Below are 45,285 nucleotides of genomic sequence, written 5' to 3'. Positions count from 1 at the left end.
GGCAGACAGGTGGCGCAGAAGGCGGGCCTGAACCGGTCCATCCTCGGCGAGGCCTGGGGCACAACGGTCGAGCTCCTGGCCTACAAGCTGGAGCGCCGGGGCGGGACGCTGGCCGAGGTGCCCGCCCCGGGCACCTCACAGGAATGCTCCGCCTGTCACACCGTGACACCGGGCAGCCGCCGCAGCCAGGCCGAGTTCGTGTGCAACAACCCCGGATGCGGCTGGCAAGGCAACGCCGACCACAATGCCGCCCGTACCGTGCTGCATCGATTTCGGACGGGCCACGCGCTCGTCCCGGCTGCCGGAAGGGCAGTCGTCAGGCGCGCTGGCCACGGCGTCAAACCCACCACCGCAAGGTAGGGGGGAATCTCCCCCGCTCACAGGGGAGAGATCTTCAATCGTACGAGTTCGCCGACCGCACCTCGCCGCCCTTCGCCTCGCTGCGGAACCTGCACACGGACTTCGACTTCGGCGCGACCCATGTGAACGAGGTGCAGTACCTCTTCAAGCACTTCGGACTCGACTCGCCGCTGAACGCCGAGCAGCGGGTGCTGTCCCGGCAGATGGTCCAGTACTGGGGTTCCTTCGTCCGGGACGGGGTGCCGCGCGCCGCCGGGCAGCCGGTGATGCCCGGCCGTCCGGGGACCGTGCTGGCGCTGCGGACCGCGTCCGCGGGCGGAAACACCCCGAGTACGACCGTGCACGAGGAGCATCGGTGCGATCTGTGGGACGCCGACATGTCCGGGTGACCCGGTAGGCTTCCCGGCGTGTGCCCCCTCGCGGCGCACGCCGGGAACGCAGGGACACAAAACGGGAGGAAGCCGCGGTGCACGTGCAGGAGTGGCTCGACACGGTGCCCGCGGGTGCCGTCTACGCCGTGGTGGCCCTGGTCATCGGTCTGGAGAGCCTGGGCATCCCGCTGCCCGGCGAGATCATCCTGGTGTCGGCGGCCCTGCTCTCCTCGCAGCACGGGGGCGTCAACCCCATCGTCCTCGGCGCGTGTGCCAGCGCCGGCGCCGTGATCGGCGACTCCATCGGCTACGCCATCGGCCGCAAGGGCGGACGGCCGCTGCTGGCCTGGCTCGGCAAGAAGTTCCCCAAGCACTTCGGCGAGGGGCACATCGCCACCGCCGAACGGTCGTTCGAGAAGTGGGGTATGTGGGCCGTCTTCTTCGGCCGCTTCGTCGCCCTGCTGCGCATCTTCGCCGGCCCGCTCGCGGGCGTGCTGCGGATGCCGTACTGGAAGTTCCTCATCGCCAACCTGCTCGGCGGCATCATCTGGGCGGGCGGCACGACCGCGGTCATCTACTACGTCGGCCTCGTCGCCGAGGACTGGCTGAAGCGCTTCTCGTATCTGGGGCTGGTGGCCGCCGTGCTCATCGGGCTCACCTCGATGCTGGTGCTGAAGCGCAGGGCGAAGAAGGCGACGGCGCAGAAGGAGGCGGCCGAGCGGGAAACCGTCCCGGCCACCGAGTAGGAACCGGCCGCAGGACTCAGTCCTCGTGCACCTGCCGGTGCGCCTTGGCCAGCTCCGCGTACATCGTGCCGTTGAGGGTGACGCCCTGACGCTCCTCCTCCGACAGCTCCCGCCTGACCTTCGCCGGGACGCCCGCGACCAGTGAGCCCGGGGGCACCTGCATGCCCTGCGGTACCAGTGCCTGGGCGGCGACCAGGGAGCCGGCGCCGATCACCGCGCCGTTGAGCACCGTGGCGCCCATGCCGATCAGGCAGTCGTCGCCGACCGTCGCGCCGTGCACGACGGCGTTGTGCCCGATGGAGACGCGCTCGCCGACGGTCACGGGGAAGCCGGGGTCGGCGTGGAGGGTGCAGTTGTCCTGGACGTTGCTGCTCGCGCCGACCGAGATCCGCTCGACGTCGCCGCGCAGCACCGCCCCGTACCAGACGCTCGCCCCCGCCTCCAGCGTCACATCGCCGATCACCGTCGAGGTGGGGGCCACGAAGGCCTCCGGGTCCACCTTCGGTTCTCTGCCCGCGATACCAGTGATCAGCGCCTTGTGCGTCATGACCGTCTCCTCGTGTCCGTCGTACACCGGCACCGTACGCCACCCGGTGGGGTGAAGATCACAGGGCTCCGGCCTCATGGGCGCAGTGCGCGCCGACTACGGTGAGCGGGTGCCGAAGCGCAAGAACACGTTCTCATCCTGGCGGCGCCGCGTCGCGCAGCGGGCCGTCCACGCGGGCTGGGCCTGGGTGCAGCGCACGGGCTCCGTCACCGCCGAGCACCCCGGGCGCTTCCGCTTCGGCTCGATGGGAACGGCGACCAGGCTCGCCTTCCCCCTCGGCACCGTCTTCGGTGAGCCCTGGATCCATCTCGGCTCCCACTGCATCGTCGGCGAACAGGTCACCCTGACCGCCGGCCTCATGCCCGACCTCGATCTGGGCCCGGACCCGATCCTGCGCATCGGCGACGGGGTCGTGCTGGGCCGCGGCAGCCATGTCATCGCCGACACGACGGTCACCATCGGCAGCGACTGCTACTTCGGGCCGTACGTCTACGTCACGTCCACGAACCACTCCTACGACGACCCGCACGAGCCCATCGGCAAGCAGTGGCCGCGGATGGAGCCCGTGGAGATCGGGCCCGGATGCTGGATCGGCACGGGGGCCGTGATCCTGCCGGGGGCGCGGATCGGACGGAACGTCGTGGTGGCCGCGGGCGCCGTCGTCCGGGGTGTCGTGCCCGACCACGCCGTGGTGGCCGGGGCGCCCGCCCGGGTCGTACGGCGCTGGACGCCCGCCGACGGCTGGCAGCCGCCCCTGCGCAGCCCGGCACCGGTGCCGATCCCGGACGGGGTCACCTCCGAGCAACTCGTGGCGCTGTCGGGTCTCGACGAGGAGACGGCGGCGAGGCTGGCCCAGCTGGAACCGGAGTCCTGAGTCGGTCGGAGTCCTGGGGGCGGGGAGTACTGAGTCAGCCGATGTCCTGAGCAGGCTGGAGTCCTGAGTCAGCCGGTGGCCAGCAGCAGGGTGCCCACCAGGGCCAGGCCCGCGCCGGCCGCCTGCACCGCCCGCAGCCGCTCGCTGAGGAAGCCGCGCGCGGCCAGCGCGGTCACCACCGGGTAGAGCGAGGCGAGCACGGCGGCGACCATGACCGGGCCGTGCTGGGCGGCGACCGAGTACGTGCCGTTGGCCGCGACGTCGGCGAGGCCGACGAAGGCGAGCGCCGGGAGCGAGGTCCAGGGGAAGCCGCCCGCCGGAAGTGCCGGTGCGCCCCGCCGGACGGAGACGTACAGCGCGGCACCGCCCACGGCCACGTTCGTCACGCGCTGTACGAAGAGCGCCAGGAAGAGACCGGTGACCGTGGTCGACGCCTCGGCGATCAGCGCGAAGACCGTGCCGAAACCGAGCGCGGCGATCAGCGTCAGCAGGATCGCCTGACGCTGCACCGCGGCGCCCCTCAGCTGCGGACCGCCGGCGAGTACGACACCGGTGACGGCGACCGCGATCCCGGCGACCTGCGTCAGCCCGGGGCGCTCGCCGAGGAAGAGTCCGACGCCGACCGGGACGGCCACGCTGAGCGTGGCGAGCGGGGAGACGACTCCCATCGGGCCCAGGGCGAGCGCCTTGTAGAAGGAGAGCAGCGCGATGGGGCCCACCAGACCCGCGGCGAACGCGAACCACAGCCGTGGTCCGGCCTCGCTCCAGCCTCCGGTGGCGGCCACGATCGCGCCGAGCACGGCCGCGGCGATCCCCTGCGAGACCACGACCACCGTCAGCGCCGGGAATCGGCGCGTCAGCACCCCGCCGCCGAAGTCGGCCAGGCCCCACAGGAGGCTGGTGGCCAGGGCGAAGAATGCTGTCAAGGGTCGCCTCGCAGTACAGTTCGGTGAACGATCGGGTCCACCACACAGTAGTTCAACAAAGTGAACCCTGTCATCTAAAATACTGAACTCCGAGTGCTTCATAACTCCCGATATTGGACGGAATGTGTCGGATCTCGACCTGCTGACCCAGTCCCTGGCGCGCAACGTCAAGCGCTGGCGCACCGACCGTGGCTTCACCCTGGACGCGCTCGCCGCCCGGGCCGGTGTCAGCCGCGGCATGCTCATCCAGATCGAGCAGGCCCGCACCAACCCCAGCATCGGCACGGTCGTCAAGATCGGCGACGCCCTCGGCATCAGCATCACCACCCTGCTCGACTACGAACAGGGCCCGAAGGTCCGCATCGTCCCCGCCGAACAGGCCGCACGGCTGTGGCACACGGACGCGGGCAGCTACAGCCGCCTCCTCGCGGGCACCGAGGCCCCCGGACCGCTGGAGATGTGGGACTGGCGCCTGATGCCCGGCGACAGCAGCCCCTCCGACCCGCACCCCGCCGGCACGGTCGAACTCGTCCACGTCACGGCCGGGGAGCTGACCCTCACCGTCGACGGCGTGGAGTACCGCGTCCCGGCGGGCGCGAGCGCCTCCTTCGAGGCCAACACCCTGCACACGTACGGCAATCAGGGCGATGTCCCGATGGAGATGGTGATGGCCGTCTCGGTCCCGCCCGTGCACTGAGACACCTCGTGGGCGGCCGTCGGGCGGCTGTTACCGTGCGGCCATGCGCGCACCCATCGGAGACTTCGACCACGCCACCCCCGCCCCCGACTGCCTCGACGAGCTCACGCGCCCGGTCGCCGACGCCGTACGCCTGTGGGCCGGCAGCGTTCCCGCCGACGAGATCCTCTACGTCGAGACCGACCCGCAGTGGGCCGACACCGCCGTCTTCGTGGAGCACTACGGGCGGGACCTGCTCGAGCGGTCCGCCAACTGCGTGGTCGTCGCCGGCAAGCGCGGTGGCGAGTCCACGCTGGCCGCGTGCGTCGTCCTGTCCACCACGCGCGTCGACGTGAACGGTGCCGTGCGCCGTCAGCTCGGCGCCCGCAAGGCCTCGTTCGCGCCCATGGACACGGCGACGGGGGAGACCGGCATGGAGTACGGCGGGATCACCCCGATCGGACTGCCCGACGGCTGGCCGGTGCTGGTGGACTCGGCCGTCGTCGACCTGCCGTACGTCCTGGTCGGCAGCGGACGGCGGCGCGGCAAGCTGCTGGTGCCGGGGAAGGCGTTCGTGCAACTGCCGGGCGCGGTCGTGCTGGAGGGGCTGGGAGTGGCCTGAGGTCACCCGGGCGTGTGATGGGCCAGCGCCAGATGCGGATCCGGCTCGCCCGGGACGGGCGCAGGGTCGGCGTGCACCAGGGCAGCGGTGAGCCTCGGGACGGCGTGCAGCAGGGCGTGTTCGGCGTCGACGGCGATCGCATGGGCCTGCCGTACCGTCGCCTCGCCGTCCATGACGACCGCCACCTCGGCGCGCAGCCGGTGCCCGATCCAGCGCAGCCGCAGCTCGCCCACCTCGCGTACCCCCTCGACCTCCGCCAGCGCCCGTTCGGCCCGGTCCACCAGGGCCGGGTCGACGGCGTCCAGCACCCGCCGGAACACCTCACGCGCCGCGTCGCGCAGCACCAGGGCGATCGCGGCCGTGATCGCCAACCCGACCAGCGGGTCGGCCGGTTCCCAGCCGAGCGCCGAACCGCCGGCGCCCACGAGCACCGCCAGTGAGGTGAACCCGTCCGTACGGGCATGGAGTCCGTCCGCGACCAGCGCGGCCGAACCGATCGACCGGCCGACACGGATGCGATAGCGGGCCACCCACTCGTTGCCCGCGAAACCGACGAGGGCGGCCACGGCGACCGCCGGGACGTGCTCGACGGGGCGCGGGGAGACAAGCCGCTCGATCGCCGTCCACCCGGCGAAGGCCGCGGACGCGGCGATCGTCAGCACGATCGCGAGGCCGGCCAGGTCCTCGGCGCGGCCGTAGCCGTAGGTGAAGCGGCGCGTCGCCGCGCGCCTGCCCAGCACGAAGGCGATGCCGAGCGGTATGGCGGTCAACGCGTCCGCGGCGTTGTGCACCGTGTCGCCGAGCAGCGCCACCGACCCGGACATGGCCACGACGACCGCCTGCGCCAGCGCCGTCGCCCCGAGCACCGCCAGCGAGACCCACAGCGCGCGCATGCCGTGGGCCGAGGACTCCAGGGCGGGGTCGAGTTTGTCGGCGGTCTCGTGGGAGTGGGGGGTGAGGAGGTGGGTGAGACGGTGGCGGAGGCCGGTGGTGGGGTGGGCGTGCCCCTCGTGATGAGGGTGCTCATGGCCGTGCTCGTGTCCGTGGTGGTTCCGGTCGCTCACGTGGATCCCCTTCCGGTGCGCAGGGAGTGGATGTGCGCGGGAGTGGACGCACGCCGCCCACGGGGCCATTATGTGCGTATGAGCGCACGCATGCACCTATCACCTGCGCATCATGCGCATCCGCGCACCCCGGGCGAGGAGCAGTTCGCGCTCGCGGCCGAGCTCCTCGCCCTGCTCGGCGACCGCACCCGCCTCACGCTGCTGCATGCGCTGGCGGCGGGGGAGGCCGACGTCACCACCCTCACGGAGGCGTGCGGGGCGGCACGGCCCGCCGTGAGTCAGCATCTGGCGCGGCTGCGCCTGGCCGGTCTGGTGAGCACCCGCAAGGAGGGCCGCCGGGTGATCTACGCACTCCGCGACGGCCATCTGCGCCGCCTCGTCGACGAGGCGCTGAACGTGGCCGACCACCGGCTCGGCGACCAGCCCGTGCACGACTGACCGGGAGCGCGTCGCGTCAGTACCGGGCGGCCGTGCCCAGGTACTGCTCGGCGAAGGCGGCGGCCGCCACGGGTGAGGTGAACAGGCGGCGCAGCCGGGCCAGTGTGGTGCCCGCGCGGAACCGGTCGCCCGTGGCGGCCCCGTGGTACACCTCGGAGAGCCAGTGCGAGAACTCCTGGTAGTCCCATACGCGCCGCAGACACGCCTCCGAGTAGTCGTCGAGCCCTTGGCCGTCGCCCTTGGTGAGGTGGTCGACCAGCGCGTCACCGAGCAGGAACGCGTCGTGCAGGGCGAGGTTCATGCCCTTGGCCGCGATGGGTGCGACGAGGTGGGCCGCGTCACCCGCCAGGAAGAGCCGCCCGTGGACCATCGGCTCGACGACGTAGTCGTGCATGTCCAGCACGCGCTTCTCGATCAGCCGTCCCTCGGTGAGCGGCGGAACGCCCGCCGCGCCGAGGCGCTGCTGCAGCTCCGTCCAGACGCGGTCGTGCGGCCAGTTGTCCGGGTCGTCGCCGGGCGGGCACTGGAGGTAGTAGCGGGTCACCTCGGAACCGCGGGCCATGTGACCGGCGAAACCGCGCGGATGGACGCCGAACAGCACGCAGTCGGACGACGGCGGCGCCTCGGCCAGGAGAGCCAGCCAGCCGATGCCGTAGTCGTGCCGCGCCACCCGGGCCCGGTCGGCCGGCAGCGCGGTGCGCGTCACGCCGCGCGCCCCGTCGCATCCGGCGACGAAGTCGCAGTGCAACAGCTGCCGTTGACCGGTCTCCGGGTCGAGGTACGACACCGAGGGCCGGTCCGAGTCCAGGTCGTGCAGCTGTACGTCCCGCACCGCGAACCGTATGTCCCCGCCGCGCACGTCCGCGTACTCGTGCACCAGGTCCGTCACCAGCAACGGCTGCGGATAGACAAAGTGGTGACGGCCCGTCAACTCGCCGTAGGGGAAACGGTACCGCTCGCCGTCGAACCGGAACTCGCACTGCGTGTGCCTCTGCGCACGCTCCAGCAGGTTCCCGGCGAGGCCCCTCTGCTGGAGGGCCCGCACGGCCCACTCCTCGACGACTCCGGCCCTGGGCCGCTGCTCGATGAACTCCCTCGTCTCGGTCTCCAGGACGACACAGGCGACACCGGCGGCCCGCAGGATGTTGCCGACGGTGAGCCCCGCCGGCCCGGCGCCCACGACGACGACCGGGCAGTGCTGCGGGGAGGGGGAGCCGGGGAGGTGGGGGGAAGTGAAGGTCACCCGGTCATTATGTTGGGGCCGGCGCGAGCCGGGCCCGCCCCCCTCCTAGCGCAGCGCCGGGATCTCGATCGCCGGGCAGCGGTTCATCACCATGTCCAGGCCCGCCGCACGGGTGCGGTCGTACGCCGCCTCGTCGACGACGCCCAGCTGGAACCAGACCGCCCGCGCGCCCTTGCCGACCGCCTCGTCGGCGACCGTTCCGGCGAGGTGGCTGTTGACGAAGACGTCGACGACGTCCACCTCGAAGGGGATGTCCGCGAGGGACGCGTAGCCCTGCTCGCCGTGCACGGTCTCCGCCTTGGGGTGGACGGGGACGACCCGCTTGCCGAAGCGCTGGAGCACCTCGGCGACGCCGTACGCGGCGCGGCTCCGGTTCGACGACAGGCCCACCACGGCCCAGGTGTCACCGAGCTCGGTGAGGATCTTGCGGATCGTTGCCTCGTCGCCGTACACCGGCGGCCTCCTATGGACAGGGGAACTGACTGGGAAAGAGACGCTGTCGTGGGGGTCAACAGCGGACGGTGTGCGGGGATTCCGGGCCGGTCCGCCATACTCCCGGCGCGGGCTCCGTGTCCTGAATCCACACAGCCTGCCTGCGTATCGGCGTCCGTCCGCCTACGCTCACCCCGTGCTTCGCATCATCGACGCCCGTACCGGCGAACCCGTCGACGCCGCCCCCGTCCGCCGGGGCCTGACCCGTGTCGAGGCGCACGCGCCGGGGTTCGACGCCACGGCCCTGCGCGTGCTGCTCGTCACCGACCTGCTCGTACGCGCCCTGGAGCTCGGCGGGACGCCGGTCTGGGCGCTGCTGACCGCGCCGCGCGACCAGGCCGAGCTCCGCGCGAGTGCCGCCGCCCTCGGTGTCCGGCCCTTCGAGGAGGGGCGGGACATCGGACCCGGGCTGGGCGAGGCCCAGGTCCTCCACGTGGTGGGCGAGGGCGGTGCCGTGCCCGACGGGGTCCGCGTCGAGGTCGCGCCCGTCCTGTCGGCGAAGGCCGGCGTTCCTGAGGGCACCGATCCGTCAGTCCTTCGGCTGGCCCTCCTCGGTCTCCGGCGGAGCGCGCCCGTACGACTCGGACCGGCCACCCTCACGGACGCCGACCGCACCCTCGGGCGCTGGCGCCGCGCGGTCGCCACCTGGGCGACCAGGCCGTCCAGGCCGGTCCCCGACGAGGTGCGTGGACGGCTCCGTACCGCCTGGGAGGACGACCTGGACGTACCCGAGGTCCTGCGCGTCCTGCGGTGGGTGGAGGAGGCCGGGCCGGACCTGCCGGACGGCGCCCGCTTCGAGACGTACGCCTACGCCGACCGGCTCCTCGGCCTCGAGCTCACCCGCGACCTGGGAGCTCCGGCATGATCGCGCGCGCCGGAGCGGGACCGCTGCGCCGGCTGGTCGTGCTGCGGCACGCCAAGTCAGCCTGGCCGGAGGGCGTCCCCGACCACCGGCGGCCCCTCGCCCCGCGCGGCCGCCGGGACGCCCCGGCCGCGGGCCGCGCCCTCGCCGAGGCCGACTCCCTGCCCGATCTCGCCCTGTGCTCCACCGCCCTGCGCGCCCGCCAGACCTGGGACCTCGCCGCCGCCGAGTGGGGCACCCCGCCGCCGGTGCGGTACGACCCGAGGCTGTACGGGGCCGACGCGCTGGATTTGCTGGAGGTGGTGCGTGAGACGCCCCCCGAGGTCGAGACACTGCTGCTGGTCGGGCACAACCCCGGCCTGGAGGAGCTGGTCCTCGACCTGGCCGGTGAAGGCCTCGACGGAGCGCTGGACGAGGTCCGCGTGAAGTTCCCCACCTCGGCGATCGCGGTCCTCGCGTGGCACGGCGCCACCTGGCGGGCCCTCGCCCCGGGCACGGCCCTGCTGACGTCGATGACCGTGCCGAGAGGGAAGAAGCAGGGCTGAGCGCCGGGCCGGCCCACGTGGACGTACGGCCGCCGGTCCGGGTGCGGCTCCGCGCGGCGCAGCACCTCGCGGGTGACCGGCGCGACCTCGCCCTCGCCGAAGATCAGGAAGCGCCCACGTGCGTGCCGGTCGTGCCGGTGTCTCCCTGTCTCCTCGTGATCGGCGGGGGCCTGCCGGGCTCCCGGACGACGACGGAGGGCGTACCCACCACCTCGCCGCCCGCACCCGCGACGCGGGCGACCGCACCGACTGCGCATAGGCTGGCCGGATGCAGGACGAGTACCGCACAGTCGCCCACGCGGGCGTGCACGAGACCGAGGTCAACCGTTCCCGCTTCCTGTGCGCGCTCGCCCCGGCGGCCACCGAGCAGGAGGCCCAGGCCTTCCTCGCCGCCGTCCGCAAGGAGCACGCCGACGCCACCCACAACTGCTGGGCCTACGTCATCGGAGCCGACGCCTCGGTCCAGAAGGCCGGCGACGACGGCGAACCCGGCGGCACGGCAGGGGTCCCCATGCTCCAGATGCTGCTGCGCCGCGACATGCGGTACGTCGTCGCCGTCGTCACCCGCTACTACGGTGGCGTCAAGCTCGGCGCGGGCGGACTGATCCGGGCGTACGGCGGCGCGGTCGGCGAGGCCCTGGACGCCCTCGGTACCCTCACCCGGCGGCGCTTCCGGCTGGCCACGGTGACCGTCGACCACCAGCGGGCGGGCAAGGTGCAGAACGACCTGCGGTCGACCGGGCGCGAGGTACGTGACGTTCGTTACGGGGAGGCGGTCACCATCGAGATCGGGCTGCCGGACGCCGATGTGGAGGCCTTCCGGGGGTGGCTCGCGGATGTGACGGCCGGGACGGCGGGGTTCGAGCTGGGCGGCGAGGCGTACGGGGACGCTTGATGAATGGCGCTTTCTCCTCATAACGTACATATGGGTGGCCGGTCGTGACGGGTTGATACGGGAGTAACCGCCCGTGATGTCAGACCCGGCCGTTAACCTCGGGGATCATGCGACTGCTGCACACTTCCGACTGGCATCTAGGCCGCGCGTTCCACCGGGTCAACATGCTCGGGGCCCAGGCCGAGTTCATCGGCCACCTCGTCACGACCGTGCGCGAGCACGCCGTGGACGCCGTGGTCGTGTCGGGAGACGTGTACGACCGGGCGGTGCCGCCGCTCGCCGCGGTCGAGTTGTTCGACGACGCCCTGCATCGCCTCGCCGACCTCGGCGTGCCGACCGTGATGATCTCCGGCAACCATGACTCCGCCCGCCGACTGGGGGTGGGCGCCGGGCTGATCGACCGCGCGGGCATCCATCTGCGGACCGAGCCGTCGGCGTGCGGGACACCGGTGGTGCTCTCCGACACCCACGGCGATGTGGCCTTCTATGGGCTGCCCTATCTCGAACCCGCCCTGGTCAAGGACGAGTTCGGTGTGGAGAAGCCGGGACACGAGACCGTGCTCGCCGCCGCCATGGACCGCGTCCGCGCCGACCTCGCCACGCGCGCGCGTGGCACGCGTTCCGTCGTCCTGGCCCACGCCTTCGTCACCGGCGGCGAGGCCAGCGACAGCGAGCGGGACATCACCGTCGGCGGGGTGGCCGCCGTGCCCGCCGGCGTATTCGAGGGCGTGGACTACGCGGCACTGGGTCACCTGCACGGCTGCCAGACCATCACCGAGCGCGTGCGCTACTCCGGCTCCCCGCTGCCGTACTCCTTCTCGGAGTCCGGCCACCGCAAGAGCATGTGGCTCGTCGACCTGGGCGCCGACGGCACGCTCACCGCCGAGCGGATCGACTGCCCGGTGCCACGGGCGCTGGCCCGCGTCAGGGGCCCGCTGGAGGAACTGCTCGCCGATCCGGGGCTCGCCCGGCACGAGGAGGCGTGGGTCGAGGCGACGCTCACCGACCCCGTCCGCCCGGCCGACCCCATGGCCCGGCTCACCGAGCGGTTCCCGCACACGCTGAGCCTCGTCTTCGACCCCGAGCGGGCCCCGGACGACCCCGGCGTGTCCTACGCCACGCGGCTCGCCGACCGCAGCGACCAGCAGATCGCGGAGGACTTCGTGGCGCACGTGCGCGGTGCCGGGCCCGACGAGCGGGAGCGGATCGTGCTGCGGGACGCGTTCGACGTGGTGCGCGCGGACGAGACCGTGCGGGAGGTGGCCCGGTGAGGCTCCACCGCCTGGACATCACCGCCTTCGGGCCCTTCGGCGGGGCGCAGACGGTCGACTTCGACGAGCTGTCCGCCGCCGGGCTCTTCCTGCTGCACGGCCCGACCGGCGCGGGCAAGACCTCCGTCCTCGACGCGGTCTGCTATGCGCTCTACGGCTCGGTCCCGGGCGCCCGCCAGAGCGGGCAGGGCCTGACGCTGCGCAGCGACCACGCCGCGGTCGGCACCCGCACGGAAGTCCGCCTCGAACTGACCGTCGCCGGGAGGCGGTTGGAGATCACCCGGCAGCCGCCCTGGGAGCGGCCCAAGCGGCGCGGCTCGGGTACGACCCTGGACAAGGCGCAGACATGGCTGCGCGAGTACGACGCCGTCGCCGGCTCCTGGAAGGACCTCAGCCGCTCGCACCAGGAGATCGGCGAGGAGATCACCCAGCTGCTCGGCATGAGCCGCGAGCAGTTCTGCCAGGTCGTGCTGCTGCCGCAGGGCGACTTCGCGCGGTTCCTGCGCGCCGACGCAGAGGCCCGCGGCAAGCTGCTCGGCCGGCTGTTCGACACGCAGCGCTTCGCCGAGGTCGAGAAGCGCCTCGCCGAACGCCGGCGGGCGACCGAGGCCCAGGTGCGCGAAGGGGACGCCGCGCTGCTGGCGGACGCACACCGTATGCAGCAGGAGGCGGGCGGCGCCATGGAGCTGCCCGAGCTGACACCCGGGGAGCCGGGCGTGGCCGAGGCCGTGCTGAGTGCCGCCGCCGTCGCCCGCAGCACCGCCCGCGAGGAGCTGGCGGTCGCGCACTGCCGTCTCTCCGCCGCCGAGTCCGCGCAGGCCGCCGCCGAGCGCGCGCTGTCCGACGTACGCGAAGTGGCCCGGTTGCAGCAGCGGTTCGCACAGGCGCGGCAGCGGGCCGCGCTGCTCGAGGAGCGGGCCGACGCGCACCGGGGTGCGCAGGTGCGCATGGAGCGGGCGCGCAAGGCGGAGGCGGTGGCGCCGGCGCTGGAGCTGCGGGAGGCCGCCGACGCCGAGCACCGACGGGCGGCCGGTGCCGAGGCACGCGCGCGTGCACAGGTGCCGGAGACCTTCGCGGAAGCCGGTGCGGCGGGACTCGCGGCCGCCGCGCGCCGGGCCGCCGAGGAACTGGGCGGGCTGGAGTCGGCCCGCCGTGCCGAGCACCGCCTGACCGAACTCGCCGCCGAGCGCGCCGGCCTGGACCGCCAGGAGCGCGCCGACGACGACGTCCTGGCGGAGGCGGAGAGCTGGCTCGGTGAGTGGGAGACGACCCGGGCCGACCTTCAGGGTCGTATCGAGTCCGCCCAGGAGGCCGCCACCAAGGCCGAGCAGCTCGCGGTGCAGCGCGAGCCCGCGCAGAAGCGGCTGAAAGCCGCCCGGCTGCGCGATCAGCTCGCCGGGGACACCGAAGAGGCGCAGAAGCGGGCACTCATCTCGGAGAAGCGGGCGATACAGGCCCGCGCCGACTGGCTGGACCTGAAGGAACAGCGGCTGAACGGCATCGCCGCCGAACTGGCCGCGAACCTCCAGGACGGCGAACCCTGCGCCGTCTGCGGCGCCACCGAACACCCCGCCCCCGCCCGCAAGGTCGCCGGACACGTCGACCGCGAGGCGGAGGAACGAGCCCTGGCCGCCTACCAGAGCGCGGAGGAGCGGCACGCGCAGGACGAGCGGCGCCTGGGCGTCGTCCGGGAGGCGCTGGCCGCCGCCACCGCCGAGGCGTCCGACACCCCGACCGAGCAACTGGACCGACAGTCCGAAGCGTTGGAGCGGCAGTATGCCGAGGCGCGCCGCGGCGCCTCCGGGCTGCACGCCGCGAACGAGCAGCTGAGGCACGCCGAGCAGGAGCGCGAACGGCGGACCGCGGTGCGGCAGGAGGCGGCCGTGCGAGCCGCCTCCCGGGTCGGCCACCGGGAGCGGCTGGACCGCGAGAAGGCCACGCTGGAGGAGGAGTTGACCCAGGCCCGGGGTAGCGCCGGCAGCGTCGCCGCGCGGGCCGCCCAGCTGGAACGGCAGGTCGCCCTCCTCACCGACGCGGCCGACACCGCCCGCACCGCCGCGGACACCGCGCAGCGGCTGAAGCACGCCGACGCGCGCCTCGCCGACGCCGCCTTCCGCGCCGGGTTCGACACCCCGCAGGACGCGGCCGCCGCGCTCCTCGACGACGCGGCCCACCGCGAGCTCCAACGGCGCCTGGACGCCTGGCAGTCCGAGGAGGCCGCCGTACGCGCCGTGCTCGCCGAGGCCGACACCGCGGCCGCCGCTCAGCAGCCGCCCGCCGACGTCACCTCGGCCGAGCGGACCGCCGCGGTGGCGGGCCGGCGGCTGCGCGATGCCGCCTCCGTGCGCGACGCGGCCGCCCGGCGCTGCGCCGAACTCGACCGGCTGTCCGCGCGTGCGGCCACCGGGGTTCGGCGCCTGGCGCCACTGCGCGAGGAGTACGACCGTGTCGCCCGCCTGGCCGGCCTCGCCGCGGGCACCTCGGCCGACAACGAGCGCAAGATGCGCCTGGAGTCGTATGTGCTGGCGGCCCGCCTGGAACAGGTCGCCGCCGCCGCGACCGTGCGGTTGCAGCGCATGTCGTCCGGCCGCTACACCCTCGTCCACTCCGACGACCGGGCCGGACGCGGCCGCAGCGGGCTCGGCCTGCACGTCGTCGACGCCTGGACCGGGCGTGAGCGGGACACGGCGACGCTGTCGGGCGGCGAGACGTTCTTCGCCTCGCTCGCCCTGGCGCTCGGCCTCGCGGACGTCGTCACCGACGAGGCCGGCGGGGTCCGCCTGGACACGCTCTTCATCGACGAGGGCTTCGGCAGCCTCGACGATCAGACCCTCGACGAGGTCCTCGATGTGCTCGACTCGCTGCGCGAGCGGGACCGCAGTGTCGGCATCGTCAGCCATGTCGCAGATCTGCGGCGGCGGATCCACGCGCAGCTGGAGATCGTGAAGGGCCGGTCGGGGTCGGCGGTGCGGCAGCGGGGTCAGTGACCGAGCGGGCGCCGGGGGAGCGGGGAGGAGTAGACGACGCTGGTCGTGACCGACCCCAGCGTCCCGATCTTGCCCGACACCTCCTCCAGGTGCCGCATCGAACGGGCGGCGACCTTGATGATGAAGCAGTCGTCGCCCGTGACGTGATGCGCCTCGAGGATCTCGGGCGTGACGGCCACCAGGTCGTGGAACGGCTTGTAGTGGCCGTTGGGGTAGCGCAGCCGTACGAACGCCAGGATCGGCAGGCCCAGCTGCTCGGGGTCCACGACGGCCGCGTACCCCTGGATGACGCCCGCCTCCTCCAGCCGCCGCACCCGCTCGGTCACCGCGCTCGCGGACATCGACACGGCACGCGCCAGGTCGGCGAAGCTGGCCCGGCCCTCGCGCTGGAGGACCTCGAGGATGTGCCAGTCGGTGGCGTCCGGGGAATACGCGGTCATGACGGAGAAATAGCAGGTGAATCCCCGGCGGAGCAAGGTCCACGCCGGGGAATGCCCCTTCAGGAAGATGATCAACGACCGTAGATTTCTGGTCATCGGGAACCATCACTGAAAGTCACCGCTGAAAGTCACTACTGAGAGGCCCCACGATGACTGCCGCGACAGCCGTCAACCCCGTCCTGCGCGTCGCCCCCGCCGCCCCGGCCGAGGCCGCCGCCTACTTCCGCGCCAGCCTCGTCTTCCATGCCGACGTCTCCGACGTCGCCACCGCGCTCGCGGCCGGCGGGGACCCCGGCTTCGTCGTCCTGGACTCCCGCTCCACGGAGTCCTGGGACCAGGGCCACATTCCCGGCGCGGTCCACCTGCCGACCGCGCTCATCCCCGAGCAGGCCGAGCAGCTCCTCGACAAGTCCGTGCCCGTCGTGACGTACTGCTGGGGACCCGGCTGCAACGGCGCCACCCGAGCCGCCTTCGCCCTCGCCGAACTCGGCTACCAGGTGAAGGAGATGCTCGGCGGATTCGAGTACTGGGCGCGCGAGGGCTTCGCGTACGAGACCTGGGAGGGTCCCGCGCGCCGGGACGCGGACCCGCTGACGGCGCCGGTGGACGCGGAGGACTGCGGCTGCTGACGCAGCGGGGAGTTCAGCGCGCGGCGAGGACTCAGTCCCGTATCACCGCCGGTGTCGGACGCCGGAAGCGGCGGTCCGCCGGAGCGAACTCCCCTTCCGGGCGGGCCGCGCGCAGCACTACGTCCAACGCGGCGTCCACGTCGCAGGCGTAATGCCCGCTGGCCCAGGCGGCGTTGGCCTCCACCACCGCCCAGCCCGAGTCGGCGAGCAGCCCCACGTCCACGACGACCGCGCTCGGCAGCCCCCTGTCGGCCAGGTGCCCGGCGAAGGACAGCACCTCGGACCGGCGCGGGTCCGCCGCCAGCGGCGCCACGTCGAGTTCGCCGCCCGCTGCGTACCGGCTGGCGGTGCGGACCTCGCCGTCCAGGAGGAACAGCCGGTACTCCAGGGCGAATGTCACGACGTCGCTCACCAGCACGGGCACGTCGTCGTCGACCGCGTCGGGCCCCGGCAGCCGGCTCCCGTCCGGGTAGACGCGCGCGGGGAAGCTCTTGTCGTTGGGCGGCTTCACGAACGCGGGCCGCCGCAGCTGCCGCGCCGCGCCGATGGTCGTGAACTCGACGTCCCGCAGGGTGAGTTCGTGCGGCAGCCGGGCGAGCCAGTCCTCCGGCGCCTCCAGCAGCCCGAGCCCCAGCTCCCGCGCCACGGCGTCCGCGAACAGCGGTCCGGCGTACAGCGAGGCCCCGGCGGACGCGCGCTCGCGTACGGGCACCCGCCAGTCGTGCAGCGTCTCGACACGCGTGCCGCGTCGCCGTGCGGCGTCCGCGAGGGCGTGTCCGGTCGCCGTGACGCGCGGGGAGAGGAAGGGTCCGGGTGGTCATGGGAGTAGAGAGTGGCGTACGAGTCGCCTTTGGGAACAGTGAATTCGTGGGACCCCTGTGCGTGTAGGTTCTGCGGCATGGTGCGATACGCGGATCCGGACGCGGTGGAATGGGTGGAGTCGGGCGGCGGGCCGCTCATAGCGGTGCCGGAGACGGTGCTGCCGTTCTGGGCGGGTGCCGACGGGGACGAGACGGTCTCGGACTATGACCGCGCGTGTGAGATCGACGCGGCGGTCGGCCTGCTGCCCGTCGGGGACAGCGCGGCCCTGGTCCTCGGCGACGAGCCCGCCGCCACCGCCTACCTCCCCGACCACGGCACGTTCGTACGCTGGTACGCCGCGGACTCGGCGGAGGAACTCCTCGCGGAGCTGCCCGAAGCGCTCGTCACGGCGTCCTGGGAGTCCGAGGTGAACTGGAACGTACCCGGCACGGTCCTCCTGTTCGACGCGGCCTGGCCCGGCAACGACTGCGCGCGGACCGACCATGTGAAGATCTCGCTGCATCCCGGCCGGTACGCCGTGCGCGCGGCCCAGGTGCAGCCGGGCCCCGAAACCTGGCTGGGGCTCGTACAGCTGCGGCGGCTGCCGGACTGACCGGTAGGCGGGGGCGGCGTGGGGCGGCTGCCGGGTTGATCGGTGGGCGGGGGCGGCGTGTGGCGGCTGCCGGGGTGGTCGGTGGGCGGGGACGGCGCGCGACTGCCCCCGAACCCATCCGTAATACGAGTGCGCCGGCCCCGCACGATCACCATCATGGTCGTCCATGCCACGACTCCCGCACCCCGCACCCGAAGACCTGCGCCGTGACCCCCTGCCCCTGCGCGGTCGCACCGCCCTGGTCACCGGGGCCAGCAGGCGCGACGGCATCGGGCACGCGGTGGCCCGGCGGCTCGCCGCGTACGGGGCGAGCGTCTATCTGCACCACCACGTTCCGCACGACGCCGCCATGCCCTGGGGCGCCGACCGGCCCGAGGACGTGACCGCCTCCGTACGCGCGGCGCTCGGCGACCCGCAGGCCCGGGTCGTCGCGGGGCCGGGCGACCTCTCCGACCCGGCCGCGCCCGCCGAACTGATCGCCACCGCCGCCTCGGCGCTCGGCGGACAGCTCGACATCCTCGTCGCCAACCACGCCCTCAGCGGCTCCGACGGCACCCTCGACGCGATCGACGCCACGATGCTCGACGCGCACTGGGCGGTCGACGCGCGCTCGGTGCTGCTCCTCGTCCAGGCCCACGCCCGGCTGCGCTCCGCGTTGCCACCGCGAACGCCGGGCGGGCGTGTGGTGATGATGACGTCCGGTCAGGACATCGCGGGCGGCATGCCCGGCGAGATCGCCTACGCCCTCCAGAAGGGCGCGCTCGCCTCCATCACCCGCTCCCTGTCGACCACGCTCGCCGAGCACGCCATCACGGTCAACACCGTCAACCCGGGCCCCGTGGACACCGGTTACCTGACCGGCGACGACCACACGGCCGTCGCCGCGCGCTTCCCCGCCGGCCGGTGGGGCCGGCCCGACGACCCCGCCCGCCTCATCGCGTGGCTGGCCACGGACGAGGCGATTGGGGTCTCCCCTGCTCGAACGAAGTTGAGAGCTTGGGGAAGGGTCACGGGTCAGGTCATCGACTCGGAGGGCGGCTTCCGGAGAGCAGGGTGAGCCCCGCGCGTCAGAGCTGAGACAGCTCGTCCACCAGGTCGTCCAGGCCGAGGGACCCCTGGGACAGGGCAGCCATGTGCCAGGCCTTCAGGTCGAAGGCGTCGCCGTGCCGCTTGCGGGCGTTCTCACGGCCCAGCAGCCAGGCCCGCTCGCCGAGCTTGTAGCCGATCGCCTGACCGGGCATCGTCAGATAGCGGGTCAGCTCGCTCTCCACGAAGTCCGCCGGGCGGCTGCTGTGCGCGCCGAAGAACTCCTGGGCCAGCTCCGGAGTCCAGCGCTCGCCCGGGTGGAACGGGGAGTCTCCGGGGATCTCCAGCTCCAGGTGCATGCCGATGTCGATGATGACGCGGACGGCCCGCATCATCTGCGCGTCCAGGTAGCCGAGCCGCTGTTCGGCGTCGGTGAGGAAGCCCAGCTCGTCCATCAGCCGCTCCGCGTACAGCGCCCAGCCCTCGGCGTTGGCGCTCACCCCGCCGAGGGTCGCCTGGTAACGGGAGAGGTTCGCGGCGACGTGCGTCCACTGCGCGAGCTGCAGGTGATGGCCGGGGACGCCCTCGTGGTACCAGGTGGAGACGAGGTCGTAGACCGGGAAGCGGGTCTGGCCCATCGTCGGCAGCCAGGTGCGGCCCGGGCGCGAGAAGTCCTCCGACGGCGCGGTGTAGTAGGGCGCCGCCGCCCCGCCGGGAGGCGCGATGCAGGACTCCACCTTCCGTACCCGCTCGGCGAGTTCGAAGTGGGTGCCGTCCAACGCGTCGATCGCCTGGTCCATCAGGCCCTGCAGCCAGTCGCGGACCTCGTCGACGCCCTCGATGTGCTGGCCGTGCTCGTCGAGGTGAGCGAGCGCCACCCACGGCGTCGCGGCGCCGGGCAGGATCTTCTCGGCTTCCTGCCGCATCTCGCCCAGGAGACGGTGGTATTCGGCCCAGCCGTACGCGTACGCCTCGTCCAGGTCGAGGTCCGTGCCGTTGAAGTAGCGCGCCCAGCGGGCGTAGCGCTCACGGCCCACGGTGTTCGGCGCGCCCTCGATCGTCGGCGCGTACACGTCGCGCATCCAGTCCCGCAGCTCCACGACGGCGGCGGTCGCCCCACGGGCGGCCTCGTCCAGCTCCGCGCGCAGCGCCTGCGGGCCGGCGGCCACGAAGTCCTCGAACCAGCCGTGGCCGTCGCCGTCGGTGTCCGACCACTCGGTGAGCTGTCCGACGAACGTGGCCGTCGGACGCGGTGCCGCGTACAGCTTGCGTTCCAGCCCGAGCGCGAGGGACTCGCGGTAGCCCGCCAGCGCCGTCGGCACCGCGCGCAACCGCTCGGCGATCGCCGTCCAGTCCTCCTCCGTCTGCGCCGGCGTCACGGTGAACACCTCGCGCACCGAGTGCGGCGCCGTGTGCAGGTTGCCGACGGCGCGCAGGTGTTCGTCGGCCTCGTGCACGGCGAGCTCCGCGGTGAGCCGCTCGCGCAGCAGGCGCCCGCAGCGGCGCTCGATGTCACTGTCCGCGCCCGGCTGCCGCTCGGCCTCGTCGAGCAGGGCGAGCGTCGTCCGGGCCAGTTCGGCGAGCGCATCCTGTCCGGCCGGTGAGGTGTCGGGCAGACGGCTCGAACTCTCCTTCACTCCGAGGTAGGTTCCGGTGATCGGGTCGAGGGCGATCAGCTCGTCGACGTAGGCGTCGGCGACCTCGCGGGGCAGCTGGCTCTTGGTCTCTGACATGCGGACATCCTCGTACGGATACCGGTGCCGCGTCAGCCCGGTTTGCCGCGCCATGTGCGGCGTCAGTCCGATTTCGCTGAGGGCGTCTCCGGCGGGCCTGGTGGGAGCAGCGGCCCGCAGTCCCACTGCTGGAAGATCAACCGGGTCTCCACGCGGGCCACTTCCCGCTGTGACGTGAACTCGTCCAGCACCAGCCGCTGCAGATCAGCCATGTCCGCGACCGCGACATGGACGAGATAGTCGTCGGGGCCGGTGAGGTGGAACACGGTCCGCGCCTCCGGCAGCGCCCGGATCCGCTCCACGAACGGCCCCACCAGCTCCCGCCGATGCGGCCTGACCTGTACCGACAGCAGCGCCTGCAACCCGCGCCCCAGCTTTGCCGGATCCACCCGCAGCTGATGGCCGAGGATCACCCCCGCGCGGCGCAGCCGCGTCACGCGGTCCAGACAGGTCGACGGCGCGACCCCGACCTGCGCGGCGAGATCGCGGAACGTCGTCCGGGCGTCGTTCTGCAACAGCCGCAGCAGGTGAAGGTCCACCGGATCCAGTACGACAGATTCGGCCATTGGCCGAACGTAGCACGGTGTTCGAATACGGTGCCCCGGCCGGTGTTCACCCTTGCGTCCATGGACTCAGCGAGCACGTTCGCGCCGTACGACGACGTACACACCCCATCGAGAGCACTGGCCACCGAGGCCGTGCACGCCGGACGGGACGACCTCGCCGGCCAGGGACTGCACGCCCCGCCGATCGACCTGTCCACCACCTACCCCTCCTACGACAGCCGTGGCGAGGCCGCCCGCATCGACGCCTTCGCCGCGACGGGCGCCGAGCCGGAGGGCCCGCCGGTCTACGCCCGCCTCGGCAACCCCACCGTCGCCCGCTTCGAGAGCGCCCTGGCCCGGCTGGAGGGCACCGAGAGCGCGGTCGCGTTCGCCAGCGGCATGGCCGCGCTGAGCGCCGTGCTCCTGGTACGGGGGTCGATGGGCCTGCGCCATGTCGTGGCCGTGCGCCCGCTGTACGGCTGCAGCGACCACCTGCTGACCGCCGGGCTGCTCGGCTCGGAGGTGACCTGGACCGACCCGGCCGGCATCGCGGACGCCCTGCGCCCGGACACGGGCCTGGTCATGGTCGAGACCCCGGCCAACCCCACGCTCGCCGAAGTGGACCTGCCGGCCGTCGCCCACGCCTGCGGCTCCGTTCCGCTGCTCGCGGACAACACCTTTGCCACGCCCGTCCTGCAACGCCCCGCGGAGCAGGGCGCCCGGCTGGTGCTGCACAGCGCCACCAAGTACCTCGGCGGGCACGGGGACGTGATGGCGGGCGTCGTGGCCTGCGACGAGGAGTTCGCCGGTCAGTTGCGCCAGGTCCGGTTCGCCACCGGCGGGGTGCTGCATCCGCTGGCCGGCTATCTGCTGCTGCGCGGCCTGTCGACCCTGCCGGTACGGGTGCGGGCCGCCTCCGCGAACGCCGCCGAACTCGCCCGCCGCCTCGCCGCCGATCCGCGCGTCGCCCGCGTCCACTACCCGCGCATCGGCGGCGCGATGATCTCCTTCGAGGTCCACGGCGACCCGCACGAGGTCATCGCCGGCGTCCGCCTGATCACTCCGGCGGTGAGCCTCGGCAGCGTGGACACACTCATCCAGCACCCGGCTTCCATCAGCCACCGCATCGTGGACCCGGCGGACCGGCGGGGCGCCGGTGTGGGCGACCGGCTGCTGAGGCTGTCGGTGGGACTGGAGGACGTCGAGGACCTGTGGGCCGACCTGGACGGGGCACTGGGCGAGACGGCGACGGCGGATCGGGCCGCGGTGGCAGAGCAGGGGGCGTCCGTCGTCTGAACCGTGCTGACCGCAGCGCCCCGAAGGGGCGCGGGGCTGTGTCGATATGCGGCTCCGCCGCGTGGGCGCGACCAGCCACCGACGGCCCGCAGGTTCATCACCGCGCCCCCAGCGGAGCGCCTAGTCGCGCACGATCCGCTCCCCGTACCGCTGCTGCCGCTCGTAGGGCAGCCCCGCCTCGACCGGCACCGCGTCCAGGCGTGCCGTGATCACCAGGGTGCCCTCCTCGATCTGGTAGTCGAGGGGGAGTCCGAGGCCGCGCATCGCGGCGACCATGCCGCTGTTGGAGGCCCGCGTCACGGCGTACACGCTCTCGCAGCCGGCCTCGACCGCCATCGTCACCAGGCGGCCGAGGAGTTCGGTGCCGATACCTCGCCTCTGCCACTCGTCCTCGACGAGCAGCGCTACCTCCGTCTCGTTCCCGTCCCACAGCAGGTGGCCGAGACCGACGATGCGCCCGGACGAGGTCTGGACCGCGAGCGTCCGTCCGAAGCGCGGGCTGAGCAGGTGGTTCAGATAACGGTCCGCGTCGCCGACCGGCCCGTGGTAGCGCATCGCGAGGGTCCGTGCCGAGCACCGCTCGTGCATGTCCTTCGCGGCCTCCAGGTCACCGGTGTCGGCCCGGCGCACGGTGATGTCGTTGCCCTCGGGCAGCGTCAGCACATCCTCGCTGAGCGGAACGCGCGGACCGAGCCTGGCGTCCAGCTCCACCAGCGCCCGCGCCCGGGCGAACTCGGTCGGCGTGAAAGGCAGATACGGCCGTTCCACGGTGATCACTCCGCCTTCCGGCGCCCGCAGCCGCATCACTGTGTCCTCGAGAGCCCCCTCTACCGGTACGCCGTCCACCCCGCGGCCCTTGTCCAGCGGCGAGGCGGGCAGCGACCGGATGGTGCACCGGCCCAGCAACTGGCGCAGCGCGAGCGGGAGTTCGGCCGCGTCCAGCGCGGTGCGGGTGGCCAGGCCGAGCACCCGGGTCGGGACGTCCACCAGGTCGTGCGCGTCGGCCCGCTCGATCCAGGTCGAGGCGCCGCCCGCCTGTGCCACCGCGCGGCTGATCTCGGCCGCGGGCAGCTCGCCGGGTGCCCGCAGCAGGAACTCGTCCACCGTTCCCTCACCCAGCGGATGCGTCTGCAGGCTCAGGATGTCCACCCGCAGTCCGGCCAGCGCCGTGCACAGCGTCGCCAGTGACCCCGGTTCGTCCTTCACCGTCGTCCGCATCCGCCACAGGGAGCTCTCCCCGCCCGTGGCCTGAACGGCCACGGCCGACGGGACGGACGGCCCGGTCTGCCGCTCGCCGGAGCGCGGCCGGGCACCGGTATCGGTCTCCGGAGGCGCGTGACCGTGGTGGCGTGCCCACCATGTGTGGAATCCCGCCGTGGCCGCGAGGACGACCGCCGAGATCACCAGCAGCGCCGGACCGTCGGGGCCGTGCCCGATCAGGTTCGCCACGGCGTCCGCCACCGCCACGGCCGTGAAGAGAGCGGCGAGTTCCACCACGTCCCTCCGCCAGTGGTGCACGGGGCGACCGTGTTTCGCACGCGTCACATCAGACATGTCTCGATTCATGCAGCCACTGTGAAGGGCGCGTGTTGCGTGATCACGAACGCTTTGTGACTGGGCGGTAAAGACAAGATCTGCACCTTTTACAAGCTTTTTTGCCGTTGTGTTGCAGTAGTAGGCCGGCTGGGAAACGCCCCAGCTCAGAGGCGGTGGCCAGGCGCGACGCCGTAGGGGGACCACGTCATGCGGCCACCTCCTCGGTCAGCGCACCGCGTAGCCGCCGGGCCTGCGTCTCCACGCGGGAGGAGCCGCGCCGGGCCGCCGCCTGCGCCAGGTGCGGCAGATCGCCCCGCGCCCCGGACCGTTCGGCGCACTCCGCGGCCACCGTCAGCAGCTCCCCGAGCCCGCGGGCCGGCCCGGCAGCGTGTGGCCGAGCATTCCCCAGATGGTGGCGTTGGCCCCCGTGGCAGCCGCCGTCCGCATCGAGTCGGCCAGCCGCTGTGGCTTCACGGCGCCGCGCCGGACCAGCTCTCCGAGGTCCGTGCCCAGTCGGGCCGCCTCCAGCTCACCGCGCGCCGCCGGCACCAGCAGCGCGTCGAAGGCGGCGAGCCGGTCCTCCGCGTGCCGTGCGCCGAGCCCGTACGCCAGGCACAGGTGCACGGCTGGCCGGGAAGTCCTCCTGGAACTCCTGCAGTTCAGCGGACTCGACCAGGATGCGGGAGGCGCGCAGGTGGAGCGGATCGTCCCCGCCGATCCGTGACAGGGCCTCGCGCAGCGGGTTGTTGACGTCGACGTTCGTCGTGCCGTGTCCCACCTGGCCGCCGTCGAGGCCCGCGTCGAGAACGTCCAGGCGCGCGTACACCCCGCCGCAGCCGGAGAAGGACTCGAAGCGCAGCCGGTCGCCGTTGCCGGTCACCACCGGGTACCAACCGGCGTGGGCAAAACCGCAGGTAGCTGACCAGCTGACCTCCGCCTCCTGCGTTGCCGCTCCCGCGATGCAGTGTTGATCAAGGGCCACAGGGTTGCTCGGCGCGCCCATTTACCTGCCCCACGGCGGGCGCCGAAGCCGCCCTGGATCGCTGACCTGCGAAAACCTTGTCACGATGGGCAAGTTGAAGGACGCTGCGGTGCCGCGCACCGGGGGATGACGCCGGTGCGCGGCACACGTCCGAGGGTACGGGACTTCGGACCTACTGCCCGACGCGTCCCGGCTGGAGAACCTGGGTGAACAGCACGGTGCCGTCCTGCTCGCGCAGCCGCACCGTCAGCTCCCCGCTGTCGCCGTCGATGTCGACCTCGCCGAAGAACTGGTAGCCGCCGGCGGGCGATACGTTCGAAGCGGTCGGTGCCTTTACGAACACCCGTTCCGGACCGAAGGTGTTGTCCAGCGCGCTGGCCGGGAAGGCACCGGCGTTCAGCGGGCCCGAGACGAACTCCCAGAACGGCTCGAAGTCGGTGAACGCCGCCCGCGACGGCTGGTAGTGCTGGGCCGAGGTGTGGTGCACGTCTGCCGTCAGCCACACGGTGCCGGTGATCCGCCGGTACTTGATGTACCGCAGCAGCTCGGCGATCTGCAGCTCACGGCCCAGCGGCGCGCCCGGGTCGCCCTGCGCCACCGCCTCGATGTTCGGCCTGCCCTCGGTGGTGTCGGGCACGACCAGGCCGAGCGGCATGTCGGCGGCGATGACCTTCCACACCGCACGCGACCGCGACAGCTCCCGCTTGAGCCACTCCAACTGCTCGCTGCCGAGGATGCCCTGCGGGTCCACGGTCTGGTCGTCGGGGGAATTGGCGTTGCGGTACGTCCGCATGTCCAGCACGAACACGTCGAGCAGCGGTCCGTGGCGCATGACCCGGTGGACACGGCCCTCCTTCGCGCCCGGCCGCAGCGTCGAGATCGGGAAGTACTCGCCGAACGCCCGCCGGGCGCGCGCCGCCAGCACGTCGACGCTCTTCTCGGCGTAGCGGGTGTCCGAGTCCGCGATCACCTCGCCCGGGTACCAGTTGTTGCGCACCTCGTGGTCGTCCCACTGGATGATCGACGGCACCTGGGCGTTGAACCGCCGCAGGTTCTCGTCGAGCAGGTTGTAGCGGAAGTTGCCGCGGAACTCGGCCAGGGTCTCGGCGACCTTGGCCTTCTCCTCGGTGGTGATGTTGCGCCACGTGCTGCCGTCGGGCAGCGCCTGCGTCGCCGAGATGGGGCCGTCGGCGTAGATGTTGTCGCCGCTGCACAGGAAGAAGTCCGGATCGAGCTTGGCCATCGCGTCGTAGATGCGGTAGCCGCCAAGGTCGGGATTGATGCCCCAGCCCTGTCCCGCCAGGTCCCCGGACCACAGGAAGCGCACGCCGGGCCGGCGACCGTGCGGCACGGTGCGGAAGGTGCCGGCCACCGGCTCGCCGGTGCGGCGCGGGTCGTCCGGGTCGGCGAGCAGGACGCGGTAGTGGATCTGCTCGCCCGAGGGCAGCCCGTGCAGCCGCGTGGTGCCGGTGAAGTCGGTGTCCGTGCCCAGCAGCGGGCCGTGCCATCTGCGCGGGTTGCGGAACGACTCGGTCGCGGACGTCTCGACGATCATCCGGGCCGCACGGTCGGAGCGGACCCACACCAGCCCCGAGTCGGACGTCGCGTCTCCCGTCTGCACGCCCCAGCCGGCCTGGGGGCGCCCCGACAGGGCGAACGCCGGCGCGGCACCGAGGCCGGCGGGCACGGTCAGGGCCGCCGACGCGGCCAGCGAGCCGCGCAGCACGCTGCGGCGGCCGGGGAACGGACGGTGTGACATGGGTGCGCCTCCTGGAACGGGAACCGGCCGGTGTGCAGTGCCACAACTACTGGTGCGCCGCAGCGCACACGGAAACCAGAAGTGAACAACTGGCCGTCGGGTGCGATCCCCCGAATCACGGGAACTGGCGAGCGATCCTCCCCCGAGTCACGGGAACCGGTGCGCGACGCCCCCGAATCACGCGGTGGCCGCCCAGGCGCAGCCCCGGCGCGAGGGACTTGCTGACCGAACCCGCGTAGAGCACGCGCTCCGGGTCGAGTCCCTGGAGCGCGCCCACGGGAGCCCGGTCGTAGCGGAAGTCCGCCGCTCTGCTGTGGCAGGCGGCGGTCGTCACCGTCGTCGGCTTCGTGTGCTGGTACATGGGCATGCAGCGGATCGGCGCGGAGCGTGCCACGCTGTTCTCCGGCCTCATCCCCGTCGCGGCCGCCTGGACCGCCCCGCTCGTCGGCACCGGCTCCTACGGCGCCGCCCAGGCCGGGGGCAGCGCCCTGGTCGGCGCTGGAGTCGCCCTGGGATCGGGCGCGTTGACCGCGGTACGGCGCGGGTCAGCGGCTTCCGTCGAGGATGACGCGCGCGACCAGGGCCGGGTCGTCGTTCATGGGGCAGTGCCCGCAGCCGGGCAGCCGCACCAGCCGGGCCCGGGGGATGATCTGCTTGGCGCGCACGCCCTGACGGCGCACGAGCAGCCAGTCCCTGGTACCCCAGGCCACGGTGACCGGGAGCCCGGGGATGTCGTCGGTGAACTGGACGGCGCCGCCGGCCCGGAGGGTCGCGTCGAAGCCCGTGGCGCGTGCCAGCGCGAGCGTCTCGGCGACCACGGCCTCGGGTGAACGGCGGCCCGGGCGGGCGTAGATCGTGCTCGTCAGCGCCGTACGGCCGGCCGCCGTGCGCGACAGCCGCTCCACCACCGGCAGTGGCAGCCGCTGCGAGATCTGCCGCATCGCGATCAGGACGCCGAACGCGTAGCGCCGCTCGGCCTGCGACCAGAACCCGGCGGGGGACAGGGCCGTGACGGACCGTACGCGCTTCTCGCGCCCCAGATCGAGGGCCAGCAGGCCCCCCAGGGAGTTGCCCGCCACATGGGGGCGGTCCAGCTCCAGCGCCTCGCAGAAGGCAGCGAACACGGCGCTCGTCGTGGGCAGGTCGTAGGCGAGGCCGTCAGGCAGGCCCGGGGACGCGCCGAAGCCGGGCAGATCCACGGCGATCACGTCCCGCTCGGTGGCGAGGATGTCCACCACGGGGTCCCAGGCCTGCCGGTGGTGCCCTATGCCGTGCAGCAGGAGCAGCGGTTCGCCGCTGCCCACGCGCGCGTAGGAGACGGTCACGCTCTGCGGGCCCTGGGGGGAGGGAACCGTGAAGGAGACGGTGGCGGACATGGGGGTGCTCCTCGTCTGGGACTCACTGACGGACGCCGTAGACAGCTTGTCAGCAATTGCTACCGGCGGGTAGCCCCCAGTCGTCGAGCGTATCGCGACACCTCGGGCCCTCAACGGGCCCTGCGCACCTCCAGGTTGAAGTCCGCGTGCCCGATGCTCCGGTTGAGCTCGAGCCGGCGCGGCCGACCTCGCCCGTGCCCAGTACCGCGTACCGCCTGGCTTCCTCCCGCCACCGCCACCGTCGTGGCCGCCACCGCCGGCCCCCAGCAGTCCCGGTGATTCTTCACGGCAGGGGCTTTGCCGGGATGTCACGAATGTGGCCCCGCACGAACGCCCCGTGAACGCTGCACGGCGACGGCCTGTGTGACGGCCACGGGATCGAGGATTGGTATTGACCAAGGGTGGAGGCCGTCCTATGGTCGCAGAGAAGTGCAACAACCTTTAATAAACAAGGGCGCTAAAACGCCGCCGGACCACGGCGATTGCGGAGGACAGGGTGGGGACCACGCAGCTGGAAACGGTGCCGGAACCGAAGTACTGGCACCTCAGGACCGTGCTCAGTGAGGCATTGGACTCCGAGTTCTCCGTGGGCGAGATCCTGCCCAACGAGCGGGACCTCGCCGCCCGCTTCGGCGTCGCCCGCGCCACGCTCCGCCAGGCCCTGGAACAGCTCGAGCTGGAAGGCCGGCTGCAGCGCCGCCGCGGCGTCGGTACGACCGTCGCCCCGCCCCGCGTGGGCGTGGCCGTCGGCACCGAGCAGCATGCCTGGCCGGGAACGGCCGGCGATGCCTGGCAGCCCGTCGACTCCACCCTGGCGGTCCCGCCCGCGGCCGTCGCCGACGCCCTGGAGACCGGCCGGGACGAAGCCGTGCACACGGTGCGCCGCTCCCGGATGACTCACGGCCAGCCCGTCGCCGCCGAGCTGCTCTACATCCCGCGGACGTCGGTGCCCGACCTGTCCGCCATCGCCCCGTCCGGACCGGCACGCGCGCGTGCCGTGCTGCGCGAGCTGCAGCGCCAGGAGCTGGAGGGGCAGGACAACGCCGTGGAGCTGGGCTCGGCCCGCGCCGACGACGCCAAGGAACTGGACCGGCTCCCCGGCGCCCCCGTCCTCGTCGTCACCACCCGCTTCCTCGCCGGGGGCCGCACCGCCGCGCTCTCCGTGGCGACCTACCGCGCGGACACCTGCCGGCTCACCTTCGGCGCCTCGGGCGGCGTGGAGATCCATCACAGGCCGGAGCGGCAGGCCTCCTGACCGACGTCCTGCCCGCGCCCCGGAACTCCACCGGGGCGCGAGGCGTTTCTCCGACACCGCCGCCGCACCCCACGGGCAGCCCCCTCAGCGCCGCGCCGTCACCGTGCCCTCCACCGCGAACAACTGCTCCTCCACATGGTCGAGGGCCAGCCGCAGCGCACCCGTCGCCACGGCCGCCTCGCCGAGGAGGGACAGGGTCACCTTCGGCGGCCGCAGACAGTAGCGCGCCAGCTCGCGCCGCAGCGGCTCCAGTACCCCGTCCAGACCGGCCGCCCAGCCACCGACGACCACCAGCTCCGGGTCGAGCGCCAGAGCGAGCGCCGCGACGTCGTGGACGAGCCGCTGGATGAAGCGGTCGACGGCGGCCCTCGCCCGCTGGTCGCCCTCGCGTGCCTGCGCGAAGACCTTGGCGACCGCCTGCTCGTCGAGCGGATGCAGTGGCTCGTCCGTGGTCGACAGCAGCGTCTCCGGAGTGACCTCCCGGCCCAGCAGGTGTAGCGCGCCGATCTCGCCGGCCGCCCCGCCGTACCCCCGGTGCAGCCGCCCGCCGATCAGCGAACCGGCGCCCGGGCTCAGCCCGGCCAGCACGAACACGACGTCGTCCGACTCGGTGGCGGCGCCCTTCCAGTGTTCGGCGACGGCCGCGGCGTTGGCGTCGTTCTCCACCAGGACCGGGCACTTGAAGGAGCGGCTCAGCCGTTCGCCGAGGCGCAGCCCGGTCCACTCGGGCAGCGCGGTGCCCAGCCGCACGGTCCCGTCCGCCTCGACGATCCCGGGCGTCGCCACCCCCACCGCGCGCAGCGAGCTGCGTGGCACCCCTGCCCGGCGCAGGAGTTCGGCGACCGCCGTGCGCAGCCGCTCCAGGCGTTCGTCCGCCGAGGCCGTCTCCTCGACGTCCTTGGCCTGGGCACCGAGCAGCCGGCCGTCCAGGTCGGCGAGGAGCGCGGCGACACGGTGCGGCCCGATCTCCAGCCCCAGCAGATGACCGGCCTCGGCACGGAACCGGAACCGCCGCGCGGGCCGCCCCTGACGCCGCGCCGCGCCCTCCTCGGCGGCCTTCTCGACCACCAGACCGGCTTCGATGAGGTCCTCGACGACGCCCTCGACCGTCGGCCGGGACAGCCCGGTCACCCGGGTGATCTCCGTCAGAGTCGCGCAGTCCGTGGCACGCAGCGCGTGCAGCACCACCGCGGAATTGATCCTTCGCAGCAGCGAGGGATCCCCGCCGGTCAGCCGCCCCAACGTCCGTCCTCCCAGCTCGTGCGCGTGTTGGCCGGATCGTACTCGGCACGAAGGACCCCGGCGAGTTCCGGGGACATCGGACTCCGACGGGCGTACCCGCTCAGCTCGGCGCCACGAACCCCGACTCGTACGCCGCGATCACCGCCTGGGTGCGGTCCCGCGCCCCCAGTTTCGCCAGTACGGCGCTGACGTGCGACTTCACCGTCTCGGTGCCGACGATCAACTGGGCGGCGATCTCCCCGTTGGACAGCCCCCGGGCCATCAGCCGCAGCACCTCCGCCTCCCGCTCCGTCAGCCGGGCCCGCTCCAGCACCGCCCGCGCCTCCTTGTTCCCGCGGATGTCGCCGTACTCGGCGGCCAGCTGCCGCACCGACGCCGGGAAGAGCAGCGACTCGCCCTCGGCGACCAGCCGCACCGCGTGCACGATCTCGGCGGGCCGGGCCCGTTTCAGCAGGAACCCGTCGGCACCCGCGCGCAGCGCGTCGTACACGTACTCGTCGTTCTCGAACGTCGTCACCACGAGGATCTTCGGAGGCTTGTCGACCGTCCGCAACACCGCGCGCGTGGCTTCGATGCCGTCCAGCAGGGGCATCCGCACGTCCATGGCGACCACGTCCGGCCGCAGCTGCCGAACCAGCGGGATCACGGCCGCACCGTCCGCCGCCTCTCCGACCACCTCGATGTCGGGCTGTGCCTCCAACACGGCCCGCAGGCCTGCGCGTACGAGGGGTTCGTCGTCGACGAGGAGAACGGTGACCGGCATCCGGCCAGCCTAGGTCAGCGCAGCGGCAGCTCTACATGCACCTGCCAGTCACCCTCGTCGGGGCCGGTCCGGGCCCGGCCGCCGAGCAGGGCGGCACGCTCGCGTATACCGCGCAGGCCGCTGCCCCGGCCGGGCCCCGGTATGCCGGCGGTGAGCGGATTGCGGACCTCCAGTGCGAGGGCGCCGTCGGCGACTTCGACGCGGACCCGGACGGGGACCGTCCCCGCGTGGCGCAGCACGTTGGTCAGGGCTTCCTGGAGGATGCGGTAGCCCTCGCGGGAGACCGGGCCGGACACGGTGTCGAGGGGGCCGGTCAGTTCGGCGTCGACCTTCGCCCCGGAAGCACGCGCGGATTCCAGCAGACGGTCGGCATCGGTCAGCGTCGGGCGGCTGCTCACCGGCCGCTCCGACTCACGCAGGATGCCGAGCACGCGCTCCAGATCCTCGAGGGCGGCCCGGCCGGTGTCCTCGATGGCGCCGAGCGCCCGGTCGGTGAACGCCGGGTCCCCCGCGGCGCGGGCGGCACCCGCCTGGACCACCGCCACGGTCAGGGCGTGACCTATCGAGTCGTGCAGCTCCCGCGCGATCCGGTTGCGCTCCAGGAGCTGCTCGGTGCGCTCCTCCAGGGCGGCGAGCTGTTCGGCGGGTGAGGGGCCGAGGAGCTGCCCGGCCAGCCGGGTGATCAGCGCGCCCGAGGACACGACGACCGCGGCCAGCAGCACCAGCGGCAGGGGCGCGAGGAGGCCGTACCACCAGTGGTGGCCGTGGATGGGAAGCCAGCCGCCGCCGTCCGGGCTGCCGCCCCGGGCGGTCCGCACCAGGTTCTCGGTGGTGATGGGCAGTTGGACGGTGAGCATCGCGACCAGACCCCCCAGCGCGAGCCGGGCCTCCAGCCACAGCACGGTCCGGCCGCGGTCGGCCCACGTCGCCGACGGAGCGACGACGATCTCCGGGCCCTCGTCGGCGCGCCGGTCGACGAGCAGCAGTCGGGCCTGCAGCCCCTCCACGGTCCGCATCGCGGGAAGGAGCCCGGCCGGTGCGAGCAGGACGAAGGACAACCACCACCACTGGTCGACGAGGTACAGCAACATGGCCGGCCACACGACGGCGACGAACAGGTGCAGCCATCGTGTGTAGGTGACCGCCCGGGTGAACGGGCGCAGCAATCGGGCCATTCCGACATCGTGCCAGCCCCCACTGACAACGGACCTCCCCCGAGCGGGGGAGACGCTCTCCACGCAGGGGGGAGGAATCAACCCCCGGGAACGGCCAGGGTGTTGCCATGACCAGCATCGACGTACAGGACCTCACCAAGGACTTCGGGGACCGGCGCGCCGTGGACCACCTCACCTTCCGCGTGCGTCCCGGCCGCGTCACCGGCTTCCTCGGCCCGAACGGCGCGGGCAAGTCCACGACCATGCGGCTCGTGCTCGGCCTCGACCGGCCGACCTCGGGAACGGCCGCGATCGGCGGCCGCGCCTACCCGACGCTCACCGAACCCCTGCGCCACGTGGGCGCCCTGCTCGATGCACAGGCCGCGCACGGTTCCCGCACCGGCCGCGACCACCTGCGGGCCCTCGCCGCGAGCAACCGCATCCCCGTCCGCAGGGTCGACGAGGTGCTGGAGGAGACGGGGCTGACGCCCGCGGCACGGCGCCGGGTGAAGACGTACTCGCTGGGCATGCGACAGCGCCTCGGTATCGCCGCCGTCCTGCTCGGCGACCCCGAAGTCGTCCTGCTGGACGAGCCGTCGAACGGTCTGGACCCCGAGGGCATCGTCTGGATCCGCGGCCTGCTGCGCCGGCTCGCCGCGGAGGGACGCACGGTCCTCGTCTCCAGCCACCTCATGAACGAGACCGCTTCCTTCGCCGACCATCTCGTCGTCCTCGGACGCGGCCGACTGCTCGCCGACACCCCGATGCAGGACTTCATCGACGCGCGTGTGCAGCCCCGCGTGCGTATCCGCACGACGGATGCCGGCGCGCTCAAGAACGCGCTTGCCGCGCACGGTCACGAAGCCGTGGCACACGAGGACGGGCACTGGAGCGTGGAGCACGCGCGCGTGGACGACATCGGCCGCCTGGTGTCCGCCGCCGGCGTACCGATCCTCGAACTGGCCGCGGAGGAAGGCACGCTGGAGCAGGCCTACTTCGATCTGACGGCGACCGAAGCCGAGTTCACCGCACAGCCTCAGGGGTTCTGACCATGTCGTTCGCACCCGCGCTCCAGTCGGAGTGGATCAAGACTCGTACGCTGCGGTCGCTGGTCGGCGGCCTGTGCGCGATCGTCGTCGCGACCGTCGCCTTCTCCGCGCTCGCCGGACTCGACACCGAGGGCGACGACTTCGACCCGCTGTTCTCGGCCTTCTTCGGCGTCAGCTTCGGGCAGATCGCGGCGATCGCGTTCGGCACAACGGCCGTCTCCGGTGAGTTCCACGGCGGAGCGCTGCGGCTGTCGCTGGCGGCGGTGCCGCGCAGAGGCCGCTGGTTCGCGGCCAAGGCGACGGCGATCGGGTTGCCCGTGCTGGCCGTCGGACTGGTCACCGGGTTCGTGAGCCTGTTGGTGGGCCGGGCGGTCCTGGGGACGAAGGCCGACGGGCTGGGCCGAGGGGGTGCGCGGGGCGGTCGCCTGCGGTGTCTACCTGGCGCTGATGGCGCTGTTCGCGGCGGGACTCACGGCCCTGTTGCGCAGCGGAGTCGCCACCTTGAGCATCCTCGTCCCGTTCCTGCTCATCGTCTCCTTCGTCGTCGGCGACATGTCCGGCAACGTCGCGGACTTCCTGCCCGACCGGGCGGGGCAGGTGGCGCTCCACCAGACCTGGGACGGCAGCCTGGGACCGTGGACCGGCCTCGCGGTGACCACGCTGTGGGCGGCGGCTGCACTGCTGGCGGGGGCGTGGCGGCTGGGCCGCAGGGACGCCTGACCCCACCCGGCGCCTGATGCTCCGCCAATTGTCAGTGGTCGCGGTTTTACTGGAGTCATGAACATCGCGCGGTTCCTCGCCACCATCGACCTGCTGTGCACCCGGGACTTCCCCCCGGAGCACGGCAGGACGGACATCGGCACGGGCGGCCCCGGCTACGTCATAGCCGAGTTACAGACCAGCGGCGACTTCTGGGAGGACGACGGGACGGAGCGCGAGGAGACGGCAGCACAGTACGAGTTCGACCGGGACGGCCTCACCGAGCGGCTGACCGAGCGCTGGGCGGCACCGCAGATGTTCAGCCTGGCGAGCGTCCTCGACCGGGTCATGGACGACGAGGACATACCCGAGCCCTGGGCCTCGTTGAGCGGGCACGTACCGGACCTGCACCTGTGGCGGACGCCGGGAACGGAACGCTGGCTGGCCCTCGGCGTGTCCCAGTGGGACAAGGAACTCCCGTTCCAGCTCCTCGCCGTGGTCACGGACGTGGACCCGCCATGAACCGCCACGACTCGCCACGGCGGACCCGTCAGGCCTCCGCCGCCTCCCGCAGCCGCGCGAACTCCTCCGCCATCGTTGCCGCGGTCCAGTGCGCGTTGAGCCCGCTGGGATTTGGGAGCACCCACACACGCGTGTCCCCGATCACCCGCTCCTGGGCTCCCACCTGCGCCTTCCGGTCGTCGAACGCGGCGCGGTACGCGGTGACGCCCACGACCGCCAGCCAGCGCGGCCGCAGCCGCGTCACCTTCCCGGCCAGCAGCCGCCCGCCCTCGCGGTACTCCTCGGCGCTCAGCTCGTCGGCCCGCGCGGTCGCCCGCGCCACGACGTTCGTGATGCCGAGCCCGTGCGACAGCAACTCCCCCTGCTCCGCCGGCTTCATGAGCCTCGGTGTGAACCCGGACAGGTGCAGCACCGGCCAGAAACGGTTGCCGGGACGGGCGAAGTGGTGGCCCGTCGCCGCCGTCATCAGCCCGGGATTGATCCCGCAGAACAGCACACGGAGGCCGTCCGCGACCACATCGGGCACGAGGCGGTCGCGGGCGGCCTCCAGTTCCGCCTGGGTGAAGCGGGTCAGAGGATCGCTCCGGGGGTGTAGCCCGCGGCCTCCGGCCGCTGCTTCACGATCTCCTCGATGCGGCCCACGACGGTGCTCACCTGGGCGGCCGCCGCACCCGTGAAGGACAGCTTGTCCGCCATCAGCGCGTCGAGCTGCGCGCGGTCGAGCGGGATGCGTTCGTCGGTGGCCAGCTTGTCGAGCAGCTCGTTGCGCTCGGCGCCCTGCTCACGCATCGCCAGCGCCGAAGCGACCGCGTTCTCCTTGATCGCCTCGTGCGCGACCTCACGGCCGACACCGGCGCGCACGGCACCCATGAGCACCTTGGTGGTGGCGAGGAACGGCAGGTAGCGGTCGAGCTCACGCGCGACGACCGCCGGGAACGCGCCGAACTCGTCCAGCACCGTCAGGAAGGTCTCCAGCAGGCCGTCCAGCGCGAAGAACGCGTCCGGCAGCGCGACCCGGCGCACCACCGAGCAGGACACGTCGCCCTCGTTCCACTGGTCGCCCGCCAGCTCACCGGTCATCGAGGCGTAGCCGCGCAGGATCACCATCAGGCCGTTGACGCGCTCGCAGGAGCGGGTGTTCATCTTGTGCGGCATCGCGGACGAGCCGACCTGGCCGGGCTTGAAGCCCTCGGTCACCAGCTCGTGCCCGGCCATCAGCCGGATCGTCTTCGCCAGCGACGACGGCGCGGCCGCCAGCTGCACCAGCGCGGTGACGACCTCGTAATCCAGCGAGCGCGGGTAGACCTGGCCGACCGAGGTGAACGCCTGCGAGAAGCCGAGGTGTCCGGCGATCCGGTCCTCCAGCTCGGCGAGCTTCGCCGAGTCGCCGCCGAGCAGGTCCAGCATGTCCTGGGCGGTGCCGACCGGGCCCTTGATGCCGCGCAGCGGGTAGCGGCCGAGCAACTCCTCGACCCGGCCGTATGCGACGAGCAGCTCGTCCGCGGCCGTCGCGAAGCGCTTGCCGAGGGTGGTGGCCTGGGCGGCCACGTTGTGCGAGCGACCCGCCATGACCAGCTCGCCGTGCTCGGCGGCCAGCTTGCCCAGACGGGCGAGGACGGCCACCGTGCGGTCGCGCACCAGCTCCAGCGAGAGCCGGATCTGCAGCTGCTCGACGTTCTCCGTGAGGTCTCGGGACGTCATGCCCTTGTGCACGTGCTCGTGCCCGGCGAGGTCGTTGAACTCCTCGATCCGGGCCTTCACATCGTGCCGCGTGACCTTCTCACGTTCGGCGATGGAGGCCAGGTCGACGGTGTCGAGCACACGCTCGTAGTCGGTGATCGCCTCGTCCGGCACCTCGATCCCGAGGTCCTTCTGGGCCCGCAGCACGGCGAGCCAGAGCTGACGCTCCAGCTTCACCTTCTGCTCGGGCGACCAGAGCGTGGCGAGCTCGGCGGAGGCGTAGCGTCCGGCGAGGACGTTGGGGATGCGGGGCTTGGCGGGCGCTGAAGTCACGTGTACGGATTCTACTGGCGATTCGTGCAGGCCAGCGCCATGGGGGTGTTCGTCGGAACCTACAAGAGCGGCTCGGGCGGAGACGCTGCCCCCGCCTACGCCGCCGGTCCCTCGTACGGCAGCAGCTCGGGGCGCTTCGCCGGGAGACCGTCCCCGGAGGAGCGGCCCGTCAGGCGGCGGCCGATCCATGGCAGCAGGTACTGCCGGGTGAAGCGCACGTCCGCCACCCGCCGGTCGACCCAGCCCGGAGGGGCGGTGGCCGGTATCGGGGTCCGCCACTCCGTGTCCTCGGGTTCGTGGCCGAGCTGCTGCCACACGGCCTCCGCGACCCGGCGGTGGCCCTCGGCCGTCAGATGCAGTCGGTCCACGTCCCACAGCCGCGGATCGCCGAGCGAGGGCGCCCCGTACAGGTCGACGACCATCGCGCCGTGCCGCGCGGCGAGCTCGTCGACGCAGGCGAACAGTTCCTCCATGCGTGGCCGGAACCGCTCCAGGACCGGCCCCTGCCGGCCCGGGCTGCGCATCAGCACGAGCTGCTTGCACGCCGGGGCGAGCTGCTCCACGGCCTCCGTCAGCAGCCCCCGCACCCGGCCCATGTCGCACTTGGGGCGCAGGGTGTCGTTGAGGCCGCCGACCAGGGTGATCACATCGGCGCCCATCGCGGCCGCCACAGGCACCTGCTCGTCGACGATCTGGCCGATCAGCTTGCCGCGCACCGCGAGGTTGGCGTACCGGAAGCCGGGCGTGCGGGCGGCCATCCGGGCCGAGAGGAGGTCGGCCCAGCCCCGGTAGGAGCCGTCGGGCAGCAGGTCCGACATGCCCTCGGTGAAGGAGTCGCCGACCGCGACCAGGCTGGTGTACAGGGGAGTGGAATTCGTCTGCATGGCGTCAGAGATGGTATCCCGCGTCCATACCCGTCGGTCGGTCGGCCTCTCCTCGGCCCCTTCCCGGCCGGGCTCAGGCCCGCTGCCCGAACAGCTCCCGCAGCACGTCCTCCATGGTCACCAGGCCCGCCAGCCGCCCGTCGTCACCGAGCACGGCCGCCAGATGCGTACGGCTGCCCCGCATCGCCGTGAGCACGTCGTCCAGCGGTGTGTTCTCCCGCACGCGCGCGATGGGCCGCATGTCCCGCAGCCGGAACGGCATGTCCCGGGGCGAGGCGTCCAGCGCGTCCTTCACGTGCAGGTAGCCGTCGATCCGCCGTCCCTCGTCGACGACGGGGAAGCGGGAGAACCCGGACTCGGCCGCCAGCCGCTCCAGCTCCTCCGGAGTGACACCCACGCGCGCGTAGACGACGCGTTCCAGCGGGAGGACGACGTCGCGCACGGGCCTGCGGCCCAGTTTCAGGGCGTCGTGCAGGCGCTCCTGCGCGCGGTCGTCGATGAGGCCCGCCTCGCCGGCGTCCTTGACGATCTGGGCGAGTTCGGCGTCCGAGAAGGTCGCGGCGACCTCGTTCTTCGTCTCGATGCGCAGCAGCTTCAGCAGGCCGTTCGCGAAGGCGTTGATCGCGAAGATCACCGGGCGCAGCGCGCGCGACAGCGTCACCAGCGGCGGGCCGAGCAGCAGCGCGCTGCGCACCGGCTCCGCGAGCGCGATGTTCTTGGGCACCATCTCGCCCAGCAGCATGTGCAGGTACGTCGCCAGGGTCAGCGCGATCACGAAGGACACCGCGTGCCCCGCGCTCGTCGGCACGCCCAGCGCGTGGAACACCGGCTCCAGCAGGTGCGCGATCGCGGGCTCGGCGACCACACCGAGGACCAGGGTGCACAGGGTGATGCCGAGCTGCGCGGCCGCCATCAGCGCGGACACATGCTCCAGACCCCACAGCACGCTCTTGGCCCGCCGGTCGCCCTGCTCGGCGTAGGGCTCGATCTGGCTGCGGCGCACGGAGATCAGCGCGAACTCGGCGCCCACGAAGAAGGCGTTGACCACGAGGGTCGTGAAACCGATCAGCAGCTGTACGACGGTCATCGGTACGCCTCCTTCTCGTCGTCCTCGTCCTCGAAGGGAGCGTGCAGCAGCACGCGCGCTGCCCTGCGCCCGGACGCGTCCACCACGTCCAGGCGCCATCCGGCCATCTCCACGCGGTCGCCGACCTCCGGTATACGGCCGAGTTCCGTGGCCACGAGACCGGCCAGCGTCTCGTACGGGCCCTCGGGCACCCGCAGGCCGACGCGCGCGAGCTGGTCGGTGCGGGCCGCGCCGTCCGCCGAGTAGACGGCGCGACCGTCCTCGTCGGTGCCGGCCGAAGCCAGATCGGGGGTCTCGTGCGGATCGTGCTCGTCACGGACCTCGCCGACGACCTCCTCGACGATGTCCTCCAGGGTCACGACGCCCGCCGTGCCGCCGTACTCGTCGATGACCACGGCCATGGTGCGCTTGCCGCCCAGCCGCTCCAGGAGCCGGTCCACGGTCAGCGACTCCGGCACGAGCAGCGGCTCGCGCATGATCTCGGAGACGGGCACGCGGGGCCGGCGCTCCGCGGGCACCGACAGCGCGTCCTTGATGTGCGCGCTGCCGACCACCGAGTCCAGGCTGCCCCGGTAGACCGGGAACCGGGACAGGCCCGTCGCCCGGGTCGCGTTCGCGACGTCCTCGCAGGTCGCCTGGACGTCGAGGGCGAAGACCTGCACGCGCGGTGTCATCACGTTCTCCGCGGTGAGGTCGGCGAGGTTCAGGGTGCGCACGAACAGCTCGGCGGTGTCCGCCTCCAGGGCGCCCTGCCTGGCGGAGTGCCGGGCGAGAGCCGCCAGCTCCTGGGGGCCGCGCGCGGAGGCCAGCTCCTCGGCCGGCTCGATGCCGAAGCGGCGCACCACGCGGTTCGCCGTGTTGTTCAGATGGCTGATGAACGGCCGGAAGGCGGCACTGAACCAGCGCTGCGCGTTGCCCACGCGCTTGGCCACGGCCAGCGGAGAGGAGATCGCCCAGTTCTTGGGGACCAGCTCGCCGACGACCATCAGGACCACCGTGGACAGGGCCGTGCCCAGGACCAGCGCGACCGAACTCGCCGCCGAGGGCGAGATGCCGAGGGACTCCAGTGGGCCCGCGAGCAGCTTGGCGACCGACGGTTCGGCGAGCATGCCGACCACCAGGTTGGTGACGGTGATGCCGAGCTGGGCTCCGGAGAGCTGGAAGGTCAGGTTCCGTACGGCCTTGAGGGCGCCCGACGCGCCGCGCTCGCCGCGTTCCACGGCACGCTCCAGCTCGCCGCGCTCGACCGTGGTCAGGGAGAACTCGGCAGCGACGAAGGCGCCGCAGGCGACGGACAGCAGGATCGCCACCAGCAGGAGGAGCACTTCGGTCATCGGGTCACCTCCGTCCCATGGTCCGGCAGGGCAGAGGGGATCGCGCGATGTCGCGTACTGGGAGGCTCGCCCATGGGCGGACGCTCACACCTTTCATTGGAGGACCGGATTGGTCCCCCAATGGTAAAAGATGAGCAAAGGGATTCCTGTGGGTGGGGTGCGCTCAGTCGGTGAGGGGCTTCACCCAGCGCCGCCAGCGCTCCTCGCGATGGTAACCACCCGCAGCCCATGTGTGGTGTGCCCGTTCGTTGGATTCCAGGACCATGGCGTCGACGCGTCGTCCGCCCAGGGCGAGGAAGCGTTGTTCTGCCGCTTCCATCAGGGCGGTGGCGATACCTTGCCGGCGGCAGTCGGGGTGTACGGCCAGTCGGTAGGCGGAGCATCGCCATCCGTCGAAGCCGGCTATCACGGTTCCCGTGAGGAGGCCGTCGCGCTCTGCCAGGAGCAGGGCTTCGGGGTCTGTCGCGATGAGCCGGGCCACTCCGTCGTGGTCGTCGCTGATGCTCGTTCCTTCCGCGGCTTCGCGCCAGAACTGCAACACGGTGTCGATGTCCGTGAGGGTGGCCCGGCGGATGTGAAGATCACTCATGGGACGAGCCAAGCAGAGCGCCGGCCAGGCTGGCGAACGATTTCCGTGCGGAGGAATCGAATCGAGATAGGGGTGGGCTCGGTTCAGGGTTTCAGCGAGCCGCGAGCGCGCCGGCCGCCACACCCCGGGGGTCGACCGATCACGCCGGTCTCCTGGTCCGCCCGCCGTGCTCTTCCTGCTCGCCCCGACCGTCGGGGAGTATCGGGTGGTGGCCACCGGCGGCGATCCTGGCCACCATCTCGGCGAGCAGCCTGCAGGCTCGCGCGATCTCCCTCTGGTTCTGATTGCGCTCGCTGACGGCTGCCCCGACCAGTAGCGCGGTCAGCGAGGCAGGACCGTTGAACGCCTGCAGGGTGATCATGGTGGTGAGCAGGTCGTGCCCGGCGAACGGGCCCGTTTTCTCGGCAGCGGCAATGATGGCAAAGGTCGACACGGCCAGGGCGCAGGGTGCGGCCCCGGCCAGCTGGAAGCGGAAGGCCGCCCAGATCAGCAGCGGGAAGCCCAGGAACAGGAGCGGCGCGGTGCCGGTCCCGAGGAAACCGACGCAGACAGTGGCTGCCAGAAGCAGCAGTGCCTCAACCCAACGGGACGGCGGAGCCTTCTTCGGCCACCGAGCGGAACGGAGAACAAGCAGGACCGGCGTCACCAGCAATATGCCCATCGCGTCGCCGGTCCACCAGACCGACCACGCCGGCCAGAATGCGCTGGCGCTCAGCGCACCGGCGAGGGCCAGGGCCCCGCTGCCTATCGTCGCGCTGACCAGCATCCCGGTGAACGCACCGAGAAAGATCAGGGCAAGCGCATCCGGCAAACGGTCCAATTCCGTACGGAACCCCGTGCGGCGAAGCAGGACGTACGAGCAGACGGGCGCGAGGGTATTTCCCGACGCGATCGCGAGCACGGCCGGAATCGATGGCCCGAGCGAGACATTGACCAGGAACGCGCCCAGTGCGATCCCGGGCCAGACCTGCGGGCCGCGGAGGAGCAGACTCGCCAGGGCGATACCGGTCGGTGGCCACAGCGGGGTGACCTGGCCGCGCACCAGCTGCTGGATGAGTCCCACCCTGGCCGAGCCGTAATACAGCGCGGCAACGGCACAGATCTCCAGGGCAGCCAAGCCGCCGTGTCGGAGCCGTTCATGCCGCGCGACAGTCATTGGGCGACCTCCGCATCGACATCGCCCCGAGGTCCATCATCCGTCGGATCCCTCGGATCCTCCACGGCATCGTTGAGCTGGACGTTCGGCTCCGGATCACAGAGCTGGGCTGCGCCCCGCAGCCCGATGGGAGGCCGACCGGCCGGGCAGCCGTCACAGGGGAGCCTCGGGGGTCAGGCCCGCGGGGTGCGCAGGGCGAGGATGGCCATGTCGTCGTGCCCGTCGCTGGGGTGGTGATCGGCCAGTGCTTGAACAAACTCCTGCAGGGGCAGGGCGGCATACACGGTGGCGAGAGCGGTGAGCTGGTCGAGACTCTCATCGATGGGATGCTCAGGATGTTCGATCAGCCCGTCCGTGAAGAAGACCACGGTGGAGTCCGGGGGCAGGAAGCGGGAGTGGTCGGGGCGGGGCTGCTCGGGGTCGACCCCGAGCGGCAGCCCGGGCTCGGCGAACAGGTATTCCGCTCGGAGCTCAGGGGTGATCAGCAGGGGTGGGACGTGGCCCGCGGTGCTCCAGCGGAGTCGCCAACCCGGCCCCTCCGGTGCGATGCGAGCCAGGGTAGTGGTGATGACAGGATTGGTCGTGACAGCCTGCAGGGTGCGGTCGAGCCGGGTCAGGACCGCCCCGGGCGGATTGCCCCGGTCGAACAGCAGAGCGCGCAGCATGTTACGGGTGGAGGCCATGGCGGCCGCGGCCTGTAGATCATGGCCGACCACGTCACCGATGACGACCGCCACCACGTTGTCGGGCAGTGGGATGGCGTCGTACCAGTCTCCGCCGAGTTGACTGGGCTCGGCAGCGGGCCGGTAGATGGCGGCGGCCGTGAAAGGCCGCAGGTCGGGCAGCGTCGGCAACAGAAGCCGCTGGAACTGCTCGGCTCCGTGGCGAACCCGTTCAAACAGGCGGACGTTCTCGATCGCGATGCCGGCGGCACTGGCCAGGGCAAGGACGACGCTCTCGTCGTGGACGTCGAAGGGCTGTCCATCGCGGCGCTCGGAGAGGTACAGGTCACCGTAGATCTCCCCGCGGACGCTGATGGCGACGCCGAGCAAGGTACGCAAGTGCGGGTGGCCGGGCGGGAACCCGGCGGACGACGGGTGGGTCGAGATGTTGTCGACCCGCAAGGGTTCGGGGTGGCGGATCAGGTGCCCGAGGACACCCAGACCGCGAGGCAAGCCGGTCTCGGCCAGATCAGCGCGTTCCTGTTCGGACAGACCGGCGGCGATGAACTGCTCCAGGCGCTCTCCGGATTCGTTGAGTACGCCCATTGCCCCGTAGCGGGCACCGACCAAGTCCATGGCAGTGGTCACGATACGGTGCAGCACCGCAGGCAACTCCACCTCCCGGCTGATGGCCACTACCGCATCCAGCAGTCCCTGCAGTCGGTCCATGGCGGCCAGCAGGGCGCGCAATTGCTCGTCGATCCTGCCCAACTCGGCACGCAGGCGCAGGTGCAGGTCGGGAATGCGCGGCTGGCCAGGTTGTTTCCCTTCCTCGTTGCCTGCCATCACGAGCGCTCGGTGGCCGGATGCTCGGTCTCGTCAGGGGTGTTGATCTTCCGCGCCGGCATCGTCGGGTCCGCACGCAGGGCAGGATGGATCCGCTCATACAGCCCGTCGCCTGGGCGGTACATTCCGGCCTCCTGACACGACCCTGATCAATCGGGACCACAGCGTGGCACGGTCGAACAGGCCAAACGGTCATTACTCCGAAAGCGGCATGCCACCGGCCAACCTGAGTGGCTCCCAGGACGGCGCCCCCGGACCGGGACGCACGTCGGAGTCCGCGTCGCAGGTCAGTCACGTGATGGTCACGGCACGGGCGGCAGACCGCGACAGGAAATTCCACCATCCGGACAGTCACCCTTCTGGGCCCGTCCCTGGCTCCTCTCCGGTACCTCGCGCCCGCCCCCGTCACTCGTGCGCGATGGCCGCCAGCACGTTCATCCGTGACGCGCGCAGCGCCGGAAGCAGCGCCGCCACCACGCCGACCACCGCCGAGCCGATCACGACCGCGACGATCGTGCCCCACGGGATCGCGAGCGCCTTCATGCCCTGCAGCGCCAGCACCCGCTGCGTGCACACACCCCATACCAGCCCCAGCGCGATCCCCAGCACCGCGCCGAACACCGCGATCACCACCGACTCCAGCCGGATCATCCGGCGCAGCTGCCGCCGGGCCAGCCCGATGGCGCGCAGCAGTCCGATCTCCCGGGTGCGCTCCACGACCGACAGGGCGAGGGTGTTGACCACGCCGAGCACCGCGATGACGATCGCGAGCCCGAGCAGCGCGTACACGAGGTAGAGCAGTACGGCGATCTGGTCGTGGACCAGCTTCTTGTAGTCGGCCTGGTCGCGCACCTGCACCTGCGGATACGGGTCGAGCGTCTTCTCCAGGCGGGGCCGCAGCTGGTCGGCGCCCGTGCCGGGGGCCGCGTTCACGTACAGCGCGGAGTCCTGGCCGCCGGGGACGTACTTCTCGACCGTCCCGATGCCGAAGAACAGCCCGCCCTGCATTCCGAACCCGTCGCCGGAGTCCTGGTCGGTGAGGGCGCCGACCTTCAACTCGGTCTTCCGGCCGCCCGGGAACTCGACCGGGAGCACACTGCCGAGCCGTACGCCGTGGTCCTTGGCGAAGTCGGCGTCCATGCCCATGCTGCCGTCCGCGAGGGCCGCCGCCGAGTCGCCCTCGGCGTACGTCACATGGGCGACGTCGTCCACCTGGCCGTCGTATCCGGCCGCGGTCGTCTCGATCCGCTTGCCGTCCGGCAGCCGTACCGCGAGCGGCGCGAACCGCTGGCGTACGACGAGCCCGACGCCCTCGGTGCCGCGCACCTTGTCCGTGACCTCCTGCGAGAACGGCATGAAGTTGCTGTTCTGGATCACGAAGTCGGCGCCCAGCGTCTTGTCGATCTGCTGGTCGAAGGACTTGGACATGGAGGCGCTGGCCACCGACATCCCGCCGACCAACGCAAGGCCCACCATGAGGGCGGAAGCCGTGGCGCCCGTACGGCGGGGGTTGCGCAGGGCGTTGCGCTGGCTCATCCGGCCGATCGAGCCGAACAGCGCGGGGAAGGCCGCGCCGAGCACCCGGATCACCGGGCGCACCAGGAGCGGGCCCGCGATCACGGTCGCGATGAGCGTGAGGACGACGCCCAGGCCGAGCAGGGAGGCGGCCGAAGCCGTCTTGGTCGCCGACGCACACCCCGCCAGAGCGGCCACGCCGACTGCTCCGACGACCGAGCCCACCACCGCGCGCACCTTGAGCGGCCGCCCCACCCCGGAGACGTCGGCGTCCGCGAGGGCCGCCATCGGCGACACCCGCGCCGCGCGCCGGGCAGGGAGATAGGCCGCCACGAAGGTGACGCCGACGCCGACGACGTACGCCGACACCGGGGTGGCCCAGCCGACGACCATCTCCGTGGTCTTCAGGTTCATGCCGAACGCGCGCATGAGCTTGATCAGTCCGGCCGCGAGCCCGATCCCGGCCGCCAGGCCCAGCGTCGAGCCGACCAGGCCGAGCAGCACCGCCTCGGTGAGCACGGACCGTCGCACCTGCCGCCGGTCGGCACCGAGGGCGCGCAGCAGGCCGAGTTCGCGGGTGCGTTGGGCGATCAGCATCGAGAAGGTGTTGACGATCAGGAACACCCCGACCAGGACCGCGATCCCGGCGAAGCCGAGCATCACGTACTTGATGACGTCCAGGAATCCGCCCAGGTCGGCGGCGGCGGACTTGGCCTGCTCCCCGGCGGTCCGCACCTCGTAGGTGCCGTCCCCGATCGTGGCGCTGACACGGTGCTTGAGCTCGGCGTCGCTCACGCCCTGCGCCGCGTCCACCGAGATGCCGGTCGCGCGGTCGGCGGAGCCCAGCAGCTTGGCGGCGG

45 protein-coding genes and 3 pseudogenes (1 of these 48 cut by a window edge) are annotated in these 45,285 nt (G+C 72.3%); 20 read left to right on the top strand and 28 right to left on the bottom strand.

Annotated features, from left to right (window positions below; translation table 11 throughout):
* The 3 genes from ABT114_RS30625 to ABT114_RS30615 form a co-directional block, all read left to right on the top strand.
* Positions 1 to 360 (top strand): zinc ribbon domain-containing protein (locus ABT114_RS30625; protein WP_351146121.1); only part of this gene is annotated, 360 nt, incomplete at its 5' end.
* The gene (locus ABT114_RS30620; RefSeq protein WP_351146129.1) at positions 270 to 749 is read left to right on the top strand and encodes a carboxylesterase family protein; all 480 of its coding nucleotides are present in this window, start codon (positions 270 to 272) and stop codon (positions 747 to 749) included. The genes ABT114_RS30625 and ABT114_RS30620, both read left to right, overlap by 91 nt.
* A 77-nt stretch (positions 750 to 826) precedes the next feature.
* Positions 827 to 1,477: a DedA family protein gene (locus tag ABT114_RS30615; RefSeq protein WP_351146120.1), complete on the top strand. Its 651-nt coding sequence runs from the start codon at positions 827 to 829 to the stop codon at positions 1,475 to 1,477.
* A 16-nt stretch (positions 1,478 to 1,493) separates the two neighbouring features.
* Here the strand turns inward: ABT114_RS30615 and ABT114_RS30610 are convergent, their stop codons facing one another.
* Positions 1,494 to 2,024, bottom strand: a complete 531-nt coding sequence (locus ABT114_RS30610; protein ID WP_351146119.1) for a gamma carbonic anhydrase family protein — start codon at positions 2,022 to 2,024, stop codon at positions 1,494 to 1,496.
* 76 nt (positions 2,025 to 2,100) lie between these two features.
* On the opposite strand from ABT114_RS30610, the gene ABT114_RS30605 reads away from it, so the two are divergent.
* A complete protein-coding gene (locus ABT114_RS30605; protein ID WP_351146118.1) occupies positions 2,101 to 2,898 on the top strand; it encodes an acyltransferase in 798 nt (265 codons plus the stop codon).
* A 68-nt stretch (positions 2,899 to 2,966) separates the two neighbouring features.
* On the opposite strand, the gene ABT114_RS30600 is transcribed toward ABT114_RS30605, so the two are convergent.
* Complete coding sequence (locus ABT114_RS30600; protein WP_351146117.1) at positions 2,967 to 3,824, bottom strand: DMT family transporter; 858 nt, start codon at positions 3,822 to 3,824, stop codon at positions 2,967 to 2,969.
* Positions 3,825 to 3,948: 124 nt separating this feature from the next.
* Here ABT114_RS30600 and ABT114_RS30595 point away from each other — a divergent pair, with 124 nt between their 5' ends.
* Positions 3,949 to 4,521, top strand: coding sequence for a helix-turn-helix domain-containing protein (locus ABT114_RS30595; protein WP_351146116.1), 573 nt, complete (start codon positions 3,949 to 3,951; stop codon positions 4,519 to 4,521).
* Positions 4,522 to 4,564: 43 nt separating this feature from the next.
* A complete protein-coding gene (locus tag ABT114_RS30590) occupies positions 4,565 to 5,122 on the top strand; it encodes a YbaK/EbsC family protein (RefSeq protein ID WP_351146115.1) in 558 nt (185 codons plus the stop codon).
* A 2-nt stretch (positions 5,123 to 5,124) separates the two neighbouring features.
* Here the strand turns inward: ABT114_RS30590 and ABT114_RS30585 are convergent, their stop codons facing one another.
* A complete protein-coding gene (locus ABT114_RS30585) occupies positions 5,125 to 6,186 on the bottom strand; it encodes a cation diffusion facilitator family transporter (protein WP_351146114.1) in 1,062 nt (353 codons plus the stop codon).
* A gap of 78 nt (positions 6,187 to 6,264) precedes the next feature.
* Between ABT114_RS30585 and ABT114_RS30580 the strand changes: the two genes are divergently transcribed.
* On the top strand, positions 6,265 to 6,624 hold the full coding sequence (locus ABT114_RS30580; protein WP_351146113.1) for an ArsR/SmtB family transcription factor: 360 nt from the start codon (positions 6,265 to 6,267) through the stop codon (positions 6,622 to 6,624).
* Between the two features lie 16 nt (positions 6,625 to 6,640).
* Here ABT114_RS30580 and ABT114_RS30575 read toward each other — a convergent pair whose 3' ends face one another.
* Both ABT114_RS30575 and ABT114_RS30570 read right to left on the bottom strand, forming a co-directional pair.
* On the bottom strand, positions 6,641 to 7,867 hold the full coding sequence (locus ABT114_RS30575) for a 4-hydroxybenzoate 3-monooxygenase (protein ID WP_351146112.1): 1,227 nt from the start codon (positions 7,865 to 7,867) through the stop codon (positions 6,641 to 6,643).
* 45 nt (positions 7,868 to 7,912) lie between these two features.
* Entirely contained in the window at positions 7,913 to 8,320 is a 408-nt protein-coding gene (locus ABT114_RS30570) for a CoA-binding protein (RefSeq protein WP_351146111.1), read from the bottom strand.
* A 175-nt stretch (positions 8,321 to 8,495) separates the two neighbouring features.
* Between ABT114_RS30570 and ABT114_RS30565 the strand changes: the two genes are divergently transcribed.
* The 5 genes from ABT114_RS30565 (at position 8,496) to ABT114_RS30545 (ending at position 14,919) form a co-directional block, all read left to right on the top strand.
* Positions 8,496 to 9,224, top strand: a complete 729-nt coding sequence (locus ABT114_RS30565; RefSeq protein WP_351146110.1) for a hypothetical protein — start codon at positions 8,496 to 8,498, stop codon at positions 9,222 to 9,224.
* Entirely contained in the window at positions 9,221 to 9,766 is a 546-nt protein-coding gene (locus ABT114_RS30560; RefSeq protein WP_351146109.1) for a SixA phosphatase family protein, read from the top strand. Before ABT114_RS30565 ends, ABT114_RS30560 begins: the two co-directional genes overlap by 4 nt.
* Before the next feature lie 268 nt (positions 9,767 to 10,034).
* Entirely contained in the window at positions 10,035 to 10,661 is a 627-nt protein-coding gene (locus tag ABT114_RS30555) for a YigZ family protein (RefSeq protein WP_351146108.1), read from the top strand.
* Between the two features lie 107 nt (positions 10,662 to 10,768).
* Positions 10,769 to 11,932, top strand: a complete 1,164-nt coding sequence (locus ABT114_RS30550) for an exonuclease SbcCD subunit D (protein ID WP_351146107.1) — start codon at positions 10,769 to 10,771, stop codon at positions 11,930 to 11,932.
* Complete coding sequence (locus tag ABT114_RS30545) at positions 11,929 to 14,919, top strand: AAA family ATPase (protein WP_351146106.1); 2,991 nt, start codon at positions 11,929 to 11,931, stop codon at positions 14,917 to 14,919. The genes ABT114_RS30550 and ABT114_RS30545 overlap by 4 nt, the downstream gene beginning before the upstream one ends.
* On the opposite strand, the gene ABT114_RS30540 is transcribed toward ABT114_RS30545, so the two are convergent.
* On the bottom strand, positions 14,913 to 15,359 hold the full coding sequence (locus ABT114_RS30540; RefSeq protein ID WP_351146105.1) for an Lrp/AsnC family transcriptional regulator: 447 nt from the start codon (positions 15,357 to 15,359) through the stop codon (positions 14,913 to 14,915). The genes ABT114_RS30545 and ABT114_RS30540 overlap by 7 nt on opposite strands.
* Before the next feature lie 149 nt (positions 15,360 to 15,508).
* Here ABT114_RS30540 and ABT114_RS30535 point away from each other — a divergent pair, with 149 nt between their 5' ends.
* The gene (locus tag ABT114_RS30535) at positions 15,509 to 15,988 is read left to right on the top strand and encodes a rhodanese-like domain-containing protein (protein ID WP_351146104.1); all 480 of its coding nucleotides are present in this window, start codon (positions 15,509 to 15,511) and stop codon (positions 15,986 to 15,988) included.
* 31 nt (positions 15,989 to 16,019) lie between these two features.
* Here ABT114_RS30535 and ABT114_RS30530 read toward each other — a convergent pair whose 3' ends face one another.
* Positions 16,020 to 16,700, bottom strand: coding sequence for an ATP-grasp domain-containing protein (locus ABT114_RS30530; protein ID WP_351146103.1), 681 nt, complete (start codon positions 16,698 to 16,700; stop codon positions 16,020 to 16,022).
* A gap of 186 nt (positions 16,701 to 16,886) precedes the next feature.
* Here ABT114_RS30530 and ABT114_RS30525 point away from each other — a divergent pair, with 186 nt between their 5' ends.
* The gene (locus tag ABT114_RS30525; protein WP_351146102.1) at positions 16,887 to 17,402 is read left to right on the top strand and encodes an immunity 21 family protein; all 516 of its coding nucleotides are present in this window, start codon (positions 16,887 to 16,889) and stop codon (positions 17,400 to 17,402) included.
* Between the two features lie 166 nt (positions 17,403 to 17,568).
* Positions 17,569 to 18,459, top strand: coding sequence for an SDR family oxidoreductase (locus ABT114_RS30520; protein WP_351146101.1), 891 nt, complete (start codon positions 17,569 to 17,571; stop codon positions 18,457 to 18,459).
* A 10-nt stretch (positions 18,460 to 18,469) separates the two neighbouring features.
* Here ABT114_RS30520 and ABT114_RS30515 read toward each other — a convergent pair whose 3' ends face one another.
* Positions 18,470 to 20,161: a DUF885 domain-containing protein gene (locus ABT114_RS30515; RefSeq protein ID WP_351146100.1), complete on the bottom strand. Its 1,692-nt coding sequence runs from the start codon at positions 20,159 to 20,161 to the stop codon at positions 18,470 to 18,472.
* 62 nt (positions 20,162 to 20,223) lie between these two features.
* Positions 20,224 to 20,727, bottom strand: coding sequence for an Lrp/AsnC family transcriptional regulator (locus ABT114_RS30510; protein WP_351146099.1), 504 nt, complete (start codon positions 20,725 to 20,727; stop codon positions 20,224 to 20,226).
* Positions 20,728 to 20,787: 60 nt separating this feature from the next.
* On the opposite strand from ABT114_RS30510, the gene ABT114_RS30505 reads away from it, so the two are divergent.
* Positions 20,788 to 22,002, top strand: coding sequence for a trans-sulfuration enzyme family protein (locus ABT114_RS30505; RefSeq protein WP_351146098.1), 1,215 nt, complete (start codon positions 20,788 to 20,790; stop codon positions 22,000 to 22,002).
* A gap of 120 nt (positions 22,003 to 22,122) precedes the next feature.
* Here the strand turns inward: ABT114_RS30505 and ABT114_RS30500 are convergent, their stop codons facing one another.
* From ABT114_RS30500 to ABT114_RS30470, 6 genes and pseudogenes are all read right to left on the bottom strand, one after another.
* Positions 22,123 to 23,520 carry a GNAT family N-acetyltransferase gene (locus ABT114_RS30500; RefSeq protein WP_351146097.1) on the bottom strand — a complete coding sequence of 466 codons (1,398 nt, stop codon included), beginning with the start codon at positions 23,518 to 23,520 and terminating at the stop codon, positions 22,123 to 22,125.
* Between the two features lie 223 nt (positions 23,521 to 23,743).
* Positions 23,744 to 24,165 (bottom strand): annotated as a pseudogene (locus ABT114_RS30495) (DUF6493 family protein); the annotation flags it as partial.
* Positions 24,149 to 24,541: pseudogene (locus ABT114_RS50690) on the bottom strand (hypothetical protein); the annotation flags it as partial. The pseudogenes ABT114_RS30495 and ABT114_RS50690, both read right to left, overlap by 17 nt.
* A gap of 151 nt (positions 24,542 to 24,692) precedes the next feature.
* Positions 24,693 to 26,279, bottom strand: a complete 1,587-nt coding sequence (locus ABT114_RS30485) for an alkaline phosphatase D family protein (RefSeq protein WP_351146096.1) — start codon at positions 26,277 to 26,279, stop codon at positions 24,693 to 24,695.
* Positions 26,280 to 26,394: 115 nt separating this feature from the next.
* A complete protein-coding gene (locus ABT114_RS30480) occupies positions 26,395 to 26,673 on the bottom strand; it encodes a hypothetical protein (protein WP_351146130.1) in 279 nt (92 codons plus the stop codon).
* Positions 26,674 to 26,824: 151 nt separating this feature from the next.
* A complete protein-coding gene (locus ABT114_RS30470) occupies positions 26,825 to 27,655 on the bottom strand; it encodes an alpha/beta fold hydrolase (protein ID WP_351146095.1) in 831 nt (276 codons plus the stop codon).
* Between the two features lie 496 nt (positions 27,656 to 28,151).
* On the opposite strand from ABT114_RS30470, the gene ABT114_RS30465 reads away from it, so the two are divergent.
* Positions 28,152 to 28,910: a GntR family transcriptional regulator gene (locus ABT114_RS30465; RefSeq protein ID WP_351146094.1), complete on the top strand. Its 759-nt coding sequence runs from the start codon at positions 28,152 to 28,154 to the stop codon at positions 28,908 to 28,910.
* An 84-nt stretch (positions 28,911 to 28,994) separates the two neighbouring features.
* Here ABT114_RS30465 and ABT114_RS30460 read toward each other — a convergent pair whose 3' ends face one another.
* The 3 genes from ABT114_RS30460 to ABT114_RS30450 form a co-directional block, all read right to left on the bottom strand.
* Positions 28,995 to 30,152 carry an ROK family transcriptional regulator gene (locus ABT114_RS30460; protein ID WP_351146093.1) on the bottom strand — a complete coding sequence of 386 codons (1,158 nt, stop codon included), beginning with the start codon at positions 30,150 to 30,152 and terminating at the stop codon, positions 28,995 to 28,997.
* Positions 30,153 to 30,252: 100 nt separating this feature from the next.
* Positions 30,253 to 30,915, bottom strand: coding sequence for a response regulator transcription factor (locus tag ABT114_RS30455; protein WP_351146092.1), 663 nt, complete (start codon positions 30,913 to 30,915; stop codon positions 30,253 to 30,255).
* A 14-nt stretch (positions 30,916 to 30,929) separates the two neighbouring features.
* A complete protein-coding gene (locus tag ABT114_RS30450; protein WP_351146091.1) occupies positions 30,930 to 32,090 on the bottom strand; it encodes a sensor histidine kinase in 1,161 nt (386 codons plus the stop codon).
* Positions 32,091 to 32,197: 107 nt separating this feature from the next.
* Here ABT114_RS30450 and ABT114_RS30445 point away from each other — a divergent pair, with 107 nt between their 5' ends.
* The 3 genes and pseudogenes from ABT114_RS30445 (at position 32,198) to ABT114_RS30435 (ending at position 34,339) form a co-directional block, all read left to right on the top strand.
* Positions 32,198 to 33,118, top strand: coding sequence for an ATP-binding cassette domain-containing protein (locus ABT114_RS30445; protein ID WP_351146089.1), 921 nt, complete (start codon positions 32,198 to 32,200; stop codon positions 33,116 to 33,118).
* A gap of 2 nt (positions 33,119 to 33,120) precedes the next feature.
* Positions 33,121 to 33,838 (top strand): annotated as a pseudogene (locus ABT114_RS30440) (ABC-2 transporter permease).
* 57 nt (positions 33,839 to 33,895) lie between these two features.
* Positions 33,896 to 34,339 carry a hypothetical protein gene (locus tag ABT114_RS30435; RefSeq protein ID WP_351146088.1) on the top strand — a complete coding sequence of 148 codons (444 nt, stop codon included), beginning with the start codon at positions 33,896 to 33,898 and terminating at the stop codon, positions 34,337 to 34,339.
* A 28-nt stretch (positions 34,340 to 34,367) separates the two neighbouring features.
* Here the strand turns inward: ABT114_RS30435 and mug are convergent, their stop codons facing one another.
* The 10 genes from mug to ABT114_RS30385 all read right to left on the bottom strand — a co-directional run.
* A complete protein-coding gene (mug, locus tag ABT114_RS30430; protein ID WP_351146087.1) occupies positions 34,368 to 34,865 on the bottom strand; it encodes a G/U mismatch-specific DNA glycosylase in 498 nt (165 codons plus the stop codon).
* Between the two features lie 44 nt (positions 34,866 to 34,909).
* A complete protein-coding gene (gene purB / locus ABT114_RS30425) occupies positions 34,910 to 36,352 on the bottom strand; it encodes an adenylosuccinate lyase (protein ID WP_351146086.1) in 1,443 nt (480 codons plus the stop codon).
* A gap of 95 nt (positions 36,353 to 36,447) precedes the next feature.
* Positions 36,448 to 37,236 (bottom strand): SGNH/GDSL hydrolase family protein, encoded by a 789-nt coding sequence (locus ABT114_RS30420; protein ID WP_351146085.1) that lies wholly within the window; start codon positions 37,234 to 37,236, stop codon positions 36,448 to 36,450.
* A gap of 73 nt (positions 37,237 to 37,309) precedes the next feature.
* A complete protein-coding gene (locus ABT114_RS30415; protein WP_351146084.1) occupies positions 37,310 to 38,323 on the bottom strand; it encodes a hemolysin family protein in 1,014 nt (337 codons plus the stop codon).
* On the bottom strand, positions 38,320 to 39,657 hold the full coding sequence (locus ABT114_RS30410; RefSeq protein WP_351146083.1) for a hemolysin family protein: 1,338 nt from the start codon (positions 39,655 to 39,657) through the stop codon (positions 38,320 to 38,322). Before ABT114_RS30410 ends, ABT114_RS30415 begins: the two co-directional genes overlap by 4 nt.
* A 163-nt stretch (positions 39,658 to 39,820) precedes the next feature.
* Positions 39,821 to 40,246, bottom strand: a complete 426-nt coding sequence (locus ABT114_RS30405) for a GNAT family N-acetyltransferase (protein ID WP_351146082.1) — start codon at positions 40,244 to 40,246, stop codon at positions 39,821 to 39,823.
* 139 nt (positions 40,247 to 40,385) lie between these two features.
* On the bottom strand, positions 40,386 to 41,402 hold the full coding sequence (locus tag ABT114_RS30400) for an MASE1 domain-containing protein (protein WP_351146081.1): 1,017 nt from the start codon (positions 41,400 to 41,402) through the stop codon (positions 40,386 to 40,388).
* A 173-nt stretch (positions 41,403 to 41,575) separates the two neighbouring features.
* On the bottom strand, positions 41,576 to 42,910 hold the full coding sequence (locus ABT114_RS30395) for a PP2C family protein-serine/threonine phosphatase (RefSeq protein WP_351146080.1): 1,335 nt from the start codon (positions 42,908 to 42,910) through the stop codon (positions 41,576 to 41,578).
* Positions 42,910 to 43,035, bottom strand: coding sequence for a hypothetical protein (locus ABT114_RS30390; protein ID WP_351146079.1), 126 nt, complete (start codon positions 43,033 to 43,035; stop codon positions 42,910 to 42,912). The genes ABT114_RS30395 and ABT114_RS30390 overlap by 1 nt, the downstream gene beginning before the upstream one ends.
* Before the next feature lie 280 nt (positions 43,036 to 43,315).
* A protein-coding gene (locus ABT114_RS30385) for an ABC transporter permease (protein WP_351146078.1) crosses the window boundary here: on the bottom strand, positions 43,316 to 45,285 show its 3' portion. The gene runs 598 nt beyond the window's last position; only the last 1,970 of its 2,568 coding nucleotides appear in the window; its start codon lies beyond the right edge, outside the window — the gene reads right to left on this strand; the stop codon is at positions 43,316 to 43,318.

The sequence above is a fragment of the Streptomyces sp. NPDC002088 genome, assembly GCF_040296605.1.
In the GTDB taxonomy this organism is placed as follows: Bacteria; Actinomycetota; Actinomycetes; order Streptomycetales; family Streptomycetaceae; genus Streptomyces.
Note: the sequence above shows the minus strand (reverse complement) of the source record. Positions and strands in the feature narration are given on the sequence as shown.

Bases quoted from the DNA above. Each gene is read 5' to 3' on its own strand.
- ABT114_RS30610 (WP_351146119.1), bottom strand. From the start codon at position 2,024: ATGACGCACAAGGCGCTGATCACTGGTATCGCGGGCAGAGAACCGAAG.
- ABT114_RS30605 (WP_351146118.1), top strand. From the start codon at position 2,101: ATGGGCGCAGTGCGCGCCGACTACGGTGAGCGGGTGCCGAAGCGCAAG.
- ABT114_RS30590 (WP_351146115.1), top strand. From the start codon at position 4,565: ATGCGCGCACCCATCGGAGACTTCGACCACGCCACCCCCGCCCCCGAC.
- ABT114_RS30580 (WP_351146113.1), top strand. From the start codon at position 6,265: ATGAGCGCACGCATGCACCTATCACCTGCGCATCATGCGCATCCGCGC.
- ABT114_RS30560 (WP_351146109.1), top strand. From the start codon at position 9,221: ATGATCGCGCGCGCCGGAGCGGGACCGCTGCGCCGGCTGGTCGTGCTG.
- ABT114_RS30555 (WP_351146108.1), top strand. From the start codon at position 10,035: ATGCAGGACGAGTACCGCACAGTCGCCCACGCGGGCGTGCACGAGACC.
- ABT114_RS30550 (WP_351146107.1), top strand. From the start codon at position 10,769: ATGCGACTGCTGCACACTTCCGACTGGCATCTAGGCCGCGCGTTCCAC.
- ABT114_RS30540 (WP_351146105.1), bottom strand. From the start codon at position 15,359: ATGACCGCGTATTCCCCGGACGCCACCGACTGGCACATCCTCGAGGTC.
- ABT114_RS30535 (WP_351146104.1), top strand. From the start codon at position 15,509: ATGACTGCCGCGACAGCCGTCAACCCCGTCCTGCGCGTCGCCCCCGCC.
- ABT114_RS30525 (WP_351146102.1), top strand. From the start codon at position 16,887: ATGGTGCGATACGCGGATCCGGACGCGGTGGAATGGGTGGAGTCGGGC.
- ABT114_RS30520 (WP_351146101.1), top strand. From the start codon at position 17,569: ATGCCACGACTCCCGCACCCCGCACCCGAAGACCTGCGCCGTGACCCC.
- ABT114_RS30515 (WP_351146100.1), bottom strand. From the start codon at position 20,161: ATGTCAGAGACCAAGAGCCAGCTGCCCCGCGAGGTCGCCGACGCCTAC.
- ABT114_RS30510 (WP_351146099.1), bottom strand. From the start codon at position 20,727: ATGGCCGAATCTGTCGTACTGGATCCGGTGGACCTTCACCTGCTGCGG.
- ABT114_RS30505 (WP_351146098.1), top strand. From the start codon at position 20,788: ATGGACTCAGCGAGCACGTTCGCGCCGTACGACGACGTACACACCCCA.
- ABT114_RS30485 (WP_351146096.1), bottom strand. From the start codon at position 26,279: ATGTCACACCGTCCGTTCCCCGGCCGCCGCAGCGTGCTGCGCGGCTCG.
- ABT114_RS30470 (WP_351146095.1), bottom strand. From the start codon at position 27,655: ATGTCCGCCACCGTCTCCTTCACGGTTCCCTCCCCCCAGGGCCCGCAG.
- ABT114_RS30455 (WP_351146092.1), bottom strand. From the start codon at position 30,915: ATGCCGGTCACCGTTCTCCTCGTCGACGACGAACCCCTCGTACGCGCA.
- ABT114_RS30450 (WP_351146091.1), bottom strand. From the start codon at position 32,090: ATGGCCCGATTGCTGCGCCCGTTCACCCGGGCGGTCACCTACACACGA.
- ABT114_RS30445 (WP_351146089.1), top strand. From the start codon at position 32,198: ATGACCAGCATCGACGTACAGGACCTCACCAAGGACTTCGGGGACCGG.
- ABT114_RS30435 (WP_351146088.1), top strand. From the start codon at position 33,896: ATGAACATCGCGCGGTTCCTCGCCACCATCGACCTGCTGTGCACCCGG.
- ABT114_RS30420 (WP_351146085.1), bottom strand. From the start codon at position 37,236: ATGCAGACGAATTCCACTCCCCTGTACACCAGCCTGGTCGCGGTCGGC.
- ABT114_RS30415 (WP_351146084.1), bottom strand. From the start codon at position 38,323: ATGACCGTCGTACAGCTGCTGATCGGTTTCACGACCCTCGTGGTCAAC.
- ABT114_RS30410 (WP_351146083.1), bottom strand. From the start codon at position 39,657: ATGACCGAAGTGCTCCTCCTGCTGGTGGCGATCCTGCTGTCCGTCGCC.
- ABT114_RS30405 (WP_351146082.1), bottom strand. From the start codon at position 40,246: ATGAGTGATCTTCACATCCGCCGGGCCACCCTCACGGACATCGACACC.
- ABT114_RS30400 (WP_351146081.1), bottom strand. From the start codon at position 41,402: ATGACTGTCGCGCGGCATGAACGGCTCCGACACGGCGGCTTGGCTGCC.
- ABT114_RS30395 (WP_351146080.1), bottom strand. From the start codon at position 42,910: ATGGCAGGCAACGAGGAAGGGAAACAACCTGGCCAGCCGCGCATTCCC.
- ABT114_RS30390 (WP_351146079.1), bottom strand. From the start codon at position 43,035: ATGTACCGCCCAGGCGACGGGCTGTATGAGCGGATCCATCCTGCCCTG.